The sequence below is a fragment of the Winogradskyella rapida genome (assembly GCF_042675845.1).
GTDB classification, from domain to species: Bacteria; Bacteroidota; Bacteroidia; order Flavobacteriales; family Flavobacteriaceae; genus Winogradskyella; species Winogradskyella rapida.
Map to the genome: position 1 here is coordinate 1,774,573 of NZ_JBHTKM010000063.1, position 57,671 is coordinate 1,832,243.

Sequence of the window (57,671 nt, forward strand, 5' to 3'; positions counted from 1 at the left end):
ACTATTTTTATAAAAATACCGATGCCGATGAATTAATTTTCATTCATAAAGGCACAGGGAAATTAAGAACGCATCTTGGAAATTTAGATTTTAAATACGGTGATTATCTATTAGTGCCAAGAGGTGTTATTTATAAACTCGATTTTGATACCGAAGATAACCGCTTATTTATCGTAGAATCCCGCAGACCAATTTACACGCCAAAACGTTACCGTAATTATTTTGGGCAATTATTAGAGCATTCGCCGTTTTGTGAGCGCGATTTACGTCAGCCATACGAACTAGAAACCTACAATGAGTCGGGTGATTTTCTAATCAAAATAAAAAAGCAAGACGAAATTTTTGATATGGTTTACGCCTCACATCCTTTTGATGTGGTAGGTTACGATGGTTATAATTATCCGTATGCCTTTTCCATTCATGATTTCGAACCCATAACAGGTCGTGTGCATCAGCCGCCACCAGTACACCAAACTTTTGAGACCGATGCATTTGTAGTATGCAGTTTTGTACCACGTTTGTATGATTATCACCCAATTGCAGTTCCTGCACCTTACAACCACAGTAATATAGATAGTGATGAGGTGTTATATTACGTAGATGGTGATTTCATGAGTCGCAATGATATAGCGGCAGGCCATATATCCTTACATCCTGCAGGTATTCCGCATGGTCCACATCCTGGAACTATGGAGAAAAGTATAGGGAAAACTAAAACCGAAGAATTAGCGGTTATGGTAGATACCTTTAAACCCTTAAAGGTGACTGAAGAGGCTTTAAAAATTGCAGATGAAGATTACTTTAAATCTTGGTTAGAACATTAAATAATAAGAAAATAGTAATACATGAATCAAAATAAATTACCTGCAGATCCACTGTCTCTTGTATTAGGGATCTTAGCTTTAGTTATGGGAATTGCAGGCTGCTGCTGTTATGGTGTTACCGCCATTATTCCACTAATCATGTCTATAATTGGGTTGGTGGTTGCCAATAAAAGTTTACGGGCGTTTGGCGAAAATCCTGAGGTTTATGATCCACAATCAAGAAATAACGTTAACACGGCAAAAATTATAAATATAATTGCGCTTGTCCTTAATGGGGTTGTCGTTCTCGTGGGAATTATTGCGTTAGTATTTTACGGAACCGTAATTTCTTCAGCTATTTTAGACGGTTTGGAACATGGTGATTTTGAATCTGAAGAGTATTATTATGAGTCTGAATATGAAACTACCATAGAGCCAGAGGATACCGGGTCATGGGAAGATGAGGTCTATGATATTGAAGATGATGTTGAGGCTACATCTTTAGATAGTGTGCAGTAGCACTTAAGGAAATGGACCAGGTCTAAATTGCACAATATTGGTTGGCAATTTGTCTTTTTAAGGATGTGGTACAACAAACAATTAAACTAAATAACACAACAATAATCAACAAAAAAAATCGAGAAATCAGTTATAAGTGAGGCGAGCGCAATGCGTAATGAAACGCAGGCTTTAGGTCCTTTTAGAGTATTTCTAATTTCCCGATTCTAAATGAAACAACATGGCAAAAGAAATAGAAAACGTAAATTACAGTTTAGAGAAAATTTTTGATGGCGCACAAGACTTCCTTCCGCTCTTAGGTACGGATTATGTGGAGTTTTATGTGGGTAATGCAAAGCAAGCTGCACACTTTTATAAAACCGCATTCGGCTTTCAATCTTACGCTTATAAAGGTTTAGAGACCGGCTCTAAAGATTCGGTGAGTTACGTCTTAAAACAAGATAAAATTCGCTTGGTACTGACTACGCCTTTAAACAGTAAATCTGAAATTAATAAGCATATTGTAAAACATGGCGATGGCGTAAAAGTTGTAGCGCTATGGGTAGAGGATGCGCGTAAATCTTACGAGGAAACTACAAAACGTGGTGCCAAATCTTTTATGGAGCCTACTGTAGAAACAGATGAATTTGGTGAGGTTGTTAGAGCAGGAATTTATACCTACGGTGAAACGGTTCATATGTTTGTAGAGCGAAAAAACTATTCAGGCACATTTCTGCCAGGCTTTGTGGAGTGGAAAAGTGATTACAATCCGGAGCCAACCGGTTTAAAATACATTGACCATATGGTAGGTAATGTCGGTTGGGGTGAAATGAATACATGGGTAAAATGGTACGAAGATGTTATGGGCTTTGTTAACTTTTTATCTTTTGATGACAAACAGATCCATACGGAGTATTCCGCTTTAATGAGTAAAGTGATGAGTAACGGAAATGGCCGCATTAAATTTCCAATTAACGAGCCAGCAGAAGCGGCTAAACGTTCTCAAATTGAAGAGTATTTAGATTTTTATGAAGGTGCGGGCGTACAGCATATTGCTGTTGCAACCGATGATATTATTACAACCGTATCACAATTAAAATCTAGAGGTGTTGAGTTTTTATCTACACCACCTGAAGCTTATTACCGCGCTGTTCCGGGGCGTTTAGAAGAGCATAGCCACGAACTTAGAGAAGATATTGAAAAACTTAAAAGTTTAGGGATTATGATCGATGCCGATGAGGAAGGCTATTTACTTCAAATTTTCACCAAACCAGTAGAAGATAGACCAACCTTGTTTTTTGAAATTATTCAGCGCATGGGAGCCCGTGGTTTTGGTGCTGGTAACTTTAAAGCTTTGTTTGAATCTATAGAAAGAGAGCAAGAGAAGCGAGGGACCTTGTAAAACGAACACAACACTAATAATGTGTTAATCGAAGGATCATAAATTCGGGATCTAAAAAAAACTATCCTGTTTTTGTTCCGCCTAGAACTGTAGAGTTCAAGTTAGATTACGGCGGAATATTTTAAATTATAAGCGCGTTTGGCTCATCACTGCTAAACGCGCTTTTTTTTTGAATTAATACCTAACATTTCAGTCTACTCAGCCTATATGTCTCACAGTGTTATTCATGTTTTATCAGGCCATTTGATCTTGAGAGGATATCTAATGAGTCCGCTTTTGAATTGGTTTCAGGAAAGAGGAATCTCTTTCTGTAAGCTCAAGGAGAATCACTTTAAAACTTCTATCTATAAAATGCGGACGATTAACTTTTGCTTTAAATTGTATTTCACGGATGAAGTACCTTTGGAATAGAATTTGTATTTGTGATTCTTGTAACGTATTAAATGCATCACATTAATTATATTTACAATCTATAGGAAGTTGTCTTCGTAAATAAAATCGAGACAAGCGGATAGATAATGTTTGTAGAACGCCTATGTGACTGTAAATAGAAATAGAGAGAACACATGAAACATGTATTGACCATTATATTTTTTTTAGTCGGATTTCAGGCTTCTAATGCCGAAAAACCTTCGGCGTTTCAAGATGGCGAGTGGTTTAAGTTTGAAATGAATTACAGTGGGTTTTTAAAAGCCGGAAACGCAACCTTATCGGTTAAAGAAACCAGTTTAAGAGGGAAGCCTGTGTACCACGTTGTGGGTAAAGGATGGACTACCGGAGCTATCAAGTGGTTTTTTAAAGTAAAAGACCGCTACGAAACCTATTTTGATAAAGTAACCGGAGCGCCTTATAAATTTATTCGGAAAATAGACGAAGGTGGGCATACTAAAGACATAGAGATTAACTTTGATCACGAGTCTAAAAAAGCACAAGTAAAAAACCATAAGAGAAACGAGATTATTACCATTACTACGGAAGAGAATGTTCAGGATATGGTTTCTATGTACTATTACCTGAGGAATAAAATTGATATTTCCGCTTTAAAAGAAGGCGATGAAATAAAAACTAATATGTTTTTTGATGAAGAAAACTATGGATTTAAATTAAAATATTTAGGAAGAGAAATTATTAAGACCGAATTTGGTAAGGTGAAAACCATAAAATTTAGGCCTTATGTTATGGCAGGACGTGTGTTTAAAGAAGAAGAGAGTTTAACCTTGTGGGTGAGTGCCGATAAAAATAAAATTCCATTAAAAATAAAAGCCGATTTAGCCGTCGGTTCATTACGAGCAGATCTTATAGGATTTAAAGGATTAAAATATCCGTTTGAAATCATTTACAAAGAATAATTAATATATGTCAAAGCAAAACAACTACGATGCTATCGTAAAGGCGCTTGAAGATAAGTACGAAAAAATAGACCAAGATACAGACGACCATTTATATGGTCTTCTTTATAGTAAACCCATTACGTATTGGGATTATATCCAAACCGATGCCTTGTTAAATCTGCAAATACAGCGCACAACACTTCCCGATGAGATGGTGTTTATTTCCTACCATCAAATTAACGAGTTACTTTTTAAAATGATCTTGTGGGAAATTGCTCAGGTGGCAGAAAAGGAAGATTTAGATGTCACGTTTTTTGAGTCTAAACTGATGCGTGTAAGCCGCTATTTCGATATGCTTTCCACCTCCTTCAATATTATGAGAGAAGGTATGGATGTAGAGCAGTATATGAAATTTAGGTATACACTGACGCCAGCTAGTGGATTTCAAAGTGCGCAATATAGACTTATAGAGTTTGCCTCTACAGAGTTAATTAATCTTATTGATTATAGATTTAGAAAAGATATTGACAGGGAAACCCCTTTTACTCACGCTTTTGAGCATTTATATTGGCAGGCCGCAGGAAAAGACCATAAAACAGGGAAAAAATCCACACTTTTGGTTAATTTTGAAAAACGTTATAAAGATGAGTTTTTAAGGTTTATGGAAACCTATAACACTAAGAATCTTTGGACACGTTTTAAAGAGCTGCCAGAAAAGGATCAGAAAAATGAAGAGCTTATAAAAGCGATGCGTCATTATGATTATACGGTGAATATCTCTTGGGTTATGGCACACTACAACGCCGCTAAACATTATATAGATAGTGGTATTGGAGATGGTGAAGCTACAGGAGGAAGTGATTGGAAAAAATACATGCATCCAAAATATCAGAAGCGTATTTTCTTTCCGGAATTATGGAGTGAAGAAGAAGTAGAAAATTGGGGAAATAATTTATAATTAGTTAATGCATTTAAGAAGTAGTCTAGCAATAGTTCTCATAGCACTAAGTTTATGGTCGTGTAAAGAAGACGATAAGTCTGCAGAACTAGCATACGAGAAAGAACAAGCAAAACAGGTTGAAGAGGAAAAAATTTTAGAATTTGGTTTCGATCTTAATAATTACGTCGTTAAACGAGATACCATAAAATCTGGTGATAGTTTTGGTGAAATTTTACAACGTCATAATATTGGGTATCCTGCTATTTTTGAAATTGCTGAAGCCACTAAAGATACCTTCGATATTAGAAAACTACACCCGGGTAGACCCTATACTTTTCTTTATACTAAAGAATCTCAGAAGGACAGTCTTCCAAGTCCAGAGACTTTCGTGTATCAAAACACACAAGAAGAATATGTGGTTATCGGATTAAAAGATTCTATTCATGCCTATACCGATAGAAAACCCATTACTTACGTAGAAAAAACAGCAACAGGCGTTATAGAAAGTAGTATTTCTAATACGCTTGAAGAAAAAGGACTTAGCCAACGTCTCGCTCATAAAATGGCCGATGATATTTATGCTTGGACCATAGATTTTAGACGTTTACAAAAAGGCGATCGTTTTAAAGTGATCTATACCGATAAGTATATTGATGATACAATTTATGCCGGAATTAAAGATGTAAAAGCCGCTTACTTTGAGCATAATGGCGATTCCCTTTATGCGTTTCAGTTTGAAAGTGATTCTATAAAAGGGATTGTAGATTATTTTAATGAAGATGCTAAAAATCTACGTCGTGCTTTCTTAAAAGCTCCTGTACAGTTTAGTAGAATATCGTCGCGCTACAACCTAAAGCGTCGTATTGCGGTGTATGGTTATAAAGTGCGTCCTCATAAAGGGACTGATTTTGCTGCACCTATAGGAACACCAATTATGGCTACGGCTAACGGAACCGTTATAGAGTCTACAAGACGTGGTGGGAATGGTAAATTTGTAAAAATAAGGCATAATGCCACTTACAGTACCCAGTACTTACACATGAAAGCCCAAAATGTAAAAAAAGGCGAATTTGTAAAACAAGGCGATATAATAGGATGGGTAGGAATGACAGGAAACACTGGAGGACCACACGTCTGTTATCGTTTTTGGAAAAACGGCAAACAGGTAGATCCGTTTAAAGAAAAATTACCCGAAGCAGAACCTATTTCTGATAGTTTAAAGGTGAAATATCTAGAGTATATTAAACCTATTAAACAACAACTTGATAATATCCATTTCTTAGAGGCAACGCCTAAAGAAACACAAACCACTATAACTGAAGATCCAATTTTATAATTAAAATTATGGCATTAAAAGCAAGCAACCCGACAACAACTAAAGCTTGGGAGAAATTACAAGCACACTTTGAAACGATAAAATCTACACATTTAAAAGATTTATTTAGTGCAGATGCTAAAAGGGCTGATGATCTTACAGTAAAGTGGGAGGATTTTTATGCTGACTTTTCAAAAAATAGAATCACTACAGAAACAGTAGACCTTTTAGTAGAATTAGCAAATGAGCTCGATTTAAAAGATGCGATTTCTAAATATTTTGAAGGCGATATTATTAACGCTACAGAAGGGAGAGCTGTATTGCATACCGCATTAAGAGCTCCTGAAGATGCAGAAGTTTTTGTAGATGGTGAAAATGTAATACCGGGAATTCACGAGGTAAAACGTAAAATAGAAACCTTTACAAATGCTGTGGTTAATGGCGATCATAAAGGACATACCGGTAAAGCAATAACCGATGTGGTTAATATCGGTATTGGAGGTTCAGATTTAGGACCGGCCATGGTTGTAGATTCTTTACAATACTATAAAAATCAATTAGAAACACATTTTGTAAGTAATGTAGATGGTGATCACTACCAAGAGGTCATTAAAAATCTAAATCCGGAAACGACCCTTTTTGTAATTGTATCTAAGACATTTACAACGCAAGAAACCTTGTCTAATGCGAATTCTATTAGAGCTTGGTTCTTAAAGTCTTTACCACAAGAGGCTGTAGCAAAACATTTTGTTGCGGTATCTACAAATATAGAAAGTGTAAAAGGCTTTGGTATTGCTGAAGAAAATATCTTCCCAATGAAGGATTGGGTTGGTGGACGTTTTTCACTTTGGAGTGCTGTGGGCTTATCAATTAGTTTAGCTTTAGGCTACAAGCATTTTGAAAGTCTATTAGACGGGGCGCATAAAATGGATACCCATTTTAAAACGGCCGATTTTAATGAGAACATTCCAGTAATTGCGGCTTTATTAACCGTGTGGTACAATAATTTCTTTCAAGCAGAAAGTGAGGCTATTATCCCTTACACACAATATTTAAACCAGTTTGCAACCTATTTGCAACAAGGTATCATGGAGAGTAATGGTAAAAGTGTAGATAGAGACGGCCAGAAGGTTAACTACCAAACGGGAACTCTAATTTGGGGTGAGCCAGGAACCAATTCGCAACACGCCTTTTTTCAATTGATACACCAAGGAACCAAACTTATTCCTACAGATTTTATTGGTTACGTAGAATCCTTATACGGTAATAAAGACCATCATAATAAATTGATGTCAAATTATTTTGCACAAACAGAAGCCTTAATGAATGGTAAAACAGAAGCTGAAGTTTTAGCCGAGTTTGAAGGCAGTACTTTGTCTGAAGAGGCTATTAAAACCTTAGCGCCATTTAAAATATTTGATGGGAATAAACCGACAACTTCGTTACTAATTCAAAAATTAACACCAGAGAGTTTAGGAAAATTAATAGCCATGTATGAGCATAAAATTTTCGTACAAGGTATCCTTTGGAATGTATACAGTTACGATCAATTTGGCGTTGAATTAGGAAAACAATTGGCAAAATCGATACTAAAAGAGCTTGAAGAAGATGATATTAAGGCTAATCATGATGCGTCAACAGAAAGTTTAGTGGCCTTTTTTAAGAAGAACTGTTAAAAATTGTTAAAAAGTTTTTAAAATTTTAGCTATGCGTGCATAAAAGTTAGGAATTCAATATTTATCTTCGCAGCACTTAATTGTTAACATTAACTTAATGTTTTAGCTATTGTATTGCGTAATTTTGCGCTGAAAAAAAACCAATTAACTTAAATTTTATGAAAAAATTTAATCAAATTTTATGTGTTGCTGTTCTGACATTATTTAGTACGGTGATGTATGCTCAAACCACTATCAAAGGTAAAGTGCTTGATAGTGAAATGAATTCTCCTTTACCAGGAGCTAATGTTTTAGTTAAAGGAACTTCTACAGGTGTAACAACTGATTTTGAAGGAACTTTTTCTATCACAACCGATGCTAACTCCGGAGAAATTGTAATTTCTTACGTAGGTTTCAATTCTGTAACAATTCCATTTAGCGGAAATACAGATGTAGGTAACATCACTTTATCGCCAGATAATAGTTTAGATGAGGTTGTTGTTATTGGAGGTGGTCTTATTGATTTAGCTTCTGATAGAGAAACTCCTGTTGCTGTATCTACGATTAAAGCTTCAGAGATTCAACAAAAAATTGGAGCTGGTGACGTGACTACAACTTTAGTAAACACGCCTTCAGTTTATGTTTCAGGTCAAGAAAGTGGTTTTGGTGATTCTAACATTCGTGTTCGTGGATTTGATCAAGATAACACGGCTTTCTTATTAAATGGACAACCAATTAATGGTATGGAAGATGGTAAGATGTACTGGTCTAACTGGTCTGGTGTTTCTGATATTGCAAACGCAGTTCAAATTCAAAGAGGTTTAGGTTCTTCTAAATTAGCAATTTCTTCTGTAGGTGGTACCGTTAACTTTGTAACAAAGTCAACAGATAAAAGAGAAGGTGGTTTTGCTGCTGTAACTACAGGTTACAACAACTATTTAAAAACAGCTGCTGGTTATAGTACTGGTTTAAACGAAAAAGGTTTTGGTGCTACAGTAATGTTATCTCACTGGCAAGGTGATGGATACAATTTAGGTACTAAAGGTGAAGGACAAACTTATTTTCTTTCTTTTGGTCAAAAAATTAACGATTCTCATTTCTTAAACTTCTTAATTACAGGTGCGCCACAATCGCACGATCAAAACTATAGAAAGTCTATTTCTGATTATTTAGAGTATGGAAAGAAATACAACTATAACTACGGTTACCGTAATGGGGAATACCTTAGTTTAAGAACAAACTTTTACCACAAGCCAGTTGCTAACTTAAACTGGGACTGGACAATTAGCGATAAATCTAGCTTATCTACTGTAGTTTACGCATCATGGGGCCGCGGTGGTGGTACCGGTAGTTATGGTAATGGTAATACTTATATTGATGGTGGTGTTACTGAGAATGGTCTTATAAACTGGGATGCTGTAGTTGATTACAATAATAGTGTTGAAGGTGGAATAGGTAATGGTAATACTTATACAGGTTCTGCAATTAGAGCTTCTATGAATAACCACGCTTGGTACGGTTTAGTAACTAACTACGAAACTGAATTAACAGATAACCTTACTTTAAATGTAGGTGGTGATTTACGTACTTATAAAGGAACTCACTTTAGACAATTAGTAGATTTATTAGGCTTAAATGGATTTGATGAAGGGCAAACTAGCGCTCAGTATCCTGATGGTTATATTGTTTCTAATACTTATAGTATTAATCCTTGGTCTACAGTATTTAACTTTGCTGATGAAGATGATAGAATTGATTACGATTACGATGAGCGTATCAACTATGGTGGTATCTTCGGTCAGTTAGAATATGCTTCAGAAAAAGTTTCTGCATTCTTCCAAGGAGCAGTTTCTAACCAAAGTCACGTAAGATGGGATAGATTTAACTATGATGAAGCTAACGAAGAATCTGAAACGATAAACAATACAGGTTACAACGTTAAAGCTGGTGGTAGTTATGCCGTTACTGAAAACAGTAAATTTTATGTAAATGCTGGGTACTATTCACGTCAGCCTTACCATGATAATATTTACTTAAACTACACAAACGAAGTTAACCCGTTAACTGAAAACGAGAAAATACTTGGTTTAGAAGCAGGATATACTATTAGTACTTCTAACTTCTCAGCTTCTTTAGATTTATACAGAACATCTTGGAAAGATCGTGTAGAATCTTCTTCATTTACTGATTCTGATACTAACGAATTATTTTATAGAACAAACGAAGGTGTAGAGCAATTACACTCAGGTGCTGAACTTACTTTAGCATACAGACCTTTCGATGCGCTTAGAATTAACGGTTTTGCTTCTGTTGGTAACTGGAAATATAAAGGAGATGCACAAACTACAATTAGAAACGAAGCTCTTGAAACACTTTCTGTAGAAACAGAAGATGTTGATGGTGGTGAAGTAGGTGGTGCTGCACAAACAACAATTGGTTTAGGAGTAAACTATGAAATTGTTGAGCGTTTTTCTATCGATGCAGATTACAGATATAACGATAACTTATATGCAGATGTAGGAGCTGTGAAAGAGAACTTAGAATTACCTAGCTTTGGTGTTATGGATTTAGGTTTATCTTACAAAATGTTAGTAGGTCAAGATAAAATGAACTCTATTAGCTTCAGATTTAATGTAAACAACTTATTAAACGAAGAGTACATTTCTCAGTCTAGTACTGCTTACCAAGCAGAAGCGGGAGATGCAACATACATGGGTCTTAACCAAGACAACCAAGTGTATTTTGGAAACTTAAGAACTTGGAACTTCGGTATCCGTTACAAGTTTTAATTCTTCAAAGTTTGAATAGAAAAAGGCAGCTCTTAGAGCTGCCTTTTTTATTATATCCTGTTTTTATTTTTGCCTTTATTATTCCTTCCAACGCACGGTTTCCATAATGCGCTTTATATCCTTTTTTAAATATTCTGCAGCCGGATAAATAGAGTCGTAGTTGGGTTTAGCATAGAAGTATAAAGACCCACTTAAAAAGTGTGTTGTACTGTCTGTAACGTAAAACTGGGATTGAGATGCGGCATCCCCTCCAATTTCATATAACATACCATAGGCCCTGTTTTCAGCATTTATAAATTCCCCTTGGCTTATCTCATCAGCCTTTATTGTGTGCTTTTGCGTTAGGTTTTGGGCATCGCGCAATAAACTATCTAAATTGTTATGAACCTCTTTATAGGTCAGATATATTGTAGCATTTAAGGACGGATATTTTACATCTATGCCGTGTGTTGTTGCTGTTGACTTTACGGTTTTTATAGGTTCTGATAGTTTATTTTTTTCAAAAGAAAACGGTAAGGGAATCACAGCCTTTTTGTAGACGGCCTTAGGGTATTCCAGTCTTAAATAGCCTTTAGGTTTAGGTAAAGGATCATTACCGCAACCTAATAACAATAAACTTAATATGGGTAGGGCTATGCGTTTCATGCTTGTCTGTCTAATAAGGTGAGTTTAATTTGTTTAATACGTTTGCGTTCTAAAGCTTCAATAGTAAACACATAATTTTTGAAATTTATTTTACTTCCTACTCTCGGAAATCCTCCGGAAATTTCTAAAACAAAGCCCGCAAGGGTTTCTGCCTCGCCTTTCTGAGCTTCAAAAAGTTCGGCATCAGCTTCAATGCCTACAATTTTGTATACATCTTTTAAAGGCGTTTTGCCTTCAAAACTATAATTGTTATTGTTCAGTTTGGTGTAAATAAGATCGTCATCGTCATATTCATCGCTAATATCACCAACAATTTCTTCAATAATATCTTCTAAAGATACCAAGCCAGAAGTACCACCATACTCATCGACTACAACGGCAAGGTGGACTTTTTTAGTCTGAAATTCCACCATTAAATCATCCAATTTCTTGTTTTCTGGGACAAAGAAAGGGGCTCTTAAAATGGTAGTCCAATCAAAGGTCTTTTTATTTAAATGTGGTAGTAAATCTTTAACGTATAAAACGCCAATAATAGTGTCAATACTTTCTTCGTACACCGGAATTCTAGAATAGCCATTCGCTATAATTTCAGCAATAATGGTTTCATAAGGTGTATCTATTCTCAAGGCAAACAAATCCATCCTAGGACGCATAACTTGCTTGGTATCGGTATTTCCAAAAGAGACAATACCCTGAAGTAGTTTTTGTTCTTCTTGTGTGGTGTCTTGACTATTGGTGAGCTCTAAGGCCTGAGATAATTGGTCTACACTTAGATTAGAGCGTTGCTTTCCAAATTTATTATGAATTTGAAGCGTTACAAAACGCATGGGTAAACTTATAGGCGAAAATATAACGTCTAGGACGCTTAAGGGGCGTGCCATAAATGAGGAGAACTTTACGCGGTTTCTGTTGGCGTAAATTTTAGGAATAATTTCTCCAAATAATAAGATTAAAAACGTGGCCGTTACCACCTCTAATAAAAACCTTGCAAGTGGGTTTGTAATGTCATGAAAAATGGTTTCTCCAATATAAGAGAACAATAATACCACAGCGATGTTTATAAAATTATTAGCCACTAAAATGGTTGCCAATAACTTTTTTGGACGCTCTAAGAGCGCGGCAATAATTTGCATGGCTGGCGATTTATTTTCTAAGCCTTCATCTAAATTAGATTTGGTTAGAGAAAATAAAGCCACTTCTGCTCCAGAGATTAAAGCCGAGCAGGTTAGTAATATAATAAGGATAATGATACTTGTTATAAAGGAGGTATCGGTATAAGATAAAGTTGAAATTAAAACCGTGGGTTCTGGGTCCAAGATAATAGGATATTTAAAGATTAAAATGGCAAATCATCATTGTCGGATTCTACAGGTGGTGTCGTAGAACTTTGAGGCTGAGATGATGCTGGTTTTTGAGACGCGGCGTTTGGCGATTGCTCACTCTTGGGGGTTAAAAACGTAAAGTCGTCGCATTGTATTTCTGTAGAATAACGCTCCATACCTTTATCGTCCGTCCACTTTCTCGTTTTAATACGACCTTCAATATATATTTTGTCGCCTTTAGAAAGGTATTTTTCACAAATTTCAGCAGCCTTATTTCTAACCACTATATTATGCCACTCCGTATTAGTAATACGTTCATTGGTTTGTTTGCTCGTATAGCTTTCGCTTGTAGCAATAGGAAAACGGCCTACACAATTTTTATCATCAAAATAGTGCATTTTTACTTCGTCTCCTAAGTTTCCAATCAGCATTACTTTATTTAAGGTTCCAGACATAATAATTCATTTTTAATAGGTTGCAAAGTTACTCAATTGCATAACTAGGAGATTAAAAGTAATAAAAAAATGTGATTTCTTTAAGGTTCTAAAACCCGAATTGGGTTATAAAGTCGTTTATAAGCGCCGGAACGGGGTATTTTTTTAGAGATTTTATAGGGATGGCCCCTTCAGGAAGGGTTTGTGTTTCAATAATCCAGAATTTGGTATGCAGGTGTTGGTGCGATAATTTATGGATCACATCAACCTCATTATATAAGGCGTAATCAAAAGTAATGTTCTCCAAGATGCTATTTTCAAGCTTTAGTTTATGAAACTCTTCTGAACTTAAACTTTTATCAGATTCAATTAACGGGAATTGATAGAGGTTTTGCCAAATGCCTTTATGGGTCCGTTGTTCAATAAAAGTTTGTTGTTGCTGATCAATCCCTACTATAAAGTTGAAATATTTGGTGGAGATTTTGGTCTTTTTCAATTTCACGGGCAATTCTCCAACACGTTGGTGTTGTAATGCGGCACAATTTGCATTTAAGGGGCAAGCTTCACAGTTGGGGTTTTTAGGTTTACATTGCAACGCTCCAAACTCCATTAAGGCTTGGTTATAAGTAGCCGGCTGGTCTTTTAAAATCAATGAACTGGCTAAGGTTTTAAATTCTTTGATACCTGCGGAAGTATTAATGGGCGTATCAATACCAAAATAGCGCGATAATACACGGTATACATTACCATCTACCACGGCAGCCGGTTCATTAAAGGCAATTGAAGCAATGGCACTGGCTGTATAATCTCCAACACCTTTCAATTTTAATAAGTCCTTATAATTATCAGGAAATTTTCCGTTAAGCTCATAGGCAATATGTTTGGCTGTGGTGTGTAAATTTCGGGCTCTAGAATAATAGCCTAAACCTTGCCATAATTTTAAAACTGAAGTTTCTGAGGCTTCCGCCAGATCAAAAACAGTAGGGTAATTTGCAACAAATTCTTCATAATAGGGTAACCCTTGTTTAATTTGGGTCTGCTGTAAAATGATTTCTGATAGCCAAATGGTATAGGGATTATTAGTGGCTCTCCAAGGGAGATCTCTCTTTTTGTCTGAATACCAGAGGATTAATTTTGATTGAAAACTCATTATGCTATTTTAATAAAAAACAAAGCTAAATGTTTATTGTGTTAAATTTTAATTAATTACGCTTGATGAATTGAAATTAAATTACTTATATTTGCATCCCTTAGAATTTATAGTAACCCTAAAACTAGTAACAAAAATGACAAAAGCTGATTTGGTAGCGAAAATATCTGATAAATTAGGTATTGAGAAAGGTGACGTTCAAGCCACTGTTGAAACATTTATGGAAGAAGTAAAGACATCTTTAGAAAGTGGAGATAACGTTTACTTAAGAGGTTTCGGAAGTTTCATTATTAAGACAAGAGCTGAAAAAACAGGTCGTAATATTTCAAAGAATACTACAATAAAAATTCCTGCACACAACATTCCTGCATTTAAGCCAGCTAAAGTATTTTTAGAGGGTGTTAAATCTAATGTTGAGGTTAACTAAGAAAGCATTAAAACAAAATATTAATTTAAAAAGCATTATTTATTATGCCAAGTGGTAAAAAAAGAAAAAGACACAAGGTAGCGACGCATAAGCGTAAGAAACGTAGACGCGCTAATCGTCATAAAAAGAAATAAATTGTTAAAAGTAGTTTTATAACTACTTTTTTCAGTTTTAAAGGAACGTTCTTTGATATAGAATTTAGAAGGTATTTAATAGAGTCCTTCTAGGTTTGTTGGATTTTACATCCTGTGTCAAATAATTTAGTAACATCCATCTATCTCAATGAAGAGTTAGATTTAAATTGACATTATGAACAATGAATTAATCGTAAGATCGAGTTCAGATATTGTTGATTTTGCCTTATTAAAAGATGGAAAACTTATTGAATTACACAAAGACGAAGAGGATAACAACTTTGCGGTAGGTGATATTTTTATTGCCAAAATCCGTAAAGTTATTCCTGGTCTAAACGCTGCGTTTGTTAACGTAGGGTATGAGAAAGATGGTTTTTTACACTATCATGATCTAGGACCGCAACTGCCTTCGCTTTTAAAATTCATTAAACGTGTAAGCACAGGGAAATTAAGAGATTATTCTCTTAAAGACTTTCCGATGGAGAAAGATTTAGACAAAAATGGTACCATTGCAAATGCCATAAAGTCTAATCAATCCATTTTAGTACAAGTAGTAAAAGAACCGATCTCTACTAAGGGACCGCGCATTAGTTCAGAATTGTCTATTGCCGGAAGATACATTGTCTTGGTACCTTTTTCTAACCGTATTTCAATTTCACAAAAAATTGATTCGCAAGAAGAAAAAGACCGCCTAAAAAGGCTTGTTAAAAGTATCACACCAAAGGGATTTGGGGTTATTATTCGTACCGTAGCAGAAGGCAAGAAAGTTGCCGAGCTCGATAGTGATTTACAAAATTTGCTGGATCGATGGACAGCAATGTGTAAAAAATTGTACAAAGCACATCACCCAACTAAGGTCTTGGGAGAAATGAACAAAGCATCCTCAATTTTGAGAGATATTTTTAATGATTCTTTCTCTGCTATAGTTGTAGACGATGAAGAAATGTATGTACAAGTAAAAGATTATGTGCAACAAATTGCACCAAACAAAGAATCCATAGTGAAGTACTATAAGAATGGTGTCCCAATCTTTGAAAAATTTGGTATAGAACGCCAAATTAAGACCTCATTCGGTAGAACCGTCTCTATGGCTAAAGGCGCCTATTTAGTTATTGAACACACTGAAGCATTACATGTTGTAGATGTGAACAGTGGTAACCGTTCTAATAAAGAAAAAAACCAAGAAGACACCGCCTTAGAAGTCAACATGATCTCTGCCCAAGAGATTGCCCGACAATTGCGTTTACGTGATATGGGAGGCATTATTGTTATCGATTTTATTGATATGGGTAAAGCAGAGAACAGAAAAAAGCTTTATAATTATCTTAGAGATGAGATGAAAGATGATAAAGCAAAGCATAAAATATTGCCGCCGAGTAAGTTTGGATTAGTGCAAATAACCAGACAGCGTGTTAGGCCAGAACGCAATATTAAAACGAAAGAAGAAAATCCGAACCATATTGGAGGTGATGAAATCGAAGCACCAATTAAAGTGGTGGAACGCATTAATCAAGACCTACAACGTATTTTCAAAAAAAATCATAAAAAGGTGATTCTTAATACACACCCTTTTATAGCAGCCTTTTTAACCCAAGGGTTTCCATCAGTACGTTCAAAGTGGTTTATTGAACACAAAAAGTGGGTAAAAGTTTTACCTAGAGATGCTTACACTTATCTTGAATATCATTTTTATGACAAAGATGGTAACAAAATCAAATAATATCTATTAAAAAAGCCCAACTGAAATTTTCAGTTGGGCTTTTGTGTTTTATAGCATGAGGTCTTAATCTCTAGACATTAAGATGCTTAGTACATACCAAAATAATAACATCAGTGATGCAAACAGCCCTAAAGCGGCAGGGATGTAATCTTCCACACCATATTTCTTTACTAAGTTAGAGGTTTGATATAAAATAGAACCTCCAGCGAGTAAGCACATACCTGCTGAAAACCATAAACCTAGGTTAAATCCAAATATTGTTCCGGCAATGATGATACCTATAGCGATAAAAAAGCCTATCGTTAATCCTGTTTTTAAGAAGGAGAAATCTTTTTTGGTTAATAATACAACAGCAGATAAGCCTGTAAATAACGCTAGAGTAACAATCGCTGCTTGGTTAAGAATTTCTGGTCCAGATTCCATATAGAATGCTGCAATAAAGAGCATAGGAACAAAGATGAGAGCTTCAAAGAATATATAAATACCATAAGCTAAATACTGCTTGCTTTTGTCCGTCGTTTTTAAAGCCATATTCTCGGCGTAATTGGTAGCTAACATAAAGCCGCCTAGCATAATTAACCACTTATAACCTTGGGTCATAGATAGCATAAATTCTACAACGGTTTCACTTTGTAAGAGTAAGTATTCAAAAAGTATAAAAACTAAAACTCCGGCAGCCACATGGGCATAGGTCTTTTTATAAAAGGCCATGCGTTCCACATCTGGGATCTCGCCAATTAATAGTTTTTCTGGGTATTGATTTTCCATATTTCCTTTAGATTTGGTTAGTGCCACTAAAATATGTTATTTCTTAAGGTATTCAAATAAAAAAGAGTTCCAATTACTCAGAACTCTTTTATTTAAAAGCATTTGTATTTTTTAATTTCTACTACCAAACACTTGTAGCCCCCAGTATAATAAAGAAGCTAAAGCACCAATAGCAGCAACTAAATAGGTTCTCGCTGCCCATTTTAAGGCATCTTTAGAACCGCTGTATTCTTCTGGTGTGAGCATGTTTTTAGTTTTTAACCAAGCTAAAGCCCGGTTACTCGCATCGTATTCTACAGGCAAGGTTATAAAACTAAATAAGGTTGCAAAGCCCATAAATATTAAACCAGCAACCGAAATCCAATAGCCTAATCCTATACCTGCACCAGCAGCTAAAACTAAACCTCCAATAACTAACCATTGCGACATCCCAGAGGTCACACTAACTATAGGTACTAAAGCCGATCGCATTCCTAATGCACTATAAGCTTGAGCGTGCTGTACGGCATGTCCGCACTCATGAGCGGCTACAGCGGCAGCGGCGGCATTGCGTTGGTTGTATACGGCTTCACTTAAATTCACAGTTTTATTTTTAGGATTATAATGATCCGTTAATTGTCCGGGTGTAGAAATAACTTCCACATCATAAATACCGTTATCAGCGAGCATTTTTTCTGCAATTTCTCGGCCCGATAAGCCATTGCGCAGCTGCACTTTAGAATATTTAGCGAACTTTTGTTTTAATTGGTTGCTAACAAGCCAACTGACTAAGCCAATAGCACCGATTAATACATAATATCCTAGCATTCCATTCATAATTCAAAAGTTTTAATTCTTATAAATTTACTAAATGAATAGCAAATAATAAGCCAAATTTGAGTTAAGAAATTTTGTCAGTATAGGATGATTTTAAGCTTTACATCGCATCAATAGACCAGTTAAAGGCTTCAGCTATTTCTTCATAGACAATTCTTCCGTTTACAATATTAAGCCCTTTAGCAAGGGTTTTATCGTGTTTACAAGCCTTTTCCCAACCTTCATTGGCCAAACGTAAAACATAAGGGAGTGTTACATTGGTTAAGGCTAATGTAGAGGTGTAAGGAACAGCTCCGGGCATGTTAGCAACACAATAATGCACCACATCATCAATAATAAAGGTCGGATCTTCATGTGTGGTGGGTTTAGAGGTTTCTATACAACCACCTTGGTCTACGGCTACATCCACTAAAACAGTTCCTGGACGCATATCCTTAAGCATATCTCTAGTGATTAATTTTGGTGCAATACCGCCGCGTACTAAGACGCCACCTATAATTAAATCGTGATCTTTAATGCGTTTTCTAATATTGTATTCACTAGAAAATTCGGTAACCACATGGCTAGGCATTACGTCATTAACATAACGGAGTTGCTTCATATTAATATCCATAATTGTAACTTGAGCGCCTAGGCCTGCAGCCATTTTTGCCGCTTGGATACCAACGACTCCTGCTCCTAAGACTAAAACGCGTCCTGGTGGAACTCCGGGAACTCCACCTAAAAGAACACCACGGCCTTTAATGGGTTTTTCTAAATATTTAGCACCTTGCTGTACCGCCATTCTACCTGCAACTTCAGACATCGGAGTTAATAAAGGCAGTGAACCGTCTTTGTCTTCTACAGTTTCATAGGCAATACATACCGCCTGACTGTTAAGCATAGCTCTTGTTAAAGGCTCGCTTGAAGCAAAATGAAAATAAGTAAATACCACATGGTGGGCTTGGATAAGAGGATACTCTTCTTCTATAGGTTCTTTCACCTTTACAATCATATCACTCGAGGAGTAGACATCTACGATGGTGTCTAAAATAATACCACCGGCATTGATATAATCTAGATCTGAGAACCCGCTTCCTAAACCGGCCTCTTTCTGAACATATACCGTATGCTTGTGTTTTGTAAGTTCGAAAACACCTGCGGGGGTCATACCAACGCGGTTTTCGTTATTTTTGATTTCCTTTGGAATGCCAATTTTCATTTGTTTTGCAGCTTTAGAGGTTTGTAAACAGTAAGAAAGTACCGCCAAAAATCTAAGCTATGCAAGGACATAAAGCAGGATAAAATAATTTTTATGATATTGTTATTTTGAAGCTTTTATATTGAAAACTTTTAAAAATAGGTCTTTTTTTTGAAGCGATATGCTATTGCGACTTCTTAAGCCGAAGGTCTAAAATTGAAAAAGGACAAGACTTAAGGTTCTGCACTAGGCAACCTATTTTTTGAAGGTCTATGGTGATCGATTATGCCATGGTTGCAGGTAGATTTTGACCACTTTATCATTTTCAAAAACCAGAACAAGTTCACTTAATTCTTTTGCGGAAAAAGGATCTAGTAAACCAATATAATAATAAAAGGCATCGGGGTTTGCTGTAGTCGCGGCGATAGGTTTTCCTAACTCTTTAATAACATAGGCTTTGCTCTCGCCGATAAAGAGTTCTCTATCCATTAGATCGTCTACCATTTCTGCTCTAGTGTCGTGCTGTGTGCGCCAGCGCTGTGCATCGAAACGCTCGTTAAATTGATAGATTAAAATACGACTGATTACAAAGGCACTAAATAAGATAAGACCAACTTGATTGACTTGGTTATTACGGAAATCAAAATAATCTTTTAAGCTTTTTCGTTTCTTTTGTGGCGCCGATTTTTCTAATGATGGTTTGTTTATAGGCATTAGTTTACACTTTAGAAAGTTCAGCGTAACTTAGAAAATAAGTGTCTTCGCATGGGGTCATGGCATGTGGATAACTAGGAATAAGTAATACGCCTTCCGGTGTTAAACTCCAGGTTTTATACTGCCAATAACTGTCATCAACAAAAGTTTCGCACTCTTCATCTTGTACGTCGTTTTCTGTAGATTGATATTTCTGTTTTAGCGTTTGAAAAAAATCAACATCTGGGTACAAAGTCTCAATGTCTTTAACTTCTTTTAAAGTTTCTAAATTAAAGGTATAAGCAACAGTGCCATGGGAAGGGTGGGCGCCACCACAATAGACACTGTAATATTTTAAATAGCTTATAAAGTTGGTATTGACAAGGTTGATGTTGTATGAAATTTCGAACCAAGAATTACAGTTTAATTTGTCTTTGGCGTCTTCAAGATGTATGGCATCCAAAATAGGATTGAATGTATCGCGCTGTGCTTTGGTAAAACCGTTACCCAATCTAAATAAAGGGAGTTTTGAATAGTTCTCATGAAACCACACCAACTGTTTTCCTTTGTAATTAACAACGCTATCTTTTACAAAGTTGAGTTTAGGGTCTCTAAAATCTTCAAATATATTTTGCTGCGTTTCGGTTAAAACCACCTCAAAACGGTCTTCTTTTAGTTGTAAAGTGCCTATAAGTTGATGGCCTTTTTTTGTGAGTTGAAAGACCTCATCTGCATCTACAACACTTTCAGGATGATAAAAATAACCATCAATTAAAGTGATATTTTCGTTGTTGCGTTTTCCGGAAATAGGAATGCTAATTAACTTAGAATCGTAAAAATAATAACCGTCTATTTCACTAGAAGTGCTATCATTTTCCTGTGGGTAACTGTTAATTTCTAAGTGAATAGGATAGTTAGCAACAGTACCAACATAACTTTGCGACCAAGCTATAAATGGCAACAAAGTTATGATGATATGTTTTAGAAGTTTAGCCAACAATATTTACAATTTTACCTGGCACCACAATCACCTTTTTAGGTGTTCGGCCATCTAATTGTGCTATGGTTTTTTCATGAGCCATAACGGTTTTTTCAATATCGTCCTTGCTCATATCCATTGGTAACTCTAAAGTAAAACGCATTTTACCATTAAAAGAAATTGGATATTTTTTACTGCTTTCTACCAAGTGACTAGCATCAAATTCAGGGAAGGCCGCTGTAGAAATGGATGCGTTATGTCCTAATTGACTCCATAGTTCTTCAGCAATATGTGGCGCATACGGCGAGATTAAAACCAATAAGGGTTCTAAAATGCTTTTACTTGTACATTTCTGAGCACTGAGTTCATTAACCGCGATCATAAAAGTAGATACTGAGGTATTGAAAGAGAAGTTTTCAATATCTTCTTGTACTTTCTTTATAGTTTTATGAAGGGTTTTTAAGTTGTCTTTTGTTGGCTCAGCATCGTTAACCTTTATACCATTGTCATTAACGTATAGTTTCCATAGTTTTTTAAGGAAATTATGCACCCCAGTGATTCCTGCGGTATTCCAAGGCTTGTATTGCTCTAAAGGGCCTAAGAACATTTCGTAAAGTCTTAAGCTGTCCGCACCGTAATCGGCACAAATACTATCAGGATTAACCACGTTGTATTTTGATTTCGACATTTTTTCAACGTCTCTACCAACTTTATAAACACCGTCTTCAAGAATAAATTCGGCATCTTTAAAGTCTTCACCAAATTCACCATCCGTTTTTAAACCTTCAATATCTAATTCGTCAGAAGCATTAACATACTGCACTTTTACGTGAATAGGCAATACGTTTTTATCTTCAATTAATCCCTGTGAATAATACAAGTTAGGGTTGTTCTCGTCTCTATAAACAAAAGCACTAGTTCCCAATATCATTCCTTGGTTAATCAGCTTTTTAAAAGGCTCTTCCACATTAACAAAACCGCGATCTTTTAAAAGTTTTACCCAAAAACGCGAGTAGAGTAGGTGACCTGTAGCATGTTCGCTACCACCAATATATAAATCTACATTTTCCCAATACTTAAGGGCATCTTCACTTGCAAAAACACCATCTCTATTAGCGGCATCTTCCATATAACGGAAGAAATACCAAGAACTACCGGCCCAACCTGGCATGGTATTGAGTTCTAGTGGATGAATAGTGGTGTTATTAATTTTATCATTACTCACCACTGAATTGGTTTCTGTACACCAAGCCCAAACGTCTGCACGTCCTAGAGGCGGTTCACCTTCTTCAGTTGGTAGGTATTTTTCTACTTCTGGTAAAACGATAGGTAAATGGGCCTGATCTATCATTTGTGGCATTCCATTTACGTAGTATACAGGGAAAGGCTCTCCCCAATAACGCTGACGAGAGAATACCGCATCACGTAATCGGTAATTGGTTTTTCCTTCGCCTTGACCTAATTTTTCTAATTCGAAAATAACACGTTTAGAGGCTTTTTTATAGTTCATGCCATCTAAGAAGTCACTATTCGCAATTTTTACATTGTCTTTAGAGGCGTAAGCTTCTTTAGAAATGTCAGCACCTTCAAAGATATTTGGAATGGCAATATCAAAATGCTTTGCAAAATCGTAATCACGTTGATCACCACAAGGCACGGCCATTACTGCTCCTGTTCCGTAGCTTGCTAGTACATAATCGCCAATCCAGATCGGAATTGGTTCTTTAGAAAACGGGTGCTCAGCATAAGCTCCTGTAAACACACCAGAAATGGTTTTTACATCGGCCATACGATCGCGCTCGCTACGTTTTGCTGTTTTTTCTATATAAGCTTCAACGGCTTCTTTTTGTTCTGGTGTAGTAATTTTTGACACCAACTCATGTTCTGGAGCTAAGGTCATAAAAGACACGCCGAAAATAGTATCTGGTCTTGTGGTAAAGACATCGATAAGATCGTTATAGCCATTAACCTTAAAAGTAACACTTGCTCCAACCGATTTTCCAATCCAGTTACGTTGACTTTCTTTTAAAGAATCGGTCCAATCAATAGTCTCTAAACCTTGTAATAAACGTTCGGCATAGGCAGAAATACGCATAGACCATTGCGTCATTTTTTTACGGACTACAGGATGTCCACCACGTTCTGAAACACCATTTACAATTTCGTCATTGGCTAAAACGGTTCCTAAAGCAGGACACCAATTCACTTCGGTTTCGGCTAAATACGTTAAGCGGTATTTTAAAAGAACGTCTTGTTGTTCTTCCGAAGAGAACTTATTCCATTCCGCAGCGGTAAAAGGTGCGATGTCATCATCACAGGCTGCGTTTACATTGGTGTTACCTTCAGTTTCAAATTTTGAAATTAAGGTTTTTATGTCTTCCGCTTTATTTGTATCGTTATTGTACCAAGATTCAAACAACTGAATGAAAATCCATTGGGTCCACTTGTAATATTCCGGATTTGAGGTTCTCACTTCACGACTCCAATCGAAAGAAAATCCAATCTGATCGAGTTGTCTTCTATAAGTGGTAATATTAGTTTCTGTAGTGACTGCCGGATGTTGCCCAGTTTGAATAGCATACTGTTCTGCAGGTAATCCGAATGAATCATAACCTTGAGGGTGCAATACATTAAACCCTTTATGACGTTTGTAACGCGCATAGATATCACTGGCAATATAACCCAACGGGTGCCCAACATGTAAGCCTGCTCCAGAAGGATAAGGGAACATGTCTAAAACATAATATTTAGGTTTATCGCTTTGGTTTGAGGCTTTAAAGGTTTGCTGAGTTGCCCAATAGTTTTGCCACTTTTTCTCTATGTCGTTAAAATTGTATGTCATTGTCTTATTTTCCTTGTAGTAATGGCGCAAATTTAATAATAACCTTCTAAACCGCCTATTTTAAAATGCATAGGAATTATAAATGAAAAAGCACCTCGTAATTAACTAGATGCTTTCTGTAATTGAAGTAGTGAGGGTTTAAAATTTATAACCAAGTGCGACTTGAAAAACACTGTTTTTAATATCTGGGTTTTCGGCTACTGTTGAAATGCCAAAATTATAACGGGCTTGTACAAATAGATGGGTGCCAAAGTTATAGCCTATACCTGCATTAGCACCGATATCGATGTTAGCGGCATTGGTATCTTCGTCTGGTAGATCGCTATTGATATATTCGCCTTTATCATTGACTAAAAACGAAAATTGTGGCCCCACTTCTATGCTAAAACCTTCAACTAAATAGTATTTTAACATCACTGGAATAGCGAGGTAATCTACTTTTATTTTAACGACATCTTGAACTTCTGAGCCTTGAGTAGAATAGAGGAGCTCTGGTTGAAGTGAAAAGGTTTCACTTAAAGGAATTTCAGAAATGACCCCAACATGAAAACCTAAAAGTCGATTTCTATCGGCATCGCCTCCTGTAAAACTAGCGCTATTGAGTCCTGCTTTAGCCCCAAATGTGATATTTTGAGCTTTGATTTGTTGTGTGAATCCTAAAGTGGCAAGAATGGCCAGCATGCATAATTTCTTCATGAGTATTGATTTTTAAGAGGTTATTGATTGTTTGGGATTTTTACAAGAATTATGCCAACGCGAGATGAAAAGCTTCAGAATTAGAGTCTTCAGACGGTAAGGTTATCTGTGAAATGCTAGGCGAGTAGTGCTATTGCTATACTTTGTAAGGGCATTTACAACACGAAGAAAAGATCAGCGTTGTAATAGTAGCATAAGCAAATTCTTTATTATTTTTACCGAACTAATTAGCAGTATGACATGGCATCATCTTTTGACAAATACCAAAAGCGAAAACTTATATCTTCTTACATCTCCGTAGTAATAAGTATTGCATTGGTTTTATTCCTTTTAGGCTGTTTAGGTCTTTTGGTTATCAACTCTAAAAAAGTAGCAGATCACTTTAAAGAACAGGTGGTTATGACCATTTATTTAAATGACACTGCCAAAGATGTGGAGGTGAATCAGCTTAAAAAGAGTTTAGCGATGGCCGACTATACCAAGGATGCTGTTTACGTGTCTAAAGAAGAAGCTGCTGAATTTATGAAGGCAGAAACGGGCGAAGATTTTATGGATTTTGTGGGCTACAATCCGCTTAAGAATTCTATTGATGTGCACTTAAAAGCCGATTTTGTTACCACCGAACAATTAACTGAAATCTCAGAGGGTCTGTCTAACAAAGCTTTTATTGAAGAGATTAGATACGATAATGATTTGGTAGAACTTATGAATGATAATGTAAAGAAAATTACATTTTGGGTTTTAATCATTAGTGCAGTTTTTACTTTAATAGCGGTATTGTTAATTAACAGCTCTATCCGATTGGCGGTATATTCTAAGCGTTTTATTATAAAAACCATGCAAATGGTAGGAGCTACAAAACGTTTTATTAGAAAACCTTTTATTTGGAAAAGTGTTCAACTCGGTATTGTTGGGGCTTTAGTGGCTTTAGGAGGTATGGCTGTGGTTTTGTATTATTTAGATCTTAGTTTCCCGGAATTAGAATTATTGAAAAATACGATGGCTATTGCAGGACTCTTTGCAGGCATTTTCTTATTAGGTATTCTGATAACATGGATAAGTACTTTTATAGCAACACAACGTTTCTTAAATTTAAAAACCGATCAGTTATATTATTAGATGTTAGGAATATATTAATGCTAACGGTTATTTATAAATAAAACTGTTACTTTGTAATATAATTAGTTGAATTGAAAAGATCATGGGAGTAAACAAACATAATGACAATTCTAAATCCGAATTTATTTTCGGTAAGAAAAACTATAAGTTCTTATTTATAGGCTTAGCCTTTATTGTTATTGGTTTTATCTTAATGTCTGGTGGGGGTAGTGATGACCCTAAGGTTTTTAATGAAGCGATCTACAGTTGGAGACGTATACGTTTAGCACCAACCTTAGTCTTAATAGGTTTTGGTATTCAGGTTTACGCCATTCTTTTAAATCCGAATAAAAAATAATTTAAGGCTTTAAATACGCTATAAATTTATTTGTAATTTGCTTTAAATAGTCTTCGGTATGCTCTAAAGCATCTTCAAAATTTTTAGATTTACTGATAATGGAATCGCTATAGGCAATGCCCATGTCATTTAATTCTGAAGCACTTAAATTAATACTTCCGCAAAAGGCTGCCACTTTAATCTGATGCTTTTGTGCTGAGTTTAGCACACCACTTAAGGTTTTACCAGATAGGGTTTGCAGGTCCAATTGCCCTTCCCCTGTAATAATCCAATCGGCTTGTTGAATCTTAGTATCAAAGTCGGCAATCTGTTGTATTAAATCTATACCAGGTAGCAATGTCCCATTAAGAAATGTAACGGTACCAGCCCCCATGCCACCTGCCGCACCAGCGCCTTGTATCTCTTGCGTTGTACAATTAAAATGTTTATCTAAAATTTTAGAGAAGTTCTGTAAGCCTTGATCTAAATATGCGATTTCCGTATCTGATGCGCCTTTTTGTTTGGCATATATATATGCGGCACCTTCAGGACCATAAAGAGGATTGGTGACATCGCAGGCTATTTGAAACTTAACCTGTGCCAGCCTTGGGTCTACAGTTGTAGCATCAATCTTAGTTATTCTTGATAAATTTTTCCCAATAGGTTTAACTTCAGTATTCGTCTCATCTAAAAACCGATACCCTAAAGCGCTTGCCATTCCTATACCACAATCGTTTGTTGCACTGCCTCCAAGTCCTAATATAATGTGCCGAGCGCCTTTATTTATGGCATTTAAAATGAGTTCGCCTGTTCCGTATGTACTGGTGTTCATACAATTTTGTTCTGAAGCCTGTAAGAGTTTCATTCCCGAGGCCTCCGCCATTTCAATAAAAGCCATTTTATTGGGTTCGGAAAAAAGATAGGAGGCTAAGACCGGTTTATAAACGGGGTTATTCACTTCCGTTTTTATCACACTTCCTTTTAGGTAATAATTGATAACATCAATGGTGCCGTCGCCACCATCGGCTAAAGGTAAGATGATGACCTCTGCATTTAAGGTCGATTTTAAAAGCGGGGCTATGATATTACAGAACTCTAATCCGGTGAGTGAGCCTTTATATTTATCGGGTGCTAAAACAATTTTCATAGGGGTTCTTTAACTTAATAATTGAGGTAAAAAGTAACTCGCGGCCAGAATTAATACAAAAAATGACATTAAGATCATACTCTCTTTCTTTAACAGGTCTTTGGTATGAAATGAATAAGATAACTCCATTTGTTTTGCCGGAACGTTTGAGGTTAATTTACTAACAATGATGGCTGTAATAAGCGCAATAACAAAACCAGTGAGGTTGTACCAAATCCAAAATAAATCGAGAACATTAGGATAACCCAAATCAGCCAATGCACTGTGTATCGACGCCGTACCTGAGTAAAAATGCCCTTCGGTAAAGAGGTAAATCAGCTCCGGTAAATATTTAAAAATCAGGTTTACAACAACGGCCGTAATAATGGCGGTATTCATCCCAATATGGTTCACTTTCTTAAAGAAAATAGCAATTATAAAAGCCGCTAAAATAGGCCCGAAAAATAGAGATGAAATGGCATTAATTAATTCAATAACCGTACTCTTACTATTTCCGAAGAGATAGGCGGCCAATATACAGACGACACCCCAAAAAATAACCAAACCTTTAGAGAGCAGCATGTATTTTTTTTCTGAAAGCTTCTCTTCTCTGTTGTTGAAAAAGTCTTCAATAGTGACAGCACTCAACGAGTTTATCGTAGAACTTAATGACGACATGGCTGCCGATAGAATTCCGACCATTAATATCCCAATAAGACCGTTTGGTAAATAATTGATGATAAAAACCGGAATCATTAAATCGGGTTTAATGCCAGAACTCGCATATTCTGCAGGGTAATGTACCCGTGTTGTTTCTCTTATACTTTCATAAAATTCAGGCACGTTAGTAACGAGATAACCAATAATTAATCCCATAATACAATACACTAAAACGACAGGGAAACGCAAGATCCCGTTGGCCATTAATAATTTTCTAATGGTGCCTTCATCTTTTGCCGAAAGCAAACGTTGGGCTTGGGTTTGGTCTGTACCGTAGTAGGATAAGTATAAGAAAAAGCCCCCTAAGAGCATAGGCCAAAATCCGTATTCTTCACCATCAAACAGCCCTAAGTTAGAAAAGTCGATCACCTGAAGTCTTGAAGGGTCAAATCCGGTAAAGGTCCCTGTGTCTTGCATTAAAGAATAGCCAATAATGACACAGATAATGAGTCCGGAAAATAGAATAATCATTTGTATGGCATCTCCCCAAACTACAGCTTTCATACCCCCTTGATAAGAATAAATGAGGGTGACCACACTAATGATAAGGAGGGTCCAGTGAAAACTAATTCCGATAACGGCTTGTATGATTAAAGCCATGGTAAACACCATAACTCCTGTTCCTAAGGCTCTACTGATTTGGAAAACAATACTGATAATTTTTCGTGTAGATTTTGAAAATCGACGTTCTAAGTATTCGTAAATACTAACAATTCCTGATTTGTAGAGCGGTGGAATTATAAAATACATAATCCCAATCATGGCTAAAGGCACTCCAAATTCAAAAGTTAACCATTTCATACCACCATTGGCTTTAAGACCAACAAAGGCAGGGGCAGATATAAAACTTATAGCGGAAAGCTGGGTGGCCATTGTAGACAAACTCAGCGGAAACCAACCCAAACTTTTTCCGCCTAAAAAATAATCTTTAGAATTGTTATTTTCTTTAAAAAAATAACCCATTGCTATAAACCCAAACAGGTAAAAAGCAATAATAGTATAGTCTAACCAATTCATTTAAATTTATGTTTTTATATGCTTTCGGACTGCTAATGCCCGGTCGTAAACACGTGTTAACCTGGCAAAAGAACTTCCGATGTCAGTAATATAAGAAATAGCCCCGAATGTTGAGGATCTACAGAATGCCGTCATTGAATTCCGTCTCAGGTTTTCTACGGCATTAGGATTTAGGGTTGCTTAAAGCCTTACTGAGATTTTCAGTGACAAAAAGAAACGCTTTATAACTCTAAAAATATGACTTATTTCAATGTACTTCGTCTTGAAATAAGTCATAGATGTATTATTAAGATTTTAAGAGGTCTAAAAATAAAGCTGCACTCCATGAGAAGTTATGCCCTCCGTATCCGGCATTGTCTTTTACCTCCTTTCTAGGATCAAAATACTCGTAAAAACCATATTTTTCTATTAGGGTAATAGAATCGTCTTTAACACGTTTGGCTAAATCGGTGTAATCATAAGTTTTTAAACCTTTGTAGAGTAACCAGTTGAGGTTAATCCAAATTGGGCCTCTCCAATACTTTTTAGGATTATAACGATCGCTTTCAGGATCAAAGGAGGCACAGAGGTAGTGTGCTTCGGTTGCGAATTTAGAGGTTAAGGTATCAATTACAATTTTGGCTTGTGCTTCATTAGGAATACCCGCAAATAAAGGAGTAAATGAAGATGAGGTTATAAATTCAATTTGCTTTTCATTTCTAAGATCATAATGCACATAAGCGCCTAATTTTTCATTGAATAATTTTTCATTAAATCTAGCTATAGCCTTTGTTTGCCATTGTTTTAATGTTTCAATTTTATCGGCATTATCTCCAATTAATTCATAGAGTTCTATTAAGGCCGCGTTAGATTTTATAAGCATAGAGTTAACCAAAGGATCTTGAACTAAAAACGGTGATAATTCCGCAATTTTAGCATCATCGTAGTTATGAGCTTTTGCAATTTCTATAAGGTGCAAATAGTAATCATATTCTCTGTTAGACGGTCTTTGGGTAGGATCTACATGGGTGGTATCGCGGCGTTCAAATTTATAGTGTGGCGGATCCATGGTATCCCAAATATCATCCCAAATAGGCGAATTATCTGTACCCGATTCCCAGTTGTGATAGATGTACACTAAACCCTCTTGATTAGGATCTCTATGGGTATAAAAGTGCTTGTGATTATCAAAAACCTTATCAATATTCGCTTTTATAAAGTTAAGCGTGTCTTCTTTGTCGTCTATAATATCATAAAGCTCTTTTAGCACAAAGCCTAAAACTGGAGGTTGTGTCATTCCTGTGGTTCTGTGGCTTTTGGAGGCCAAAGGGTGTAATTTAGACAGATGGAATTCTGGGCCAGGAAAGTACGTATCGCTATCATTATGAAAAACGATATGTGGAAGAAATCCATTTTCCCATTGGGCACTGAGTAACGCTTCTATTTCACGTTTGGCTTTTACCGCATCGTAATGGGCAAAGCCGATGGCTATAAAACCAGAATCCCAGTTCCATTGAAATGGATATAAGCCTTCACACGGAATGGTAAACCCCTTGTCTTCGTTGAAATTATTGTTAAGAACGGTTTTTGCCGTTTGTATTAAATTTTCTTTTGTCATGATAGCAGTATAAAATTTGAGATAGCATTGACACCCGCTACGGTGTCAATGCCGATGTATAAATTAGGTTTAAAAATTAAATGTTGTCGTTAAGAAGAAACGTCTTGGTAAAATTGGTCGTCCTACAAAAAAGTCTCCATCACTAGACTGTCCTGAAATCCCTGCTCTAGGGTTACCTTCAGTAAGTCCCGCACTATCAAATAGGTTAAAGACTGAAAAACCAACACGAAGGTTGTTGTTTCCTGCAGTTTCAAAAGTATAACCAGCACCAATTCTTGCGATGGTGATAGGATCTAACTCTACATTATTGGTGTCATCCGTATATTTAGCACCTGTGTGATTAACAGTAAAGTTGGCGTCTAGTTTACGGTTGTCGTAGTTTAAACCTAAAGACCCTAAAATGTTAGGCTGTCTAGCAATTTCATTACCTTCATTAATGGTTGTGATTCCCCCATTGACTAAATCTTCTGTTTGATTTTTTGAAATTTCATGATTTTGGTAGGTTACCGTTGCTGAGGCGCTTAAATAATCTGTAAACCTGTAATTTCCTGTGGCTTCTAATCCAACGGTTTTTGTAGATTGTTCACTACGTCCTTGGTCTACTAACTCTCCATTAACAATGGCCTGATCAATACGAATACGATCGCTAAGTCCAACATAATATACAGCCGCAGAACCTGAGAATTTTTGTGTTCCGAATTTGGCACCAAGTTCCCCTTGAATAATTGTTTCGGCTTCATAATTAGTATCTCTAATTCCTGGTGTTGGCGTGAAACCTCTCTGCTGTGGAAAGAAATAACCTCTAGAAAAGTTAGCGTATAAATTTGTTGCTTCTGTAAGTTTATACAAACCGGCTAAAGATAAGGCCCAGTCTGTAGCTTCAATTTCACCTGTTGTAAAGGTTCCATCAGCAAACCTTACGTTTTGTAAGTCGCTAGTAAGTTCTGTATCGGTATACACTTGGCTTGTGGCAAGACCACCATGTCTAAAGGTCCCTTTAGTAGATTCTACTCTTAACCCTACATCAAAACGCCATTTGTCTAAAACAATTTCATCTGTAATGTAAAAAGCGGTTCTACTTTGTTCTAAATAATTATTTAAAGTCATACCAATTCTATTGTACAAGCCTCCTGTAGAGTAAACAACATTATCTCCGGTAGCGTTGGTATAGCTTAAGTTAACCAGTTGCGGATTGTTATTAAATTCTGAAAGAACACGGTATTGGTAGTTCACATCTTCTGCTTCTGTTCTTGCTAAGAAGGTTCCTGCGGTATAGGTATGAATTCCGTTATCTGATTTTAATATTAAACGCGCTTCACCAGAATAATCCGTCATTGGGCGTAGTCGGTCTATATGTAAGTTTTCTATCACTAAATCATTCCCGTTAATTTGTGCACCAGAACCCCCTTGGTAAGTGGCACTGTATCCCGTGTTATTTGGAGCGACAGCACTCACATAATCCGATAAAGTAATTGGGTTACCGTAATTACCTTCTCCACCAATGTAAAGGGCAAAATTGTGTTTGTAATTGGCATATTTCACTTTAGATTCAAACCTTAAGTTATCGCTTAAGTTGTAATCAAAATCCGCTAAAAGGTAGCCTCCTTTGGTATACACACCATCGTCAATTGGGCTTTCATATACGCCTCCTGGAGTTAAAAATGAGGTGTTGGCTAACTCGCCAGATAATAATTGTTCCACCGGATCACCATCGTTCCCCGTAAGACGTTCTCTAGATCCACCTTCTAAAGGGAGTGGCATAAAGAATTGAGCTCTATCATTGATAAATTGTCCGTGAATGGTAAAGGATCCATTTTCAAATTTTTGTTTCAAATTAGCACGTAATTGAAATCCTCGAGTATCCATACCGGTGTCAATTGGTCCGCTATCCTTTCTTACAAAACCTGTAACGGCATAAAAGGTGTTAGAATCTTCACCACCTAAACGACCACCAGTATAAAAGTCAGTTTTAAAACGACCAGAATCGCCATATTCTAAGTTGATGATATTTTCTTCATTGCTGTCTCCGGTTTTACTTGTATAGTTAATAATACCCGCTACAGAACCCGATCCGTAAAGTACCGCAGCACCACCTCTTACAAATTCAACCCCTTTAAAACCGATGTCTGCACGCGCATAAACATCATGGGCAGAAGAGTTCAGACCAAAGGTTGCCATTAAGGGCATACCATCGTATTGTAAAGGATTAAAAACATATTGTCCACCAGAAGGCAAACCTCTTACAAATAAATTAGTTGCGGTTTCTCCACCACCACCTTCTGCGGTGATCCCTGGAATACTTCTTAAAATATCAGCCTGACTATTAGCGGATAACTTAGTAATGTCCTTTTGTTTTACAGAACTAATAGACATTGGTGTATCTTTCTGAGATCTAAATGTTGAAGAGGCTGTAAGAACGACAGTATCTAATGTATTACCACCTTCGGTTAAAACAGCATTTATGGTAATGAGTTCCCCGTTACATATAATGGATTTCTCAAAGGTTTGAAATCCGACATAAGAAATTTGAAGCGTTTGTGCTCCGGATACATTAGTGGTAAATGCAAATTTTCCATCAAAATCGGAAATAGCACCAGAGGTACTCCCTTTAATGATGACGTTGGCTCCCATAATTGGCATACCGGAGGCGTCTGTAATTTTACCCGTAATTTCGGTTTGTGAAAAAGCAGTAAACGCACAAAGAAACAGTGCGAATGCGAGTAGAGATGTTTTCATTCGTTTATAGTTTTGTTGTTATATGGGTAAATTTATTATCAAATTGTTAAGTTTGTGTCAGAAAAATTATGAAATTACCACGCAAACGTTTGCGGTAACGTTTGTGTTAAACAAAATAGTGTGAAAAGTAAAATTCCTACGTTAAAAGAAATTGCGACCAAATTAGGCCTATCCATTTCTACAGTATCTCGAGCCTTAAATGATCATCCCGATATTAGTGCGCCCACTCGCAAACGAGTTAAAGACCTAGCTGCTGAGCTTAATTACATTCCTAATATTTTTGCGAAAGGCTTTAGAACCCATAAGACCAATATTATTGGGGTTATTGTGCCGAGTATTACGCATTATTTTACCACCACTTTAATGCGAGGAATTTTAGAGGAAGCCTCGCTACAAGGGTATCGGGTAATTGTTTCGGAATCTAATGATGATGTGGATAAACAGACCGAAATGTTAAACACAATGATTCAGTTTGGTGTAGATGGCGTGCTTTTGTCTTTGTCTAAAATGACTAGAGATATCAGTTCCATTTTAAAATTGATGAATACTTTACCGCTCATTTTATTTGATAAGGCCTCTAATAAAATTCCGTGTACACAGGTGGTGATTAATGAAGAGGAAGCGGGTTATAATGCGGTAGAACATTTAATAAATATTGGTAAACGTCGCATTGCCATTATAAAAGAATCTGAATTTTCTTATAATTCTGAAAAGCGTTACGAAGGCTATTTAAGAGCTTTAAAGGAAAATAATATCCCTGTGGACGAAAAAATTATTTTAAGTGTTGACGATATTTCGATTAGACAAGGGAAAAGAATGGCTAATGTTCTAATGAGTTTAAAGGAAAAACCTGATGCTATTTTTGCGATAACAGATGGCGCTGCCATTGGGGTAATTAAAGCCCTAAACAAACTCAATGTTAAAATTCCTGAAGAGGTAGCTGTGGTTGGATTTAGTAATTCTATAAACTCTACCATAATAGAACCTATGCTGACTACCATTGATCAGCCCGGCCAAAAAATAGGGACTACTGCCGTTAAATATTTAATTGAAGAAATGAAGCATCCTAATGCGATGCTCATAAATAAAACCATTGAAATTAGAAGTCACTTAATAATTAGAGACTCTACCTTTAAAGTTTGATAAGTAAGCCTCATTTTACTTACTTTTGCCCGATATCGATATCTACATGTCATGGAAATTATAGACGCAATTGTTTTAGGAATTATTCAAGGCCTTACTGAATTTTTACCTGTATCATCTAGTGGTCACTTAGAAATTGGGAAAGCTTTATTGGGAGATGAATCGGTCCCTCAAGAAAGTTTACTCTTTACAGTGGTGCTTCACTTTGCGACAGCACTGAGTACTATGGTTATTTTCAGAAAAGATATTCTAGCCATTTTAAAAGGTGTTTTCAAATTTGAATGGAATGAAGATCTTCAGTTTATTTCTAAAATAGCCCTCTCTATGCTACCTGCAGCGATTGTCGGTGTCTTTTTTGAAGAAGAGTTAGAACAATTATTTAATGGAAATATTTTACTGGTAGGCTGTATGCTTATCGTAACAGCGGTTTTACTTTTTTTAGCTGATAAAGCTAAGGATACCCAAAAGAAAGTTTCATTTGCCAATGCTTTTGTTATTGGTGTTTCTCAGGCCATTGCCATGTTACCTGGAATATCACGCTCCGGAGCTACAATTTCTACTTCTGTATTATTAGGAAACGATAAAACCAAGGCCGCACGTTTTTCATTTTTAATGGTTGTGCCTTTAATCTTTGGTAAGATTGCTAAAGATCTTTTAAGTGGCGAACTCACTTATGATAGTGGAAATTTTACAGCCTTAAGTGTCGGTTTTGTTGCTGCATTTGTAGCCGGATTATTTGCTTGTACTTGGATGATTGCCCTCGTGAAAAAAAGTAAATTAAGTTATTTTGCAATCTATTGTGTCATTGCTGGTAGTGCAGCTATAATTTGGTCATTAAGCTAATGCAAACGGAAGAAGAATTTAAAAACGGACAAGTTTTATTAATAGATAAACCATTAACTTGGACCTCATTTCAGGCGGTTAATAAATTGCGTTGGTCTATTAGACAAGCGTTTAATATTAAAAAAATTAAAGTAGGCCACGCCGGAACTTTAGATCCTTTAGCGACAGGTTTACTTGTGATTTGTACTGGAAAAATGACCAAACAAATCAATATATTCCAAGGTCAAGAAAAGGAATATACGGGCACTTTTGTTATCGGAGGAACAACACCGTCCTTTGATTTAGAAACCGAGGTCAATGAGACCTTTCCTGTAGACCATATTACAGAAGATGCTATTAAAGAGTGCATTCCACAATTTATAGGGAAAATAGAACAGTATCCTCCGGTATTTTCTGCGCTTAAAAAAGATGGGAAACGCTTGTACGAATTTGCTAGAGCAGGTGAGGAGGTTGAGATTAAACCCCGACAGGTTGAGATTTCAGAGTTTGAAATCACCGAAATTAAACCTGTAGAAGAGGGTAATAATCCTACTTTAGAATTAAAATTTAGAGTGGTTTGTAGTAAGGGAACTTATATTAGATCTTTGGCGAATGACTTCGGAAAAGCGTTAAACTCAGGGGCACATTTATCTGTTTTACGTCGTACTAGAATTGGTGATTTTAAAGTTGAAGATGCACTTACACCTGAAGTTTTTATGGCAGGATTACCTTCTAAAGACTGATTTAACAAGGGTTTAAGATGAGGTCTTCATCTATTTCTTCGTAATTTTCGTATATATTAAGATACTTAAATTGATGACTACTGAAATTTATTGAACAACATAAAGCCACAATTATTACCAGTCTTATTGCGGGTATTGTAATTCTAGGACTGTTTAGTTTCCAGCTAAAACCTCAGGGAAATCTAATAAGCGAAAGTTACTATCTTTTAGAACCAGAGCCTGAACCTCAAGAAACCCTTCAGGAATCGGAAGCGCTAAGTGAGGCTTCTACCAATAAGGCGTTTAATGAAGACGAGTCGTTTAAAGAAATGATGCGTAATTTTAAAACGGTGAGGGCTGATGATTTTGAACGTACAACTAAAGCCAGAGAAGCGGCTAAAGCTAATGACGCTAATGAAGAAGCCCAAGACGCCGTAAAAGAGAGCTACGCAACGCCTGACAGTAAGGGCGATTATGCTTTAAATACTAAGGAAACGGCCGCTTATAAAAAACTTCAGGAGGAACTTCAGCAACGTCTTAAAAATAAGAAGCAAGCCGATGAGCATGCTAAAACCAAAGGCACCTTAACATACGCTTTAAAAGGACGCGTTTTAACGTATTATAAAATACCGCGATACCTCTGTGAAGTTGGCGGTAAAATTGTAATCACGATTAAGGTGAATAGTGCGGGCAATGTAGTAGACGCCTTAGTTAATGGCGCTTCTAATTCTAATAATAAGTGCTTAATTGATCATGCCATTAGCTATGCAAAATCTGTTCAGTTTAATGCCGCTTCAAGACAAGATCAATTAGGAACTATTACATTTTTATTTCAAGGAAAATAAACCTTTACCCAAAGGTAAAAGCGGCTTATTTAAGTAAGTTTACTAAATCTTCTACAGTAGACTGGCCTTTATCTTTATTGTACCAACGTTGTAGATCTTCCTTAAACTCGGGTGTTAATTGACCGTGTTTTGCTTTGTAATCTTGCACCATAGTCGTAGCGACTGTAGGACGTGGACCAAACGTGTTTAAAACTTCCTTAGTCTCTGTGTCTAGCATGATAAGCTTTGGAATAGATTTTCCACCGTTAGTTAAAAATTGATTCATAAGCGCTTTGTTTTCGTCTCTTAAAACCACTTTATAATCAATAGCATCACTAAGTTCAGCAACTTTATTAATTATAGGCATAATATGAGCGGCATCACCACACCAGCTTTCAGAAATCACCAACCAAGTAACTTTACGATCTAAATTTTCAATTTCAGATTTTAAGTTTTCAGCCACTTTTGCGGTTTTATCCCAACGCCTCATTCGGCGGTCGTTAAGCTGCGTGTAATTCACTAAGGCTTCAGTTTTCTCAATTCCTGTAGTTGAATTTTCTGCAACTAAGGTTGTAATTAAAGTTCGGTATTCAGCATAAGTCATACTTTTTTCAAGACTTTCTGAAATCATATCGGTTAAGGTAAGTGTGTCTGTTTCCATATCACAAAAATAAGATTCTGTTGCTAGTTTTTATGCAACAGTTGTTACATTAGTAGGATGAAATTTAATTCCTTACAAGATGACTAAAAACAGATGCGGTTGGTGTGTTGGCGATCCTTTATACGAGGCTTATCACGATGAAGAATGGGGTGTGCCGGTTTATGATGATGCGACCTTATTTGAATTTTTAATTTTAGAAACGTTTCAGGCGGGTTTAAGTTGGATAACCATTTTAAGAAAGCGTGAAAATTTTAGGGAAGCTTTAGATCAGTTCGATTATAAAAAAATCGCGACTTATCAAGAAGAGAAAATCAATACGCTGCTTGAAAATGCAGGTATAATTAGGAATAAATTAAAAATTAAAGCAACAGTAACTAATGCCCAGGCCTTTCTAAAAATCCAAGAAGAGTTCGGTTCCTTTTCCAACTATATTTGGGGCTTTGTAAATGGGACGCCAATACAAAATGCTATAGGGCATTATAAAGACACGCCTAACAATACGGCTTTGAGTGATGGTATTAGTAAAGATTTAAAAAAGCGCGGTTTTAAATTTGTAGGTTCTACCGTGGTTTATGCTCATATGCAGGCCACAGGTATGGTTAATGACCACGAAGTGTCTTGCTTTAGATATCTTGAGGTTCGAGATAAGTCATAAATGTAGCTCTTGAAATGTCTTTTGCCCCTAAACTTTCGAGGTGATTGGTATAGATTTGGCAGTCAATAAGCTTGTAATTAGAGTTTTTTACAAAAGTGATGAAACCCACCTTACTAGCATTACTTACGGTAGTAAACATGCTTTCTCCACAAAACACAGTGTCGTTTATGGCAATACCATAGAGGCCTGCAACCAAGATGTCATCTTGCCAAACTTCAACCGATTTTGCATAGCCTAGGTGATGGAGTTTTACATAAGCTTTAATCATATCATTGGTAATCCAAGTGCCTTCTTGTCCGGTGCGTTTTGTCGCTGCACAATGTTCTAACACCTCTCTAAACGCTTTGTTTTCGGTAACCTTAAACGTATTCTTTTTAAGAATTTGCTTCATGCTCTTAGAGATCTTTAAATCCTCTGGAAATAATACAAAACGCGGATCTGGTGACCACCATAAAATGGGCTCTTCGTCTTGGTACCATGGAAAAATACCTTTTGAGTAGGCATGTAACAAACGCTCAGAAGATAAATCGCCACCAACAGCAAGAAGTCCGTCTTCAGAAGCTTCAGTGACGTCAGGAAATTTAATGTTTTGTGTTAAAAAGTGCATAAGAAGTCGCTAAGTTGAGTTTTTGCGTATTTAAAATTAAGCCTTTAGTTTTGATGTTAAAAGATTTTTTTTGATATTTGAGAGACCTTTTGTTATAAATTTATTTTGTTCATCATTGCATTTATGTAAAGGTCAAACCTAAAACCAAATTACGAAGTCCTAACTAACCATTAGGACTTTTTTATACCCTATTAAGACCTAAAAAAAGACCTGCTTTTTAAAAACAGGTCTTTTTATATAAGTCTAAATTGTGTTATTTAGAATGGTAAATCGTCATTATCACCTTCATCTAAATCTTTAACAGGCTCAAAAGCTTCTGTTGGTGGTACAGGAGGCATATTTCCACCTGAAGCATCACCTTGTACAGCTTCGATTCTCCAACCTTGAATAGAGTTAAAATATTTAGTTTCACCTTGTGGATTAACCCACTCACGGCCTCTTAAGTTAATACTAATCTTAACTTGCTGACCCACTTTATAACTGTTTAATAAATCAGTTTTATCTTGAACAAATTCTACCATAATATGTTGTGGATATTGTTCTTCTGTAGTGACTACAATTTCTCTTTTTCTAAATCCGTTGCTTCCAAAGGATTGTGTCTCACCTACCATCTTAATTCGTCCTTGTACTTCCATTTTTTCTTAATCTATAATTTATTATAATGCTTAAATATTTTGCGGCTACGAAAGTAATAACTTCCAAGCACTTTCTACGTCTCCATAGCTCAAATAATTTTGAGCTAATTTATGTTTTTCTCTATGCGATGCCGTTTTAATATCCGGATAGCGCTCACTAAGGTCGTTAATAAAACTTTCAACATCTGTGGTGCTAGGCAAAGCTTGTACATTACCCAACATTCCTAAATTGTTTCCGGTAAGAATCATGCTATTTTTAACATGATCAGGGAGTTGGTCCACACCAATACCTAGGGTACTTAAAGGTTTTGGGATTTCAAAAAAACCATTTTTGGCTCTACTGTAGTAACTTCCACCGGCGCGGGCCACCAAATCTAATGCTTCTTGGTTTATGGATTGATCCGTATTTAAAACCTCTTCTGAGATGTGTAATTTTACCACTTCGCAAATCACTAAATTCCCGGCGCCACCTTCGGTTCCTAAGGAAATAATATCGTTTACCTTGCACTCAAACTGTACGGGCGATTCGGCAACACGCATAGGTTTTACACGTTCTGAAGGATCCATGGTTAAACCAGCTTTTTCAAATTCATTAACGCCTTCAGGGTATTCTGTACTACTCAATGACATTTGCTGCACAATATCATAATTTACCACATTAATAACCACTTCTTTGGTTTTCTCTATGTTTTCTAAAGTATGTTTAGTGGTATTGTTTCTTACGCGTCGTGCGGGTGAAAAAATTAATATCGGCGGATTGGCACTAAAAACATTAAAAAAACTAAACGGAGATAAATTAGGTTTCCCTTCTGCGTCTAGTGTACTGGCAAATGCAATAGGTCTTGGTGCCACAGCACTTAATAAATAGCTGTGTAAATTGCTGGTAGTAAGATCTTCGGGATTAAATGAGGCCATGTATTTTGCTGATTTTCAACAAATATAAAAATTATAGATGGGGAATAAAACTATTTTAAGTTTGTATTTACACAATAATTTCAACATTTTTTCATTGTATAACAAAGCGCATAAACGGGGTAAATAAACTTTTGTTTTTCACGATTAGAGGCGGTTGGTTTTTATAAAATAAGTTGTCCCAAGCTTAGGATGGCCACTTTTAAGAAACCGGAATACCAAGGTTTAAAACCCTACAAACTGATTCCTTTTAGTATATTTAGAACTGAAATTAAACGCAACAATGAACTTTAGCTTTGACCGCAATGTTATTCGATGGATTATAATTATCTCATCATTTTTTATCATCTCTCTTATTTTATTAAATACCTATACCTTTTTTCAGAATTTTAAAGTCGAAGAACGTTCCAAGATGAATACGTGGTCGGTGGCCATTAAAGATATAGGAACTCCAAAGCTAAACGATGAGGTCAATATTGTTACAGATCACGTTATTACCGAAACCATTATTAATACCCCCGTTTTGGTAATGAGTGAAGATGGGGAGCTGAGTACCTCTCGTAATATAGATGAAGATCTTCTTAAGGATCCACGCTATGTGCAAGAATTGGTAGAACAATTTAAAAGTGAAAATACGCCTATTGAGGTGAGTATGGATTCGGACTCTAAGCAGCTCATTTATTATGGGAATTCGCCTTTATTAAATAAATTGAAATACTATCCTTTAGCCTTACTTCTTATCATTTTACTTTTTGCAGCCGTGGTCTATTTCTTTTATCGCAGTAGTAAAATAGCAGAGCAGAATAAGTTATGGACCGGTATGGCAAAGGAAACCGCGCACCAAATTGGGACGCCTTTATCTTCTCTTGTGGGTTGGGCTGAAATTTTAAAGTCTGAAAATGTAAACCCTGAATACATTTCTGAAATTGAAAAGGATATTGACCGACTGAAAACGATTACCGAACGTTTTAGTAAAATAGGCTCTGTACCGATACTTAAAAATGTGAATATTGTTGAAGTTACAAATTCCTCTTTTGAATATTTAAAATCGAGATCTTCCAAATTAATCAATTTTGAAATTGTAAGTCCAGATCGCAAAATTGATGTTAAACTCAATGAGCAGTTGTTTAGTTGGACCATAGAAAACCTAGTGAAGAATGCCATTGATGCCATGAAAGGCAAGGGCGATTTAAAATTAGAATTAAAGCAATTAGAAAATCAGGTTTTTATTACGGTTTCAGATACCGGAAAAGGAATTCCTAAACTGTCTTTCAACAAAATATTTGAGCCTGGCTATACCACCAAAAAAAGAGGTTGGGGCTTAGGGTTATCGCTTTCAAAACGCATTATTGAAGATTACCATAATGGTAAAATAAAAGTTTTACATTCTGAAATTGGAAAAGGAACGACCATACAAATTATGCTAAAACAAGATTAAATTATTGGCGTGTGAGTTATAGTAGTTTACACAATTGAATTAGTAATTTAAAATTTCTTGAATACAGCGTTATTATTGGGTTAAGTACTTGTATTATAGCTTGTTGTTTTTTGTGTAGTTTTAAGTTGAAGTCTTATGCTAATGCGGTGGAATTTTGCCGGTTACAGAAAAAAAAGAAAAGGATTTCTTGAAAATTTAGCTTAAATTTGGCCATGAATTCGTCTAAATTTTTCACATTAAAAGAAGCCCGTATTGGCAATAACTGTCCGGAATGTTATTCTAACGATAGTTTAGAGCTTACCCTAAAACAAAAGTTAATTGAAACTAAGTTTTATAAAGCCATTACAGAAGAAACGGCAAGTGAATTACTCTGCCATAATTGTGAAATGCAAATTTTTCCGGTACGCTGGACGGATGATATAGAGCGTGTGGTAGATTACCATTTAAGAGGTCTTAATATAAAGACGAAATCGACGAAGCTTAAGCCAATCGCTTGGGCAATAATTGCCTCAGGAATCTTGTTATTGGTTATGATATCCTTATGGGCGGCAGGGGTTATTTCAGTAGTCTTATAAGAAAGACGCTATCTTCTTTGCAATCGCTTCAAACTCTTCTGGTTCTAATTTTTGCTTAGTTGAAAAACGAGCATCTTCCATAGAATGTAAAGGAATTAGGTGTACATGAACATGAGGAACCTCAAGACCAATTACCGTCATTCCTATACGTTTACAAGGCACAGCTTTTTCTAAAGCCAAACCAACACGTCTAGAAAATTGCATTAATCCGTTGTATGTCGCTTCATCTAAGTCTAAAAGTTGATCAACTTCCTTTTTAGGAATACATAGTGTATGTCCTTTAGAATTGGGGTTGATGTCTAAAAAGGCGTAAAAGTCTTCGGTCTCTGCAACTTTATAAGATGGGATTTCTCCAGAAATTATTTTGGTAAAAATAGTGGCCATAGGGTATGTAACTTAAGTCTTATAAATATAAAAAGATTCCTCTAAAGAGAAATCTTTTTAATATAACTTTATTAGAAAGTGGGTAATTACCTTGAGATTTCTAAAATGTCAAATTTCATAATTCCACTAGGAACTTGAATTTCGGCAACATCACCAACAGATTTTCCTAATAACCCTTTTCCTATAGGTGAGTTAATAGAAATTTTTCCAGAGGCTAAATCAGCTTCACTTTCAGCAACTAAAGTATAGGTCATTTCCATACCGTTAGTTTGGTTTTTTATTTTTACAATTGAAAGCGCTAAAACTTTAGAGGTGTCTAATTGCGACTCATCTATAACTCTAGCACCAGCAAGGGTTTCTTCTAGTTTTGAAATTTTCATTTCTAACATGCCTTGAGCTTCTTTTGCAGCATCGTATTCTGCATTTTCACTTAAATCACCTTTGTCTCTTGCGTCTGCAATTGCTTGCGATGCCTTAGGACGTTCCACATCTTTAAGTTGGTTTAACTCTTCTCTTAATTTTTTTAAACCTTCAGCTGTGTAATAAGATACTTTACTCATAATTTCATCGTTTTAAATATAACGCACTCTCAAAAGATTTGTTCTTTGTTATTTTTGAGCCTGTCTGAAAACAGACAGGCTCAAAAATAAAAGGAGAAGCATAAAACTTCTTAGAGGTTGGTTATATTATAATTATATGTTAGCATAAAAAAAATCTCGCGCTGACGAGATTATAATGCAAATATAGGAAATATTTATAGTATTGTTGAATTAATAGTAAATTGCCCCACGGAAATTGATGTTAAAAAAGGGAGCCTATTAATTTAAAAACTTAAAACAACTAGGATAAGGGGCATGAAGCCTTCGGTTTTTTAAGCGTTATTTTAAAAGCTTTAAAGTCAATTTTTTAATACCCTAAAAATGAAAATTGTGAAGAAATTATTTTTTATCTGTATCAGTGTAATACTGTTTGGATGTAGTGCTGATGACGCTCAATATAATTGCAACTACTTATTAGATGTTGGCGTTAATCTTAGTGTTAATCTTAACCTACCGCAGTATAATCAGTTGTTGTTTCCTATCAATACGGTTAGGGTTTCTAACTACGGAAATGATGGTATTATTTTAGTAAGAGCCAACACCAATACGCTATTGGCTTGGGATGGTGCCGATCCTATTCATGGACTTACGGCTTGCTCTACTTTAGAGATAGATGGTATTAATGCGACGTGTAGTTGTGGTGATGGCAATTCTTATAACCTTATTACAGGAACTGCTGTTGGCGACAATGACTTACCCTGTACGTTAAAGCCATACAGGGTAGAAGCCCTTGGGAATAATACGTATTTAATTAGTAATTAATTAAAATTTTAAGGTTGCCCCCACTAAGAAGTTTCTTGTCGCTTGTGGGTAAAAACCGGCACCTTCTATGGTGGTTGTTACATTAGCCTCTGACCATGTATCGTCATAGGTATAGTAATAGCCATTAGAGATATACTTTTCATTAAATACATTATTTACTAAACCAGAAAGTACAATTTCTTTAAAAATAGTATTGGTTTTAATGCTGTAGTTAAAGTTAAGGTCGTTAATAAAATAGCTGTCTAACTTAGACGATCTTGCTTCGGTATTGCTCATATATTGTTCGCCAACAAACTTACTTAATACGGCAATTTGGAAGTTCTTTATAGGTTGAACAACAATAGCATTCGCAGCTACTATACTAGGTGAAAATGAAATATCTGTTTCTCCTAAGTTTTGCAATTCGCCATCAAACGGAATGATGGTTTCTTTATTTTTATTAGTACTTAAAGTAAGGTTAGGTTGTAAGGTTAATATTGGTATGACCGGTATAATCGCTTCTAACTCTAAACCTAAACGGTAACTTTTTCCACTGTTGGTTCTAATAGGGTTACCCACATCATCCAATTGTCCAGATAACACCAACTGCTCGTTATAAGCCATATAATAAACGTTAGCATTGAAGCTAAAGTTATTTTTTTTATGTCTCCAACCCAATTCGAAATCGTTTAATTGCTCGGCTTCGATGTTTTCGTTGCTTTCAAAATCTGTACGGTTTGGTTCTCTATTCGCTCTAGCATAAGAGAAATACAGGTCGTTATCTTGGTTTAACTCATAAGTGATTCCTGCTTTTGGGTTAAAGAATGTAAAATCTTTATCGATTGCAAATTCTACCAAATCAGAAGTTGTTCCTGTAGTTTTATAGGTGATGTTTCTTACCTGTAAATCTCCGTAAAGGCTTATGCTTTCGTTAAGCTTATAGTTGGCTTTGGTAAAAAGTGAAAGGTCATTCTTTAAACTGTTGCCGTCGTAGTAACGGTCTCTTATTTCAGTTTGGCTAGCGTATTCTGCCCAGATGATTTCTCCAAAGTGGTCCCCATCGTAATGGCTAAAAGATCCACCAAAAATAAAGTTAATGTCGTCGGTCTTGTAATTGGCATTGGCATTAATAACGTAAAAATCATTGTCTAGCCAACGTCTTCTAATAAGGTCGGTTTCATCTACAATTTCGCCATTAAAATCTAAAGGTACTAAACCGTAATCGCTAAAATCTTCGTCTGCTTTGTACTGTTCAAAATAGCCACTTCCTTTGGTGTAGTTTAAACCAATAGTGGTTGACCATAAGTTGTTGTAGCGTTGATTCCAGTGCAATTGGTAATGATCTTGACTGTAATTATCCACTTCATTGTCGTAAAACTGAATATCTCCATTGTTGTCCTCGTATTCCCCAGCAGTGTTATACGTTCGGTCGTTTCTTAGGGTATATAAATCTTCAAGTCCGTTCCATGCTTGGTAAGTTACTTCTTGTCCACCAAAAGCGATAGCTTTTATTAAGGTATTATCATCCACATAGGATCCTTGCAAGAAGTAGGATTTTAAATCTGAAGACGCACGGTCTATATAACCATCCGAGACAATATTAGATAAACGCCCTGCAATTTCAATATGGTCGTTCATTAAGCCCGTACTAAATTTTACGGTATGTTTTCTGGTATTGTAGCTTCCAAATGAATTTGAAATTTCTCCGGAAGAGGTTTTAGAAATGGCATCAGTTAAGACGTTAATACTCGCCCCAAATGCCCCAGAACCATTGGTAGATGTTCCTACACCACGTTGCAATTGTAAACTTTCTGTAGACGAAGCAATATCCCCTAGATTAACCCAAAATGTACCTAATGATTCGGCATCATTATACGGAATTCCGTTAATGGTTACGTTGGTAGATTGCGAACTGATTCCTCTAACTCTTATCCCCGTATAACCAACGCCAGCTCCGGCATCTGTAGTGGTCACTACTGAAGGTAGAAAGTTTAGTAAAACCGGAATATCTTGTCCTAAATTACGTTTGGCCAAGTCTTCTTTACTAACGTTACTATGAGTTATTGGTGATTTAGCATCCACTCGTACAGCTTTTACTAAGACTTCATCAAGCTTTTCAATTTTAGTTGAATCTTGTGTTTTTTCTTGTGCGTAAATTGAACCAAGGCCTAAAAAAGCCATTGAAAGTAGTAGACGCTGCCGATTTTTTTTAGCGTGTGTGTTGAATAAAATTTTCATACGATTAATCGATATAATCGAATAAAAAGAGGTCATTATTCTAGTTTAAAATTGATTATTGAGAGCTTTTATTTTAGTGTGTTAAAGGTTCTTGTTATTTCTTATTTTGAATCTATAATAGCATGAATTTGCTAACTAAATTTCAGATCTAAAAAATAAACGTTGAAAGCCTTTTTCTGCACTTTTAAAATGTTCAAAAAAACATTTTTTTAGAGCTCGCTTCCTAAACAGCATTACCTGTTCTAGGTTCAATGGGTATGATCTCAGCCACTTATTGGCACCCCTTTATTGAGAACGGCGCAAATATATAACGGATTTTAGAATAAGGGCTAAGGAAAGTTGATTTTTTTAGTTTGAAGTGGGGTAGGGACAAGTGAAAATTCAGTTGAATATAACCTTGACTATTTCGTTTTTAGATTCTGGAATTAATCAATTTTTGGAGGCTTACGGTTGGCTTTCTTTTCAGCATTAAAACGCTTATTCTTTAAACGTTTCTTTTTAACGCTTCTAGGTACTCGCGTAGGAATGCGAATATTGTCTTCCTTTAGGCCTTCTTGTATTAATTCTAAAAAGCGTTGCGTCACTAAAGCCTTGTTTCTAAACTGGCTTCTACTTTCATCACTAGCTAAAATTAAGATGCCTTCTTTTGTTAATCGATTTTGAAAGAATTCAGAAAGTTTTTCTTTTTCATCAGGCTGAAATACTGCGGAATTGAAAAGGTCAAAATATAATTCGGCTTTAGAAGATACCTTGTTTACATGTTGACCTCCACTTCCTGAACTTCGTACGTATTTGTAGTTTAATTCAGATTTTAAACGTTCAATATTCACTACGCTTTAATTTGATGCGGCGATTTTAATAAATCGTTCACTGTTTTTACAGGATTAAACGTACTGATAGGCACTTCAACAAAAATAGTATTCCAATGGGCCATACTTCCATTCCAAAGTCCAGGTAATTCAAGGGCTTTTAAGGCTTTTCCGTTTTTAGTTTTCTGAGTGATAAAAGCGGCGTTATGATCTACGAAGTCTTCTAAGTCAAATTTTTCGCCCTTATAATCCTTAATTCCACAAACCAAATCAACCGGATTAAAATGCGTGGCGTTTTTTAGAATGTCTTCTTGCTTTTGATCGTTTAAATTAATTTGTGCCGACTCGACGATTTGAAGCGATTGGTTAGATTTTTCATCCTTCACCCAGAATGGTCCTCCTCCTGGTTCGCCTTCATTTCTTACCATACCGCACACACGGATAGGACGATTCAGTTTATTGCGGAGATAGTCAATCTTATAGCAATCTTTATACTTAAAATATTCTTCAGAAATTTTAATACTTAGTTTATGAGTTACAAAATTTTCAATAGCCACCAGATCACCTTCAGCAACATCTTCAGCATCTAAAAGCTCTAAGTATTTAAAGGTTTTAGATTGTAACTTTAAGAGAATTCCGGCTAAAGCCTTTTTAAACTGAGCCAATTCATCTTTGTAATTACTCACTACCACATTATCTATGTTTTTTACAAAAATAACATCGGCATCAATAAGATTGAGGTTTTTTATAAGAGCGCCATGCCCTGATGGTCTAAATAACAGGCTACCATCCTCTTCTCTAAAAGGCGTGTTATCTAAGGTTACCGCAATGGTGTCTGTAGCGTGTTGTTGGTAGGAAAAAGAAATCTCGAAACGGACGTCTTTTTCCTTTTCAATACGATCTTTTATACGGTTAAATTCTTCGTTAAATTTAAACTCGTGAATGTCTGAAATGGTAAAATGAAGTCGCGCCCTGTTGTTACTTGTGGCATATAAGGCCGCTTCGTAAAGGTGTTCTTCAAAAGCCGTCGTGATCTTATCGTTCTTGTATTTATGAAATGGTAATAAGCCTTTTGGCTGATTTCCAAAGTTGAGTTGGTCTTTATCGAGCATTGTTTTTGCAAAATGCCATACCTTCTCTTGGTTGGGTAGATTTTCTAAATCAATCCCTTTGGCTTTAAGTAAATTAGCCACTTGGTTGTAGAAAGGAAATTTTTCTAAACCAACCATAAACAGCGATAAATCTCTTAAGTTGTTTTTGTTAATATATGCATTTAAAGTCTGCTCTTTAGCATCATAATCATTAATAAATTGAAACAGAAACTTAAACATCCTGGTTGCTGCTCCAGACGCAGGAACAAATTTTAATAATGAAGTATTACTTCTTTCACGCTCAAAAATAGATAGGTAATCGGCCATATGAGATTCACTCAGTGGCATAATTCCGTTATTAATAGTGGCGGCTTGAGAAACGTTTGTAAAAGGGATGCCATGTTCAAAAATTTCAATTTGTTTGGCTACCTTTTCTAAGGTTAAATCATTATCCTGAATTTGTTTAAGGTCTTTATCTGTAAAACTCATTTGTTGTTTATTAATTGATCAATATGCTGCACCGCTAAATCAAACCGTTCTTTTTTATTTCCTTTTAATAAAACATACGGTTTGTTGTGGTTGATTAATGCAGATTCAAAAGCTTCAAACATACGTTCCCTTTCATCGGGTTTGTCTCGTAAGTCATCAGCTTCCCAAGGAATGTCAATATAGGTTAAAAAATACAAATCATAAGAATTTTTTTTAGCGAATTTATCTAAAATCGGGTCGCAAGTCCCTCGATAATAGGCTTCACTATACACCTTAGTCTCCAATAAATCTGTATCACAAATTAAAACAGAATTTGCTTTTTTGCTTAACTCATTCTCTAATTTCATTTGCCCAATAGCAATGGGTAAAATATCTTTAGGTTCGCAAATTTTAGCCTCTTTATTCCATTTGTCTTGTAAATAGTCGCGGGCATACTCAGCCACCCAAACGGTATTATAATGTTCTGCCAGCTGCCGTGATAGGGTTGTTTTTCCTGTAGATTCAGGTCCGAATAAAACAACTTTTATACAGTTGGATGGGTCTTGTTTAAGCTTTTCTTCCATGCGCTATAGCCTTGAATGGCTAGAATTAAAAATATAATAAATTGAAGTCCTGTAAACCCTAAGCCTTTTACAAAATATAAAGGTATAGAGATGAGGTTGGCGATTATCCATAGAATCCAATGTTCAATCTTTTTGTTCGCCATTAACCACATGGCAGAAAAGAAAATTCCTGTGGTAATGGTGTCTATATAATCCGTAACTCTGTCAAAACGGTTAAAGTAAAGGTAAACACTTATTACAAAACCTATGGTCGTGCTAAATATGAGTCCCGCTTTTATCCAATCTCTGTAATTTGATGTGCTTATAGTTAAGTGCTGATCGGTATTAGAATATTGCCATCTATACCAACCATAAATACTCATTATGGTATAATACACGTTGATGGTTAAGTCGCCATAAAGTGAAAATTTATAACACAAATAGACAAAAATAATGGTGTTTATAATGCCTGTAGGAAACACTAAAATGTTTTCTTTTTGGGCATAATAAACGCTAGCAATTCCAAAGCAAACCGCAATGATTTCTAATGCAATATTTAAAGTAGAAGCCGAACGATAGGGTTCTAGGAAAAAATCAAAAATGGGGTTCATAGTCGCTTCGGTCTGTTTTAACGATTTTCATTTGAAGAACAGCAATATCGATATCTTCAAAAGAGCGTTTAATTTCTTGAGTAAGAAAGGGCATTAAAGTATCAAAGTCTCCAAAAATTTGCGTGCTTAAAGGATTCTCTAAAACGGTAAATTCTGAAGCTCTCAGATGTTTTATAAAATCAATAATGTGGGGCTCGTAGTCGTCTTTGAGTGGCGATAACTGTAATTCTATAGATATTTTCATGACTTAGGCCGCGGTCTGCGGTAAATTTAAATTAATATATGGGTTATGATTTTAAGGCGTTAAAAAAGGACTGATCATTTTCAAAAGCAGTACCAATAACCACTACATCTGCACCAGCCTTATAAGCAGCTTCAATTTCGGCTTTACTTCTTAGGCCACCGCCTACAATTAGGGGTATATTGATTTGAGCTTTTACTTGTGAAATAATATGCGGGTCTATGGCGTTCAAAGCTCCACTTCCGGCTTCTAAATAAATTAATTTCATCCCCAATAATGCTCCTGCAACAGCGGTGTCTATTATTGTTTGAAGCGCATGGCGTGGAATCGGATTGGTTTCACTAACCCGTTGAACGGCGGTTTCTTTTCCATTTTCAACAAGAATATAGCCTGTAGGAATTACTTCTAAATTGGTCTTTACCAATTTGGAAACAGCCTCAACTTGTTTTCCTATTAAATAATCGGGATTACGCCCCGATATTAAGGATAAAAATAAGATGCCATCGGCTTTATCCGTGATCTGAATAACATCGCCTGGAAATAATATAACCGGTAAATTGGTATGTTTTTTTATTTCTAAAACAAGAATTTCAGTTAAGCCCTCACTCACTTCGCTGCCTCCCACAAAAATATGGGTGGCATAAGATTGATTTACCTGTGTTATAAATGCAGCCACAGCGTCCACAGTCATTTTATCAGGGTCTATTAAAACCGCTAAATTTCTTGCATTTTGCTGTATGCTGTTAAGTATGTGGTTGTGCTGTGTCATGGATTCCGATGATGGAACATTAAAGGTCAATTAACTTTTTAAACTTTTAAAATGCGATACGTTTTAAGGGACAACGTAAGCGCAGGTAAAGCCTTCAAATTCTAAAAAAGCCGTTTGGTACCTGTACTTTTTATGGTTGTAATCTATCCACGCAATGGTGTTGCCATCTTTAAGCATAAACGGTATGACCAAAAAATGGGTTTTAAACAACATGCCCGGCGTGGCAAACAATTTATATAAAGATTCCTTGATGCCCCATATAACGGTTAGTCTGTTGATATAGTCATCGTCGGTGGGTTGAATGTAGTTAAATTCAAAGTCTACAAATTTATGAGCGATCACTGCAATTTTATCGCGTTGCTTTTCAATATCAATTCCGACTTCTTTATCACTAATAATCACGCCCGAAAAGGTAAAGGAATGGGTAATAGAAATATGTTTTCCATCCTTTAAATGTGGTTTTCCATTGGTATCGTAATACAAATCTTGGTCCGTATAGCCAAACTCGCGTAACAGATGTCTCACGCTTAAAAAACCACGTTGGTGTAGTTCACTTTTCATGCCTAAAACCCGATTTAAACTCTCTGGTTTTAAGGTTAAAGGTTGAAGAAGAGCCTCATAAGATTCTTCAATTTTCCAGATTTTAACAGTAGTTTGTGAATTTACACTAATGGTTTTGAATAGTGGCATTTAGGATTGTGGATGTTATTGATTATCTTTGCATCGCCTAAGGTAAATTTAGGGGTTGCGAGAAAGCGAATTTAGCTATTTAAGCCCTAAACCCAAAGGCAAGTTTAAATTTTAAAAAACAAAGTGGAAAAGAATATGAGTACAAAACCAGTAACTTACGTACCAAACAAGGTAAAGGACTTGTCGCTTGCGGCTTGGGGAAGAAAAGAAATTAATTTGGCTGAAGCAGAAATGCCAGGTTTAATGAGTCTGCGCGAAGAGTATAAGGATGAACAACCTTTGAAAGGTGCGCGTATTGCCGGATGTTTACACATGACCATTCAAACGGCAGTGTTAATTGAAACATTACAAGCTTTAGGAGCTGAGGTTACTTGGAGTTCTTGTAACATTTTTTCAACTCAAGATCAGGCTGCTGCTGCAATTGCTGCTGCAGGAACTGCGGTTTACGCTTGGAAAGACATGACAGAAGAAGAGTTTGATTGGTGTATTGAGCAAACACTTTTCTTTGGTGAAGATAGAAAACCATTAAACATGATTTTAGATGATGGTGGTGATTTAACCAATATGGTTTTAGATAAATACCCTGAGTTATCAGCAGGTATTAAAGGACTTTCTGAAGAAACTACGACAGGAGTTCACCGTTTATACGAGCGTGTAAAAAATGGGACGTTAACTATGCCAGCGATTAATGTAAACGATTCGGTTACAAAATCTAAATTTGATAATAAATACGGTTGTAAAGAATCTGCTGTAGATGCGATTCGTAGAGCTACGGATATTATGTTAGCTGGAAAACGTGTAACTGTTTGTGGTTATGGAGATGTTGGTAAAGGTACAGCGGCTTCTTTTAAAGGAGCAGGTTCTATTGTAACCGTTACTGAAATTGACCCTATTTGTGCTTTACAAGCTGCAATGGATGGTTTTGAAGTTAAAAAATTAGAAACCGTTGTTGGAAATTCTGATATTGTAATTACAACGACAGGAAATAAAGATATCGTTCGTGCTGAGCATTTTGAGGCGATGAAAGATAAAGTAATCGTTTGTAATATTGGTCACTTTGATAACGAAATCCAAGTTGGTTGGTTAAACGAAAACTATGGTCATACTAAAGATACTATTAAGCCACAAGTAGACCGTTATAACATTAACGGAAAAGATATCGTTCTTTTAGCTGAAGGGCGTTTAGTAAACTTAGGTTGTGCTACAGGTCACCCTAGTTTTGTAATGAGTAATTCATTTACAAACCAAACATTAGCACAAATTGAGCTGTGGAATAACAGTGATAAATATGAAAATGACGTTTATATGTTGCCGAAACATTTAGATGAAAAAGTGGCGAAGTTACACTTAGAAAAAATTGGTGTTGAGCTTACTGAGCTTAAATCTGACCAAGCTGAATATATCGGTGTAACTGTAGACGGACCATACAAGCCAGAACATTACAGATATTAATGAATTCCTGCGAAAGCAGAAATAGCATATTAGAAAATCCCAAGCTTAGGTTTGGGATTTTTTTTTGTGCCTAATTTTGTGGTTTAATACCAAACACTACCGTCACTTCGAGTGATTTGTGAGGTACGAGCAAATCGTATTGAGAAGCACATAAGTAAAAATTAAAGCAATCGTTTTAAATGGTTCTCGATACAAAATTGCAGAAAGAGCAATTTCACTCGAACTGACGAAACTACTTCAATTGAAAGGTTATACATATTATAATCCAATACCGTCACTTCGAGTGATTTGTGAGGTACGAGCAAATTGTATCGAGAAGCATTTAAGAAAGAAATAAAGCAATCGTTTTATTGAGTTCTCGATACAAAATTGCAGAAAGAGCAATTTCACTCGAACTGACGAAATTACTTCAATTGAAAGGTTATACATATTATAATCCAATACCGTCACTTCGAGTGATTTGTGAGGTACGCGCAAATTGTATCGAGAAGCTTTATAAGTAAAAAGTAAAGCAATCCTTTTAATGAGTTCTCGATACAAAATCGCAGAAAGAGCGATTTCACTCGAACTGACGCCTCTACTTCAAATGAAATGGTATTTATATTATAAGCCTACAACGTCACTTCGAGTGATTTGTGAGGTACGAGCAAATCGTACAGAGAAGCTTCATTAGTAAAAATTAAAGCAATCGTTTTATTGAGTTCTCGATACAAAATTGCAGAAAAAGCAATTTCACTCGAACTGACGAAACTACTTCAATTGAAAGGTTATACTTATTAAAATCCAATACCGTCACTTCGAGTGATTTGTGAGGTACGAGCAAATTGTATCGAGAAGCCTGTAAGTGAAAAATAGAGCAATCGTTTTATTGAGTTCTCGATACAAAATCGCAGAAAGAACAATTTCACTCGAACAGACGAATCTATTTCAATTGAAAGGTCATATTTATTATAAACCAATACCGTCACTTCGAGTGATTTGTAAGGAACGAGCAAATCGTATCGAGAAGCATTTAAGAAAAAAATAAAGCAATCGTATCGAGAAGCTCATTTATAAAAAAAGACCTCAAAGTTCAAAAACGATGAGGTCTAATATTTTAAATTTAGTAACTAACAGGGCTCTATGAGCTAGCTATAACCAAAATCTAACTACGCTTCTTGCGTTTATTTTTTTTCTTCTTTTTCTTAGATTTCGTCTCCTCTTTTTTAGGATGTACTAAAGTCATTTCGTCAATAAGGTGCGTAGCTCCAGCATACTTATCTACAATGAAAAGCACGTAACGTAAATCGACCATAATGTTTCGGCAGATTTCAGGGTCGTAGTTCATATCGCTCATAGTCCCTTCCCAAACACGGTCAAAGTTAAGACCTACTAGGTTGCCTTCAGCATCAATAGCAGGACTTCCCGAGTTTCCACCTGTTGTATGGTTGGTTCCTAAGAAACAAACCGGTACTTTTCCGTTGCTATCGGCATATTGGCCGTAGTCCTTAGCCTCATAGAGGTCAATAAGTTTTTGAGGCACATCAAATTCATAATCACCAGGAACGTATTTTTCCATAACGCCATCTAAATAACTCACCGGATTGTAATACACAGCATCTCTTGGAGAATACCCTCGTACTTGTCCGTAAGTTACACGGAGCGTACTATTGGCATCTGGGAAATAACGTTCGTTAGGTAAAGCCTCCATTAAAGCCGTCATATATTCGGTTTGTAAGGCGTTAATAGGTCCGTTTTTAGCTTCGTACGCTACATTTATAGTGTCATAGAATTCTGAAATTATAGGTTTAGCATAGGCATAAGCCGCATCTTCATTCAGGTTTTTAATGACTGTCTCTGCATCACCTTCTAATAATTTTAAGGCGGCATCTAAATCAGTAAAAGCCGTTTTATCATAGATACTCGCATCAACAGGCTTTCCGTATAAGGGCATAACATTAAGGTAAACGCCCTTGTCTACACCAACATCGTAGTTTTTGTGGATGCCTTTTAAGGTTCCGGTTAAACTTGCTTTTGCTCTGTCTAAGATTGCAGGGTTATCCTTTAAAGCTTGCTCAATTTGGTAAGCTCTAAACGTCATTTGCATTAATTCATTGGTCGTTAAAAAGACTTCAATAAAGTTTCTTCGTTTTATATTAATAGGAGCAAAATCCTTGTATAATTTGTCAAATTCAGGAAGAATATGGCCGTATTTAGCTTCAAGATTCTTTTCTTTTAGCGCTTTTGAGAAGGTGGCTTCAAACGCTCTACGTTTTTCAACGGCATTCGTTTTACTGATTCCTAAGTTTTCACCTATCCATTTTTTCCAAGCGTTTGCAATGCGGGCTTGTTTAGAGGCATACTTAATACGTACGGCATCACTTTCTTTCATTTTTTGATCAATGACTTTTAATGCTGCTTCTCTAATAGCAATATTAGTCGGGTTATACGCTTTAGTAATATGCTCAATGGCAACGGCAGGTAAATACTCATTGGTGGTTCCAGGAAATCCAAAAACCATAGTAAAATCACCTTCTTCAATTCCGTCTAATGAAATTGGAAGGTAATGTTTAGGTTGGTAAGGTTTGTTGTCTTTACTGTATTTTGCCGGACGGTTATTGGCATCGGCATAAATACGAAACATAGAAAAATCCCCAGTATGTCTTGGAAAAACCCAGTTATCGGTATCACTACCAAATTTACCAATGCTTGTAGGCGGTGCGCCTACTAAACGGATATCTTCAAAACGCTCGGTTACAAACAGGAAATATTGATTCCCTTTGTAAAACGCTTTGGTTTTTACATCTTGCCAAGATTCCTTTGGCCATGTTTCAAGGAGCGCATTACTGTTTTTAGAAATTTGAGATTGTTTCTCTTTTTCCGTCATATCCGCTGTAATGCCCTTTAAAACTTTGTCTGAGACATCGTGAATACTTACAATAAACTCTATAAACAGGCCTTCGTTTGGTAATTCGTCCTCTAAATTCATCGCCCAAAAACCATCTTTCAAATAATCGTTTTCTAAAGACGAGTGTGATTGAATTTGACTAAAACCACAGTGGTGATTGGTAAGGACTAATCCTTGGTCAGAAATCACTTCACTCGTACAGCCACCATTAAAATGTCCGATGGCATCTTTAAGGCTAGAGTTATTAACATCATATATATCTTGAGCCGTTAATTTACTGCCCAAACTTTGCATTTCATCTTCATTCATACCTTCTAATAAAGAAGGAATCCACATCCCGCCTTGTTGGGCTGAGACCTGAAAAACAACGAAAAAGAAAAGAATTTTTAAAAATCGCATATTCAATATTTTTTTAGTTTTTGTAAAGATAGAAAAGCTTGTTTTATATCTTTAATCTTTTCAGTTTTAAAGTCTATTTTTTTTATGAATTTCACCTCTAAATTACCCCATACCGAAACCACGATATTTACGACAATGAGTGCTTTGGCAAAGGACTATCAGGCCCTAAATTTATCGCAAGGGTTTCCTAATTACCCTAGCGCTCAAAGGTTAATCGATTTGGTTTCGGCGGCGATGAATAATGGCTACAATCAATATGCGCCAATGGCGGGAAATTTAGACTTGCGTTTAGCAATTGCTCATAAATACGAAGTGCTGTACAAACAACATTATCATCCTGAAAAAGAAATTACTGTGACTGCTGGGGCCACACAGGCTATTTTTACAGTGATTTCAGCATTTATAAAAAGTGGCGATGAGGTTGTGGTGTTTAAACCAGCCTATGATTGTTACGAACCTGCCGTAAAAGTACAAGGAGGTACCGTGGTCCCAGTGCAACTTACAGCACCAAATTATAAGGTGAATTGGGAGACCGTGGCTTCTAAAATAAGCGATAAGACAAAGATGATTATCATCAATACGCCACATAATCCTAGCGGTACAATTTGGTCTGAATCTGATATGATTCAACTTCAAAAATTAACAGCAAATACGGACATTATAGTGTTAAGTGATGAGGTTTATGAGCATATTGTTTTTGATGATGCGCAACATCAGAGTGTTTGTTTATTTCAAGATTTAAAACAGCGCAGTTTTATAACCGCTTCTTTTGGTAAAACCTTTCATAATACAGGGTGGAAGGTTGGCTATTGCTGTGCTCCCGATTATTTAATGGCTGAATTTAGAAAAGTACATCAATACAATGTGTTTTCCGTACATCACCCGACTCAAAAAGGCATAGCCGATTATATGCAAGATGAAAATACATACCTCAGTTTACCTACTTTTTTTCAGCGTAAACGAGATTTATTTTTAAATTTAATTTCAGAATCGCGCTTTCAATTTCAGCCGGCACAAGGCACTTATTTTCAAGTTTTAGATTACAGTGCTATTACCGATCAGAATGATGTTGAGTTTGCAAAACACCTTACTAAGGTCTTTAAAATCGCATCGATTCCGCTTTCGGTTTTTAATCTCAATCAGCAAGACGACCAAGTCTTGCGGTTTTGTTTCGCTAAAACAGACGACACGCTATTGAAGGCTGCGGAAATTTTAAAAAGCATTTAATGTTAAAGCTTTGGTAAGGCCGTGACTTTCTTAAGCGGCGTGTGTCTTATTTAAAGAACCTTTAAATATAAGTAATGATGAAATTAGAAAAGTGGTGGATTTGTCTTTCGTTGGGTTTCGTGCTATCTTGTGGTAGTGAACGCGTAATTATGGCGAACGGAGCTGTTTATGACGTAAAGGGAACAACGATAATGCAAGATGGAAAAGATGTTACGGCGTCTTTATCTGAGGAGGAAACCGCAGAAATTAAGTCGACCTTAAAGTCTTATAAAGCTGATGAGGAAGCCGTTAAAAAACGCTTAAAGGAAATAAAAACGCGGGAGAAAGAATTGAAAAAA

Annotated in this window: 53 protein-coding genes (2 of these 53 only partly in view); 23 read left to right on the plus strand and 30 right to left on the minus strand. The window is 36.1% G+C overall.

Translation table 11 applies throughout. The features are described from left to right. The 8 genes from ACFQ13_RS14935 to ACFQ13_RS14970 form a co-directional block, all read left to right on the plus strand. Positions 1–824 carry the 3' portion of a homogentisate 1,2-dioxygenase gene (locus ACFQ13_RS14935; RefSeq protein WP_386118738.1) on the plus strand. The gene continues 337 nt to the left of window position 1, outside the view, so the window shows 824 of its 1,161 coding nt (coding positions 338–1,161); the start codon falls outside the window, past its left edge; it ends in the stop codon at positions 822–824. Between the two features lie 21 nt (positions 825–845). Next, positions 846–1,322, plus strand: coding sequence for a CCC motif membrane protein (locus tag ACFQ13_RS14940; RefSeq protein ID WP_386118739.1), 477 nt, complete (start codon positions 846–848; stop codon positions 1,320–1,322). Positions 1,323–1,542: 220 nt separating this feature from the next. After that, the gene (gene hppD, locus ACFQ13_RS14945; protein ID WP_386118740.1) at positions 1,543–2,703 is read left to right on the plus strand and encodes a 4-hydroxyphenylpyruvate dioxygenase; all 1,161 of its coding nucleotides are present in this window, start codon (positions 1,543–1,545) and stop codon (positions 2,701–2,703) included. 566 nt (positions 2,704–3,269) lie between these two features. Further along, positions 3,270–4,052: a DUF3108 domain-containing protein gene (locus tag ACFQ13_RS14950; protein ID WP_386118742.1), complete on the plus strand. Its 783-nt coding sequence runs from the start codon at positions 3,270–3,272 to the stop codon at positions 4,050–4,052. Positions 4,053–4,059: 7 nt separating this feature from the next. Next, positions 4,060–4,992, plus strand: a complete 933-nt coding sequence (locus ACFQ13_RS14955; protein WP_114308308.1) for a tryptophan 2,3-dioxygenase family protein — start codon at positions 4,060–4,062, stop codon at positions 4,990–4,992. 7 nt (positions 4,993–4,999) lie between these two features. Next, positions 5,000–6,310: a peptidoglycan DD-metalloendopeptidase family protein gene (locus tag ACFQ13_RS14960; protein WP_386118745.1), complete on the plus strand. Its 1,311-nt coding sequence runs from the start codon at positions 5,000–5,002 to the stop codon at positions 6,308–6,310. An 8-nt stretch (positions 6,311–6,318) separates the two neighbouring features. Next, the gene (pgi, locus tag ACFQ13_RS14965) at positions 6,319–7,965 is read left to right on the plus strand and encodes a glucose-6-phosphate isomerase (RefSeq protein WP_386118748.1); all 1,647 of its coding nucleotides are present in this window, start codon (positions 6,319–6,321) and stop codon (positions 7,963–7,965) included. Positions 7,966–8,123: 158 nt separating this feature from the next. Next, on the plus strand, positions 8,124–10,733 hold the full coding sequence (locus ACFQ13_RS14970; RefSeq protein WP_386118750.1) for a TonB-dependent receptor: 2,610 nt from the start codon (positions 8,124–8,126) through the stop codon (positions 10,731–10,733). 78 nt (positions 10,734–10,811) lie between these two features. Here the strand turns inward: ACFQ13_RS14970 and gldD are convergent, their stop codons facing one another. From gldD to mutY, 4 genes are all read right to left on the minus strand, one after another. Continuing rightward, positions 10,812–11,378 carry a gliding motility lipoprotein GldD gene (gene gldD / locus ACFQ13_RS14975; protein WP_386118751.1) on the minus strand — a complete coding sequence of 189 codons (567 nt, stop codon included), beginning with the start codon at positions 11,376–11,378 and terminating at the stop codon, positions 10,812–10,814. Then, positions 11,375–12,694, minus strand: a complete 1,320-nt coding sequence (locus ACFQ13_RS14980) for a gliding motility-associated protein GldE (protein WP_114308313.1) — start codon at positions 12,692–12,694, stop codon at positions 11,375–11,377. Before ACFQ13_RS14980 ends, gldD begins: the two co-directional genes overlap by 4 nt. 20 nt (positions 12,695–12,714) lie before the next feature. Then, entirely contained in the window at positions 12,715–13,155 is a 441-nt protein-coding gene (locus tag ACFQ13_RS14985; protein WP_386118753.1) for a single-stranded DNA-binding protein, read from the minus strand. 88 nt (positions 13,156–13,243) lie between these two features. Continuing rightward, positions 13,244–14,284 carry an A/G-specific adenine glycosylase gene (gene mutY / locus ACFQ13_RS14990; RefSeq protein ID WP_386118755.1) on the minus strand — a complete coding sequence of 347 codons (1,041 nt, stop codon included), beginning with the start codon at positions 14,282–14,284 and terminating at the stop codon, positions 13,244–13,246. A 109-nt stretch (positions 14,285–14,393) separates the two neighbouring features. Here mutY and ACFQ13_RS14995 point away from each other — a divergent pair, with 109 nt between their 5' ends. Both ACFQ13_RS14995 and ACFQ13_RS15000 read left to right on the plus strand, forming a co-directional pair. Then, positions 14,394–14,711 carry an HU family DNA-binding protein gene (locus ACFQ13_RS14995; RefSeq protein ID WP_256928803.1) on the plus strand — a complete coding sequence of 106 codons (318 nt, stop codon included), beginning with the start codon at positions 14,394–14,396 and terminating at the stop codon, positions 14,709–14,711. A gap of 309 nt (positions 14,712–15,020) precedes the next feature. Then, positions 15,021–16,565: an Rne/Rng family ribonuclease gene (locus ACFQ13_RS15000; protein WP_114308316.1), complete on the plus strand. Its 1,545-nt coding sequence runs from the start codon at positions 15,021–15,023 to the stop codon at positions 16,563–16,565. 63 nt (positions 16,566–16,628) lie between these two features. Here ACFQ13_RS15000 and ACFQ13_RS15005 read toward each other — a convergent pair whose 3' ends face one another. The 7 genes from ACFQ13_RS15005 to ACFQ13_RS15035 all read right to left on the minus strand — a co-directional run bounded on the left by ACFQ13_RS15005 (position 16,629) and on the right by ACFQ13_RS15035 (position 24,539). Beyond that, a complete protein-coding gene (locus tag ACFQ13_RS15005; RefSeq protein WP_386119471.1) occupies positions 16,629–17,333 on the minus strand; it encodes a Bax inhibitor-1/YccA family protein in 705 nt (234 codons plus the stop codon). Between the two features lie 111 nt (positions 17,334–17,444). Further along, on the minus strand, positions 17,445–18,140 hold the full coding sequence (locus ACFQ13_RS15010) for a zinc metallopeptidase (RefSeq protein ID WP_386119473.1): 696 nt from the start codon (positions 18,138–18,140) through the stop codon (positions 17,445–17,447). A gap of 109 nt (positions 18,141–18,249) precedes the next feature. Further along, positions 18,250–19,350 carry an alanine dehydrogenase gene (ald, locus tag ACFQ13_RS15015; protein WP_386118757.1) on the minus strand — a complete coding sequence of 367 codons (1,101 nt, stop codon included), beginning with the start codon at positions 19,348–19,350 and terminating at the stop codon, positions 18,250–18,252. A gap of 249 nt (positions 19,351–19,599) precedes the next feature. Next, positions 19,600–20,043: an outer membrane protein assembly factor BamE domain-containing protein gene (gene bamE, locus ACFQ13_RS15020; RefSeq protein ID WP_386118759.1), complete on the minus strand. Its 444-nt coding sequence runs from the start codon at positions 20,041–20,043 to the stop codon at positions 19,600–19,602. Positions 20,044–20,047: 4 nt separating this feature from the next. Continuing rightward, complete coding sequence (locus ACFQ13_RS15025) at positions 20,048–20,986, minus strand: hypothetical protein (protein ID WP_386118761.1); 939 nt, start codon at positions 20,984–20,986, stop codon at positions 20,048–20,050. Between the two features lie 25 nt (positions 20,987–21,011). Further along, the gene (gene leuS / locus ACFQ13_RS15030; protein ID WP_386118763.1) at positions 21,012–23,843 is read right to left on the minus strand and encodes a leucine--tRNA ligase; all 2,832 of its coding nucleotides are present in this window, start codon (positions 23,841–23,843) and stop codon (positions 21,012–21,014) included. A gap of 138 nt (positions 23,844–23,981) precedes the next feature. Beyond that, a complete protein-coding gene (locus ACFQ13_RS15035; protein ID WP_386118765.1) occupies positions 23,982–24,539 on the minus strand; it encodes a porin family protein in 558 nt (185 codons plus the stop codon). A 240-nt stretch (positions 24,540–24,779) separates the two neighbouring features. On the opposite strand from ACFQ13_RS15035, the gene ACFQ13_RS15040 reads away from it, so the two are divergent. Both ACFQ13_RS15040 and ACFQ13_RS15045 read left to right on the plus strand, forming a co-directional pair. Next, positions 24,780–25,658 (plus strand): cell division protein FtsX, encoded by an 879-nt coding sequence (locus ACFQ13_RS15040; RefSeq protein ID WP_386118768.1) that lies wholly within the window; start codon positions 24,780–24,782, stop codon positions 25,656–25,658. Between the two features lie 82 nt (positions 25,659–25,740). Next, entirely contained in the window at positions 25,741–25,995 is a 255-nt protein-coding gene (locus tag ACFQ13_RS15045; protein ID WP_386118770.1) for a DUF3098 domain-containing protein, read from the plus strand. Between the two features lies 1 nt (position 25,996). Here ACFQ13_RS15045 and ACFQ13_RS15050 read toward each other — a convergent pair whose 3' ends face one another. The 4 genes from ACFQ13_RS15050 to ACFQ13_RS15065 form a co-directional block, all read right to left on the minus strand. Further along, a complete protein-coding gene (locus ACFQ13_RS15050) occupies positions 25,997–27,121 on the minus strand; it encodes a glycerate kinase (protein ID WP_386118773.1) in 1,125 nt (374 codons plus the stop codon). A 9-nt stretch (positions 27,122–27,130) separates the two neighbouring features. Next, positions 27,131–28,837: a sodium:solute symporter family transporter gene (locus ACFQ13_RS15055; RefSeq protein WP_386118775.1), complete on the minus strand. Its 1,707-nt coding sequence runs from the start codon at positions 28,835–28,837 to the stop codon at positions 27,131–27,133. Between the two features lie 286 nt (positions 28,838–29,123). Then, a complete protein-coding gene (locus ACFQ13_RS15060; RefSeq protein ID WP_386118777.1) occupies positions 29,124–30,434 on the minus strand; it encodes an amylo-alpha-1,6-glucosidase in 1,311 nt (436 codons plus the stop codon). 69 nt (positions 30,435–30,503) lie between these two features. Next, the gene (locus ACFQ13_RS15065) at positions 30,504–33,170 is read right to left on the minus strand and encodes a TonB-dependent receptor domain-containing protein (RefSeq protein ID WP_386118779.1); all 2,667 of its coding nucleotides are present in this window, start codon (positions 33,168–33,170) and stop codon (positions 30,504–30,506) included. 120 nt (positions 33,171–33,290) lie between these two features. On the opposite strand from ACFQ13_RS15065, the gene ACFQ13_RS15070 reads away from it, so the two are divergent. From ACFQ13_RS15070 to ACFQ13_RS15085, 4 genes are all read left to right on the plus strand, one after another. After that, on the plus strand, positions 33,291–34,313 hold the full coding sequence (locus ACFQ13_RS15070; RefSeq protein WP_386118781.1) for a LacI family DNA-binding transcriptional regulator: 1,023 nt from the start codon (positions 33,291–33,293) through the stop codon (positions 34,311–34,313). A gap of 51 nt (positions 34,314–34,364) precedes the next feature. Beyond that, a complete protein-coding gene (locus ACFQ13_RS15075; protein WP_386118783.1) occupies positions 34,365–35,156 on the plus strand; it encodes an undecaprenyl-diphosphate phosphatase in 792 nt (263 codons plus the stop codon). After that, positions 35,156–35,878 (plus strand): tRNA pseudouridine(55) synthase TruB, encoded by a 723-nt coding sequence (gene truB, locus ACFQ13_RS15080; protein WP_386118784.1) that lies wholly within the window; start codon positions 35,156–35,158, stop codon positions 35,876–35,878. Before ACFQ13_RS15075 ends, truB begins: the two co-directional genes overlap by 1 nt. 308 nt (positions 35,879–36,186) lie before the next feature. Then, the gene (locus tag ACFQ13_RS15085) at positions 36,187–36,702 is read left to right on the plus strand and encodes a hypothetical protein (RefSeq protein WP_386118786.1); all 516 of its coding nucleotides are present in this window, start codon (positions 36,187–36,189) and stop codon (positions 36,700–36,702) included. 25 nt (positions 36,703–36,727) lie between these two features. Here ACFQ13_RS15085 and ACFQ13_RS15090 read toward each other — a convergent pair whose 3' ends face one another. After that, positions 36,728–37,342, minus strand: a complete 615-nt coding sequence (locus tag ACFQ13_RS15090) for a thioredoxin family protein (RefSeq protein ID WP_386118787.1) — start codon at positions 37,340–37,342, stop codon at positions 36,728–36,730. Between the two features lie 79 nt (positions 37,343–37,421). Here ACFQ13_RS15090 and ACFQ13_RS15095 point away from each other — a divergent pair, with 79 nt between their 5' ends. Next, complete coding sequence (locus ACFQ13_RS15095; protein WP_386118789.1) at positions 37,422–37,997, plus strand: DNA-3-methyladenine glycosylase I; 576 nt, start codon at positions 37,422–37,424, stop codon at positions 37,995–37,997. Here ACFQ13_RS15095 and aat read toward each other — a convergent pair. From aat to ACFQ13_RS15110, 3 genes are all read right to left on the minus strand, one after another. Next, positions 37,966–38,604: a leucyl/phenylalanyl-tRNA--protein transferase gene (aat, locus tag ACFQ13_RS15100; RefSeq protein WP_386118792.1), complete on the minus strand. Its 639-nt coding sequence runs from the start codon at positions 38,602–38,604 to the stop codon at positions 37,966–37,968. The genes ACFQ13_RS15095 and aat overlap by 32 nt on opposite strands. A gap of 257 nt (positions 38,605–38,861) precedes the next feature. Beyond that, entirely contained in the window at positions 38,862–39,239 is a 378-nt protein-coding gene (locus ACFQ13_RS15105; protein ID WP_114308334.1) for a DUF3127 domain-containing protein, read from the minus strand. Positions 39,240–39,284: 45 nt separating this feature from the next. Further along, positions 39,285–40,154 carry a flavin reductase family protein gene (locus ACFQ13_RS15110; protein ID WP_386118794.1) on the minus strand — a complete coding sequence of 290 codons (870 nt, stop codon included), beginning with the start codon at positions 40,152–40,154 and terminating at the stop codon, positions 39,285–39,287. 280 nt (positions 40,155–40,434) lie between these two features. Between ACFQ13_RS15110 and ACFQ13_RS15115 the strand changes: the two genes are divergently transcribed. Together ACFQ13_RS15115 and ACFQ13_RS15120 are read left to right on the plus strand one after the other, a co-directional pair. Continuing rightward, positions 40,435–41,589 (plus strand): sensor histidine kinase, encoded by a 1,155-nt coding sequence (locus ACFQ13_RS15115; protein ID WP_386118797.1) that lies wholly within the window; start codon positions 40,435–40,437, stop codon positions 41,587–41,589. 212 nt (positions 41,590–41,801) lie between these two features. After that, entirely contained in the window at positions 41,802–42,164 is a 363-nt protein-coding gene (locus tag ACFQ13_RS15120) for a hypothetical protein (protein WP_386118800.1), read from the plus strand. Here the strand turns inward: ACFQ13_RS15120 and ACFQ13_RS15125 are convergent. Next, positions 42,159–42,548 carry an HIT family protein gene (locus tag ACFQ13_RS15125; RefSeq protein ID WP_386118801.1) on the minus strand — a complete coding sequence of 130 codons (390 nt, stop codon included), beginning with the start codon at positions 42,546–42,548 and terminating at the stop codon, positions 42,159–42,161. The genes ACFQ13_RS15120 and ACFQ13_RS15125 overlap by 6 nt on opposite strands. Positions 42,549–42,634: 86 nt before the next feature. Beyond that, positions 42,635–43,108 carry a transcription elongation factor GreA gene (greA, locus tag ACFQ13_RS15130; protein ID WP_114308339.1) on the minus strand — a complete coding sequence of 158 codons (474 nt, stop codon included), beginning with the start codon at positions 43,106–43,108 and terminating at the stop codon, positions 42,635–42,637. Positions 43,109–43,477: 369 nt separating this feature from the next. On the opposite strand from greA, the gene ACFQ13_RS15135 reads away from it, so the two are divergent. Then, positions 43,478–43,909, plus strand: coding sequence for a hypothetical protein (locus tag ACFQ13_RS15135; protein WP_386118804.1), 432 nt, complete (start codon positions 43,478–43,480; stop codon positions 43,907–43,909). On the opposite strand, the gene ACFQ13_RS15140 is transcribed toward ACFQ13_RS15135, so the two are convergent. The 8 genes from ACFQ13_RS15140 to ACFQ13_RS15175 form a co-directional block, all read right to left on the minus strand. Continuing rightward, a complete protein-coding gene (locus ACFQ13_RS15140) occupies positions 43,910–46,126 on the minus strand; it encodes a TonB-dependent receptor (protein ID WP_386118805.1) in 2,217 nt (738 codons plus the stop codon). It abuts the gene before it with no gap. A 425-nt stretch (positions 46,127–46,551) separates the two neighbouring features. Next, positions 46,552–46,956, minus strand: coding sequence for an alternative ribosome rescue aminoacyl-tRNA hydrolase ArfB (gene arfB, locus ACFQ13_RS15145; protein WP_114308342.1), 405 nt, complete (start codon positions 46,954–46,956; stop codon positions 46,552–46,554). After that, a complete protein-coding gene (locus ACFQ13_RS15150) occupies positions 46,956–48,515 on the minus strand; it encodes a DUF4301 family protein (protein WP_386118808.1) in 1,560 nt (519 codons plus the stop codon). The genes arfB and ACFQ13_RS15150 overlap by 1 nt, the downstream gene beginning before the upstream one ends. Next, complete coding sequence (locus ACFQ13_RS15155) at positions 48,512–49,078, minus strand: AAA family ATPase (protein WP_386118810.1); 567 nt, start codon at positions 49,076–49,078, stop codon at positions 48,512–48,514. Before ACFQ13_RS15155 ends, ACFQ13_RS15150 begins: the two co-directional genes overlap by 4 nt. Beyond that, entirely contained in the window at positions 49,039–49,668 is a 630-nt protein-coding gene (gene pnuC, locus ACFQ13_RS15160) for a nicotinamide riboside transporter PnuC (protein ID WP_386118811.1), read from the minus strand. The genes ACFQ13_RS15155 and pnuC overlap by 40 nt, the downstream gene beginning before the upstream one ends. Further along, the gene (locus ACFQ13_RS15165) at positions 49,652–49,912 is read right to left on the minus strand and encodes a hypothetical protein (RefSeq protein ID WP_114308346.1); all 261 of its coding nucleotides are present in this window, start codon (positions 49,910–49,912) and stop codon (positions 49,652–49,654) included. Before ACFQ13_RS15165 ends, pnuC begins: the two co-directional genes overlap by 17 nt. A gap of 43 nt (positions 49,913–49,955) precedes the next feature. Continuing rightward, positions 49,956–50,678, minus strand: a complete 723-nt coding sequence (locus tag ACFQ13_RS15170; RefSeq protein WP_386119475.1) for a geranylgeranylglyceryl/heptaprenylglyceryl phosphate synthase — start codon at positions 50,676–50,678, stop codon at positions 49,956–49,958. Between the two features lie 63 nt (positions 50,679–50,741). Beyond that, complete coding sequence (locus ACFQ13_RS15175; protein WP_386118813.1) at positions 50,742–51,368, minus strand: 4'-phosphopantetheinyl transferase family protein; 627 nt, start codon at positions 51,366–51,368, stop codon at positions 50,742–50,744. A 135-nt stretch (positions 51,369–51,503) separates the two neighbouring features. On the opposite strand from ACFQ13_RS15175, the gene ahcY reads away from it, so the two are divergent. Next, positions 51,504–52,820, plus strand: a complete 1,317-nt coding sequence (ahcY, locus tag ACFQ13_RS15180) for an adenosylhomocysteinase (RefSeq protein WP_114308349.1) — start codon at positions 51,504–51,506, stop codon at positions 52,818–52,820. 1,144 nt (positions 52,821–53,964) lie between these two features. Here ahcY and ACFQ13_RS15185 read toward each other — a convergent pair. Continuing rightward, the gene (locus ACFQ13_RS15185; protein WP_386118816.1) at positions 53,965–56,106 is read right to left on the minus strand and encodes a S46 family peptidase; all 2,142 of its coding nucleotides are present in this window, start codon (positions 56,104–56,106) and stop codon (positions 53,965–53,967) included. 84 nt (positions 56,107–56,190) lie between these two features. Between ACFQ13_RS15185 and ACFQ13_RS15190 the strand changes: the two genes are divergently transcribed. Both ACFQ13_RS15190 and ACFQ13_RS15195 read left to right on the plus strand, forming a co-directional pair. After that, positions 56,191–57,333 (plus strand): methionine aminotransferase, encoded by a 1,143-nt coding sequence (locus tag ACFQ13_RS15190; RefSeq protein WP_386118819.1) that lies wholly within the window; start codon positions 56,191–56,193, stop codon positions 57,331–57,333. Between the two features lie 74 nt (positions 57,334–57,407). Next, positions 57,408–57,671: the 5' end (the start) of a hypothetical protein gene (locus ACFQ13_RS15195; RefSeq protein ID WP_386118821.1), read on the plus strand. It continues 264 nt past the right edge of the window; 264 of the gene's 528 nt are visible here — the first part of the coding sequence; its start codon is at positions 57,408–57,410; its stop codon lies off the right edge, out of view.

Bases quoted from the DNA above. Each gene is read 5' to 3' on its own strand.
- ACFQ13_RS14960 (WP_386118745.1), top strand. From the start codon at position 5,000: ATGCATTTAAGAAGTAGTCTAGCAATAGTTCTCATAGCACTAAGTTTA.
- ACFQ13_RS15090 (WP_386118787.1), bottom strand. From the start codon at position 37,342: ATGGAAACAGACACACTTACCTTAACCGATATGATTTCAGAAAGTCTT.
- bamE (WP_386118759.1), bottom strand. From the start codon at position 20,043: ATGCCTATAAACAAACCATCATTAGAAAAATCGGCGCCACAAAAGAAA.
- ACFQ13_RS15050 (WP_386118773.1), bottom strand. From the start codon at position 27,121: ATGAAAATTGTTTTAGCACCCGATAAATATAAAGGCTCACTCACCGGA.
- aat (WP_386118792.1), bottom strand. From the start codon at position 38,604: ATGCACTTTTTAACACAAAACATTAAATTTCCTGACGTCACTGAAGCT.
- ACFQ13_RS15055 (WP_386118775.1), bottom strand. From the start codon at position 28,837: ATGAATTGGTTAGACTATACTATTATTGCTTTTTACCTGTTTGGGTTT.
- ACFQ13_RS15115 (WP_386118797.1), top strand. From the start codon at position 40,435: ATGAACTTTAGCTTTGACCGCAATGTTATTCGATGGATTATAATTATC.
- ACFQ13_RS15120 (WP_386118800.1), top strand. From the start codon at position 41,802: ATGAATTCGTCTAAATTTTTCACATTAAAAGAAGCCCGTATTGGCAAT.
- mutY (WP_386118755.1), bottom strand. From the start codon at position 14,284: ATGAGTTTTCAATCAAAATTAATCCTCTGGTATTCAGACAAAAAGAGA.
- ACFQ13_RS15065 (WP_386118779.1), bottom strand. From the start codon at position 33,170: ATGAAAACATCTCTACTCGCATTCGCACTGTTTCTTTGTGCGTTTACT.
- ACFQ13_RS15170 (WP_386119475.1), bottom strand. From the start codon at position 50,678: ATGACACAGCACAACCACATACTTAACAGCATACAGCAAAATGCAAGA.
- ACFQ13_RS15110 (WP_386118794.1), bottom strand. From the start codon at position 40,154: ATGGCCTCATTTAATCCCGAAGATCTTACTACCAGCAATTTACACAGC.
- ACFQ13_RS15125 (WP_386118801.1), bottom strand. From the start codon at position 42,548: ATGGCCACTATTTTTACCAAAATAATTTCTGGAGAAATCCCATCTTAT.
- ACFQ13_RS14955 (WP_114308308.1), top strand. From the start codon at position 4,060: ATGTCAAAGCAAAACAACTACGATGCTATCGTAAAGGCGCTTGAAGAT.
- ACFQ13_RS15005 (WP_386119471.1), bottom strand. From the start codon at position 17,333: ATGGAAAATCAATACCCAGAAAAACTATTAATTGGCGAGATCCCAGAT.
- ACFQ13_RS15155 (WP_386118810.1), bottom strand. From the start codon at position 49,078: ATGGAAGAAAAGCTTAAACAAGACCCATCCAACTGTATAAAAGTTGTT.
- ACFQ13_RS14950 (WP_386118742.1), top strand. From the start codon at position 3,270: ATGAAACATGTATTGACCATTATATTTTTTTTAGTCGGATTTCAGGCT.
- truB (WP_386118784.1), top strand. From the start codon at position 35,156: ATGCAAACGGAAGAAGAATTTAAAAACGGACAAGTTTTATTAATAGAT.
- ACFQ13_RS15060 (WP_386118777.1), bottom strand. From the start codon at position 30,434: ATGACAAAAGAAAATTTAATACAAACGGCAAAAACCGTTCTTAACAAT.
- ACFQ13_RS15045 (WP_386118770.1), top strand. From the start codon at position 25,741: ATGGGAGTAAACAAACATAATGACAATTCTAAATCCGAATTTATTTTC.
- leuS (WP_386118763.1), bottom strand. From the start codon at position 23,843: ATGACATACAATTTTAACGACATAGAGAAAAAGTGGCAAAACTATTGG.
- ACFQ13_RS15140 (WP_386118805.1), bottom strand. From the start codon at position 46,126: ATGAAAATTTTATTCAACACACACGCTAAAAAAAATCGGCAGCGTCTA.
- ACFQ13_RS15000 (WP_114308316.1), top strand. From the start codon at position 15,021: ATGAACAATGAATTAATCGTAAGATCGAGTTCAGATATTGTTGATTTT.
- ahcY (WP_114308349.1), top strand. From the start codon at position 51,504: ATGAGTACAAAACCAGTAACTTACGTACCAAACAAGGTAAAGGACTTG.
- ACFQ13_RS15150 (WP_386118808.1), bottom strand. From the start codon at position 48,515: ATGAGTTTTACAGATAAAGACCTTAAACAAATTCAGGATAATGATTTA.
- ACFQ13_RS15010 (WP_386119473.1), bottom strand. From the start codon at position 18,140: ATGCTAGGATATTATGTATTAATCGGTGCTATTGGCTTAGTCAGTTGG.
- ACFQ13_RS15040 (WP_386118768.1), top strand. From the start codon at position 24,780: ATGGCATCATCTTTTGACAAATACCAAAAGCGAAAACTTATATCTTCT.
- ald (WP_386118757.1), bottom strand. From the start codon at position 19,350: ATGAAAATTGGCATTCCAAAGGAAATCAAAAATAACGAAAACCGCGTT.
- ACFQ13_RS14970 (WP_386118750.1), top strand. From the start codon at position 8,124: ATGAAAAAATTTAATCAAATTTTATGTGTTGCTGTTCTGACATTATTT.
- gldD (WP_386118751.1), bottom strand. From the start codon at position 11,378: ATGAAACGCATAGCCCTACCCATATTAAGTTTATTGTTATTAGGTTGC.
- ACFQ13_RS15035 (WP_386118765.1), bottom strand. From the start codon at position 24,539: ATGAAGAAATTATGCATGCTGGCCATTCTTGCCACTTTAGGATTCACA.
- hppD (WP_386118740.1), top strand. From the start codon at position 1,543: ATGGCAAAAGAAATAGAAAACGTAAATTACAGTTTAGAGAAAATTTTT.
- ACFQ13_RS14985 (WP_386118753.1), bottom strand. From the start codon at position 13,155: ATGTCTGGAACCTTAAATAAAGTAATGCTGATTGGAAACTTAGGAGAC.
- ACFQ13_RS15165 (WP_114308346.1), bottom strand. From the start codon at position 49,912: ATGAAAATATCTATAGAATTACAGTTATCGCCACTCAAAGACGACTAC.
- ACFQ13_RS15175 (WP_386118813.1), bottom strand. From the start codon at position 51,368: ATGCCACTATTCAAAACCATTAGTGTAAATTCACAAACTACTGTTAAA.
- pnuC (WP_386118811.1), bottom strand. From the start codon at position 49,668: ATGAACCCCATTTTTGATTTTTTCCTAGAACCCTATCGTTCGGCTTCT.
- ACFQ13_RS15075 (WP_386118783.1), top strand. From the start codon at position 34,365: ATGGAAATTATAGACGCAATTGTTTTAGGAATTATTCAAGGCCTTACT.
- ACFQ13_RS15105 (WP_114308334.1), bottom strand. From the start codon at position 39,239: ATGGAAGTACAAGGACGAATTAAGATGGTAGGTGAGACACAATCCTTT.
- ACFQ13_RS14940 (WP_386118739.1), top strand. From the start codon at position 846: ATGAATCAAAATAAATTACCTGCAGATCCACTGTCTCTTGTATTAGGG.
- ACFQ13_RS15185 (WP_386118816.1), bottom strand. From the start codon at position 56,106: ATGCGATTTTTAAAAATTCTTTTCTTTTTCGTTGTTTTTCAGGTCTCA.
- ACFQ13_RS15085 (WP_386118786.1), top strand. From the start codon at position 36,187: ATGATGCGTAATTTTAAAACGGTGAGGGCTGATGATTTTGAACGTACA.
- ACFQ13_RS15095 (WP_386118789.1), top strand. From the start codon at position 37,422: ATGACTAAAAACAGATGCGGTTGGTGTGTTGGCGATCCTTTATACGAG.
- greA (WP_114308339.1), bottom strand. From the start codon at position 43,108: ATGAGTAAAGTATCTTATTACACAGCTGAAGGTTTAAAAAAATTAAGA.
- ACFQ13_RS15190 (WP_386118819.1), top strand. From the start codon at position 56,191: ATGAATTTCACCTCTAAATTACCCCATACCGAAACCACGATATTTACG.
- pgi (WP_386118748.1), top strand. From the start codon at position 6,319: ATGGCATTAAAAGCAAGCAACCCGACAACAACTAAAGCTTGGGAGAAA.